The organism is Arthrobacter alkaliphilus (assembly GCF_021483235.1).
Classification (GTDB): Bacteria; Actinomycetota; Actinomycetes; order Actinomycetales; family Micrococcaceae; genus Arthrobacter; species Arthrobacter alkaliphilus.
Map to the genome: position 1 here is coordinate 1 of NZ_JAKEEC010000021.1, position 57,671 is coordinate 57,671.

General features: G+C 65.7%; 44 protein-coding genes (1 of these 44 running past the window's edge). 26 read left to right on the forward strand and 18 right to left on the reverse strand.

Features of this window, described 5'->3' with window-relative positions:
- Window positions 1-38: 38 nt before the first annotated feature.
- Window positions 39-707: a lipoyl(octanoyl) transferase LipB gene (gene lipB / locus L0B83_RS14270; protein ID WP_234759119.1), complete on the reverse strand. Its 669-nt coding sequence runs from the start codon at window positions 705-707 to the stop codon at window positions 39-41.
- A 141-nt stretch (window positions 708-848) separates the two neighbouring features.
- Here lipB and L0B83_RS14275 point away from each other — a divergent pair, with 141 nt between their 5' ends.
- Entirely contained in the window at window positions 849-2,411 is a 1,563-nt protein-coding gene (locus L0B83_RS14275) for a serine/threonine-protein kinase (protein ID WP_234759120.1), read from the forward strand.
- A gap of 4 nt (window positions 2,412-2,415) precedes the next feature.
- On the opposite strand, the gene L0B83_RS14280 is transcribed toward L0B83_RS14275, so the two are convergent.
- Window positions 2,416-3,315 (reverse strand): TIGR01777 family oxidoreductase, encoded by a 900-nt coding sequence (locus L0B83_RS14280; protein WP_234759121.1) that lies wholly within the window; start codon window positions 3,313-3,315, stop codon window positions 2,416-2,418.
- Window positions 3,316-3,399: 84 nt separating this feature from the next.
- Between L0B83_RS14280 and L0B83_RS14285 the strand changes: the two genes are divergently transcribed.
- Window positions 3,400-6,930: a S41 family peptidase gene (locus tag L0B83_RS14285; protein ID WP_234759122.1), complete on the forward strand. Its 3,531-nt coding sequence runs from the start codon at window positions 3,400-3,402 to the stop codon at window positions 6,928-6,930.
- Between the two features lie 91 nt (window positions 6,931-7,021).
- Here L0B83_RS14285 and L0B83_RS14290 read toward each other — a convergent pair whose 3' ends face one another.
- The 5 genes from L0B83_RS14290 to L0B83_RS14310 form a co-directional block, all read right to left on the reverse strand.
- Window positions 7,022-7,450 carry an OsmC family protein gene (locus tag L0B83_RS14290; RefSeq protein ID WP_234759123.1) on the reverse strand — a complete coding sequence of 143 codons (429 nt, stop codon included), beginning with the start codon at window positions 7,448-7,450 and terminating at the stop codon, window positions 7,022-7,024.
- Between the two features lie 135 nt (window positions 7,451-7,585).
- On the reverse strand, window positions 7,586-7,939 hold the full coding sequence (locus L0B83_RS14295; RefSeq protein ID WP_234759124.1) for a hypothetical protein: 354 nt from the start codon (window positions 7,937-7,939) through the stop codon (window positions 7,586-7,588).
- A gap of 217 nt (window positions 7,940-8,156) precedes the next feature.
- On the reverse strand, window positions 8,157-9,932 hold the full coding sequence (gene sucB, locus L0B83_RS14300; protein ID WP_234759125.1) for a 2-oxoglutarate dehydrogenase, E2 component, dihydrolipoamide succinyltransferase: 1,776 nt from the start codon (window positions 9,930-9,932) through the stop codon (window positions 8,157-8,159).
- Between the two features lie 104 nt (window positions 9,933-10,036).
- Entirely contained in the window at window positions 10,037-11,419 is a 1,383-nt protein-coding gene (gene lpdA / locus L0B83_RS14305; protein ID WP_234759126.1) for a dihydrolipoyl dehydrogenase, read from the reverse strand.
- A 235-nt stretch (window positions 11,420-11,654) separates the two neighbouring features.
- Window positions 11,655-13,175, reverse strand: coding sequence for a leucyl aminopeptidase (locus L0B83_RS14310; RefSeq protein WP_234759127.1), 1,521 nt, complete (start codon window positions 13,173-13,175; stop codon window positions 11,655-11,657).
- Between the two features lie 318 nt (window positions 13,176-13,493).
- On the opposite strand from L0B83_RS14310, the gene L0B83_RS14315 reads away from it, so the two are divergent.
- The 4 genes from L0B83_RS14315 to L0B83_RS14330 all read left to right on the forward strand — a co-directional run bounded on the left by L0B83_RS14315 (window position 13,494) and on the right by L0B83_RS14330 (window position 18,725).
- A complete protein-coding gene (locus tag L0B83_RS14315; protein WP_234759128.1) occupies window positions 13,494-14,432 on the forward strand; it encodes a proteasome assembly chaperone family protein in 939 nt (312 codons plus the stop codon).
- 35 nt (window positions 14,433-14,467) lie between these two features.
- Window positions 14,468-15,826 (forward strand): MFS transporter, encoded by a 1,359-nt coding sequence (locus L0B83_RS14320; protein WP_234759129.1) that lies wholly within the window; start codon window positions 14,468-14,470, stop codon window positions 15,824-15,826.
- 103 nt (window positions 15,827-15,929) lie between these two features.
- The gene (locus L0B83_RS14325; protein ID WP_234759130.1) at window positions 15,930-17,147 is read left to right on the forward strand and encodes a DUF4192 domain-containing protein; all 1,218 of its coding nucleotides are present in this window, start codon (window positions 15,930-15,932) and stop codon (window positions 17,145-17,147) included.
- Window positions 17,148-17,426: 279 nt separating this feature from the next.
- Complete coding sequence (locus L0B83_RS14330; protein WP_234759131.1) at window positions 17,427-18,725, forward strand: RNA polymerase sigma factor; 1,299 nt, start codon at window positions 17,427-17,429, stop codon at window positions 18,723-18,725.
- Between the two features lie 79 nt (window positions 18,726-18,804).
- Here L0B83_RS14330 and L0B83_RS14335 read toward each other — a convergent pair whose 3' ends face one another.
- Window positions 18,805-20,217 (reverse strand): aminotransferase-like domain-containing protein, encoded by a 1,413-nt coding sequence (locus L0B83_RS14335; protein WP_234759132.1) that lies wholly within the window; start codon window positions 20,215-20,217, stop codon window positions 18,805-18,807.
- On the opposite strand from L0B83_RS14335, the gene L0B83_RS14340 reads away from it, so the two are divergent.
- Together L0B83_RS14340 and L0B83_RS14345 are read left to right on the forward strand one after the other, a co-directional pair.
- Complete coding sequence (locus L0B83_RS14340) at window positions 20,216-21,226, forward strand: DMT family transporter (RefSeq protein WP_234759133.1); 1,011 nt, start codon at window positions 20,216-20,218, stop codon at window positions 21,224-21,226. The two genes, L0B83_RS14335 and L0B83_RS14340, sit on opposite strands and share 2 nt — an antisense overlap.
- 16 nt (window positions 21,227-21,242) lie before the next feature.
- Complete coding sequence (locus tag L0B83_RS14345) at window positions 21,243-21,875, forward strand: FMN-binding negative transcriptional regulator (protein WP_234759134.1); 633 nt, start codon at window positions 21,243-21,245, stop codon at window positions 21,873-21,875.
- 87 nt (window positions 21,876-21,962) lie between these two features.
- Here L0B83_RS14345 and L0B83_RS14350 read toward each other — a convergent pair whose 3' ends face one another.
- Window positions 21,963-22,184 carry a DUF7455 domain-containing protein gene (locus L0B83_RS14350; RefSeq protein WP_059389114.1) on the reverse strand — a complete coding sequence of 74 codons (222 nt, stop codon included), beginning with the start codon at window positions 22,182-22,184 and terminating at the stop codon, window positions 21,963-21,965.
- Between the two features lie 220 nt (window positions 22,185-22,404).
- On the opposite strand from L0B83_RS14350, the gene L0B83_RS14355 reads away from it, so the two are divergent.
- Window positions 22,405-24,513 (forward strand): DNA gyrase/topoisomerase IV subunit B, encoded by a 2,109-nt coding sequence (locus L0B83_RS14355; RefSeq protein WP_234759135.1) that lies wholly within the window; start codon window positions 22,405-22,407, stop codon window positions 24,511-24,513.
- A 98-nt stretch (window positions 24,514-24,611) separates the two neighbouring features.
- Here L0B83_RS14355 and L0B83_RS14360 read toward each other — a convergent pair whose 3' ends face one another.
- On the reverse strand, window positions 24,612-25,622 hold the full coding sequence (locus L0B83_RS14360; protein WP_234759136.1) for a M56 family metallopeptidase: 1,011 nt from the start codon (window positions 25,620-25,622) through the stop codon (window positions 24,612-24,614).
- 7 nt (window positions 25,623-25,629) lie between these two features.
- Entirely contained in the window at window positions 25,630-26,016 is a 387-nt protein-coding gene (locus tag L0B83_RS14365; protein WP_234759137.1) for a BlaI/MecI/CopY family transcriptional regulator, read from the reverse strand.
- A gap of 276 nt (window positions 26,017-26,292) precedes the next feature.
- On the opposite strand from L0B83_RS14365, the gene L0B83_RS14370 reads away from it, so the two are divergent.
- The 3 genes from L0B83_RS14370 to cydD are packed head-to-tail and all read left to right on the forward strand — an operon-like array spanning window position 26,293 to window position 32,489.
- The gene (locus tag L0B83_RS14370; protein ID WP_234759138.1) at window positions 26,293-27,903 is read left to right on the forward strand and encodes a cytochrome ubiquinol oxidase subunit I; all 1,611 of its coding nucleotides are present in this window, start codon (window positions 26,293-26,295) and stop codon (window positions 27,901-27,903) included.
- Between the two features lie 20 nt (window positions 27,904-27,923).
- Window positions 27,924-29,021 carry a cytochrome d ubiquinol oxidase subunit II gene (gene cydB / locus L0B83_RS14375; protein ID WP_234759139.1) on the forward strand — a complete coding sequence of 366 codons (1,098 nt, stop codon included), beginning with the start codon at window positions 27,924-27,926 and terminating at the stop codon, window positions 29,019-29,021.
- Between the two features lie 3 nt (window positions 29,022-29,024).
- Window positions 29,025-32,489 (forward strand): thiol reductant ABC exporter subunit CydD, encoded by a 3,465-nt coding sequence (gene cydD, locus L0B83_RS14380; RefSeq protein ID WP_234759140.1) that lies wholly within the window; start codon window positions 29,025-29,027, stop codon window positions 32,487-32,489.
- On the opposite strand, the gene L0B83_RS14385 is transcribed toward cydD, so the two are convergent.
- Both L0B83_RS14385 and L0B83_RS14390 read right to left on the reverse strand, forming a co-directional pair.
- Window positions 32,486-33,568, reverse strand: coding sequence for an NAD(P)H-dependent flavin oxidoreductase (locus tag L0B83_RS14385; protein WP_234759141.1), 1,083 nt, complete (start codon window positions 33,566-33,568; stop codon window positions 32,486-32,488). The two genes, cydD and L0B83_RS14385, sit on opposite strands and share 4 nt — an antisense overlap.
- Before the next feature lie 8 nt (window positions 33,569-33,576).
- Window positions 33,577-34,095: a DinB family protein gene (locus L0B83_RS14390; protein WP_234759142.1), complete on the reverse strand. Its 519-nt coding sequence runs from the start codon at window positions 34,093-34,095 to the stop codon at window positions 33,577-33,579.
- A gap of 126 nt (window positions 34,096-34,221) precedes the next feature.
- Between L0B83_RS14390 and L0B83_RS14395 the strand changes: the two genes are divergently transcribed.
- The gene (locus L0B83_RS14395) at window positions 34,222-34,602 is read left to right on the forward strand and encodes a VOC family protein (protein ID WP_234759143.1); all 381 of its coding nucleotides are present in this window, start codon (window positions 34,222-34,224) and stop codon (window positions 34,600-34,602) included.
- Between the two features lie 34 nt (window positions 34,603-34,636).
- On the opposite strand, the gene L0B83_RS14400 is transcribed toward L0B83_RS14395, so the two are convergent.
- Window positions 34,637-37,174: a DNA gyrase/topoisomerase IV subunit A gene (locus L0B83_RS14400; RefSeq protein WP_234759144.1), complete on the reverse strand. Its 2,538-nt coding sequence runs from the start codon at window positions 37,172-37,174 to the stop codon at window positions 34,637-34,639.
- A gap of 54 nt (window positions 37,175-37,228) precedes the next feature.
- Between L0B83_RS14400 and L0B83_RS14405 the strand changes: the two genes are divergently transcribed.
- The 4 genes from L0B83_RS14405 to L0B83_RS14420 all read left to right on the forward strand — a co-directional run bounded on the left by L0B83_RS14405 (window position 37,229) and on the right by L0B83_RS14420 (window position 42,670).
- Window positions 37,229-39,922, forward strand: coding sequence for a bifunctional acetate--CoA ligase family protein/GNAT family N-acetyltransferase (locus L0B83_RS14405; RefSeq protein ID WP_234759145.1), 2,694 nt, complete (start codon window positions 37,229-37,231; stop codon window positions 39,920-39,922).
- A 66-nt stretch (window positions 39,923-39,988) separates the two neighbouring features.
- On the forward strand, window positions 39,989-40,717 hold the full coding sequence (locus tag L0B83_RS14410) for a DUF5998 family protein (protein ID WP_234759146.1): 729 nt from the start codon (window positions 39,989-39,991) through the stop codon (window positions 40,715-40,717).
- Entirely contained in the window at window positions 40,717-41,946 is a 1,230-nt protein-coding gene (locus L0B83_RS14415) for an alkaline phosphatase family protein (RefSeq protein ID WP_234759147.1), read from the forward strand. Before L0B83_RS14410 ends, L0B83_RS14415 begins: the two co-directional genes overlap by 1 nt.
- Window positions 41,939-42,670 (forward strand): thymidine kinase, encoded by a 732-nt coding sequence (locus L0B83_RS14420; protein WP_234759148.1) that lies wholly within the window; start codon window positions 41,939-41,941, stop codon window positions 42,668-42,670. The genes L0B83_RS14415 and L0B83_RS14420 overlap by 8 nt, the downstream gene beginning before the upstream one ends.
- A 23-nt stretch (window positions 42,671-42,693) precedes the next feature.
- Here the strand turns inward: L0B83_RS14420 and sepH are convergent, their stop codons facing one another.
- Window positions 42,694-44,085 (reverse strand): septation protein SepH, encoded by a 1,392-nt coding sequence (sepH, locus tag L0B83_RS14425; RefSeq protein WP_234759149.1) that lies wholly within the window; start codon window positions 44,083-44,085, stop codon window positions 42,694-42,696.
- A gap of 282 nt (window positions 44,086-44,367) precedes the next feature.
- On the opposite strand from sepH, the gene L0B83_RS14430 reads away from it, so the two are divergent.
- Window positions 44,368-44,667: a DUF4193 domain-containing protein gene (locus L0B83_RS14430; RefSeq protein WP_234759150.1), complete on the forward strand. Its 300-nt coding sequence runs from the start codon at window positions 44,368-44,370 to the stop codon at window positions 44,665-44,667.
- Here the strand turns inward: L0B83_RS14430 and L0B83_RS14435 are convergent.
- The gene (locus tag L0B83_RS14435; RefSeq protein ID WP_234759151.1) at window positions 44,664-45,164 is read right to left on the reverse strand and encodes a DUF3093 domain-containing protein; all 501 of its coding nucleotides are present in this window, start codon (window positions 45,162-45,164) and stop codon (window positions 44,664-44,666) included. The genes L0B83_RS14430 and L0B83_RS14435 overlap by 4 nt on opposite strands.
- Window positions 45,165-45,282: 118 nt before the next feature.
- On the opposite strand from L0B83_RS14435, the gene dut reads away from it, so the two are divergent.
- The 4 genes from dut (at window position 45,283) to L0B83_RS14455 (ending at window position 47,793) form a co-directional block, all read left to right on the forward strand.
- Window positions 45,283-45,795 (forward strand): dUTP diphosphatase, encoded by a 513-nt coding sequence (gene dut, locus L0B83_RS14440; protein WP_234759152.1) that lies wholly within the window; start codon window positions 45,283-45,285, stop codon window positions 45,793-45,795.
- Window positions 45,796-45,906: 111 nt separating this feature from the next.
- On the forward strand, window positions 45,907-46,656 hold the full coding sequence (locus L0B83_RS14445) for a DUF3710 domain-containing protein (protein ID WP_234759153.1): 750 nt from the start codon (window positions 45,907-45,909) through the stop codon (window positions 46,654-46,656).
- Window positions 46,649-47,002: a hypothetical protein gene (locus L0B83_RS14450; protein WP_234759154.1), complete on the forward strand. Its 354-nt coding sequence runs from the start codon at window positions 46,649-46,651 to the stop codon at window positions 47,000-47,002. Before L0B83_RS14445 ends, L0B83_RS14450 begins: the two co-directional genes overlap by 8 nt.
- On the forward strand, window positions 46,999-47,793 hold the full coding sequence (locus L0B83_RS14455) for a DUF3159 domain-containing protein (RefSeq protein ID WP_234759155.1): 795 nt from the start codon (window positions 46,999-47,001) through the stop codon (window positions 47,791-47,793). The genes L0B83_RS14450 and L0B83_RS14455 overlap by 4 nt, the downstream gene beginning before the upstream one ends.
- On the opposite strand, the gene L0B83_RS14460 is transcribed toward L0B83_RS14455, so the two are convergent.
- A complete protein-coding gene (locus L0B83_RS14460) occupies window positions 47,763-48,494 on the reverse strand; it encodes a potassium channel family protein (protein WP_234759156.1) in 732 nt (243 codons plus the stop codon). The genes L0B83_RS14455 and L0B83_RS14460 overlap by 31 nt on opposite strands.
- On the reverse strand, window positions 48,491-49,165 hold the full coding sequence (locus L0B83_RS14465; protein WP_234759157.1) for a potassium channel family protein: 675 nt from the start codon (window positions 49,163-49,165) through the stop codon (window positions 48,491-48,493). The genes L0B83_RS14460 and L0B83_RS14465 overlap by 4 nt, the downstream gene beginning before the upstream one ends.
- A gap of 120 nt (window positions 49,166-49,285) precedes the next feature.
- Here L0B83_RS14465 and L0B83_RS14470 point away from each other — a divergent pair, with 120 nt between their 5' ends.
- The 4 genes from L0B83_RS14470 to dxs form a co-directional block, all read left to right on the forward strand.
- On the forward strand, window positions 49,286-51,259 hold the full coding sequence (locus L0B83_RS14470) for an APC family permease (RefSeq protein WP_234759158.1): 1,974 nt from the start codon (window positions 49,286-49,288) through the stop codon (window positions 51,257-51,259).
- Window positions 51,259-52,656, forward strand: a complete 1,398-nt coding sequence (locus tag L0B83_RS14475; protein WP_234759159.1) for a class I SAM-dependent RNA methyltransferase — start codon at window positions 51,259-51,261, stop codon at window positions 52,654-52,656. Before L0B83_RS14470 ends, L0B83_RS14475 begins: the two co-directional genes overlap by 1 nt.
- A gap of 138 nt (window positions 52,657-52,794) precedes the next feature.
- The gene (locus tag L0B83_RS14480) at window positions 52,795-55,638 is read left to right on the forward strand and encodes an aconitate hydratase (RefSeq protein ID WP_234759160.1); all 2,844 of its coding nucleotides are present in this window, start codon (window positions 52,795-52,797) and stop codon (window positions 55,636-55,638) included.
- A gap of 152 nt (window positions 55,639-55,790) precedes the next feature.
- On the forward strand, window positions 55,791-57,671 hold the 5' portion of the coding sequence (gene dxs, locus L0B83_RS14485) for a 1-deoxy-D-xylulose-5-phosphate synthase (protein ID WP_234759161.1). It continues 93 nt past the right edge of the window; 1,881 of the gene's 1,974 nt are visible here — the first part of the coding sequence; its start codon is at window positions 55,791-55,793; its stop codon lies beyond the right edge, outside the window.

Here is a 57,671-nt window from a genome sequence, read left to right on the forward strand (position 1 = left end):
TTCAACGCGCAGCAGCTTACGGCCTTCAGGTGCCAGGGTCACTTGAGTGCTCCTTCGGGGCTGGATACGAGTGCTTCTTCGTGCTTGCGGAACTCTTCGATGAAGCGCTCGGCAATGTCGGCGGGGTTAATGGTCCTGCCGGTCTCGATGGACATGGTGGTAACGCTCGCGTCCGTGATGCCGCACGCGATGATCTGCGCATAGGGAGCGAGGTCGTTGCTGCAGTTGATGGCCACGCCGTGCATGGTCACGCCGTCGAGTACCCGGATGCCGATCGCGGCGATCTTGCGGTCCGGACCCTTGTCGTCCGCGAGGATCCAGACTCCTGCCCGGCCTTTGACCCGTGTGGCCTTGATCCCGCAGTCCTCCATGATCGCGATCATGACGGCTTCGAGGCGCTCGACGTAGTCCCGGATTCCGGCGCGGTTCTTCAGCTTGAGGATGGGGTAGGCAATAAGTTGGCCCGGTCCGTGCCAGGTCAATTTGCCGCCACGGTCCACGGGAACAACAGGGGTACCGTCGAACGGGCGCTCGTGGTCTTCCGTGAGCTTGCCTGCCGTGTATACAGGGGCATGTTCAAGGAGCAAGACGGTGCTGGGTTTCTCGCCGGCAACAACCTTGTTGTGGAGTTCGCGCTGGATATCCCAGCCCTGCATGTAGTCAACGAAATCCGGGGCAAGACCCAACTGTGAAAACTCAAGAGTCATGGGGACAAGCTTAGACCCCGCAGGGCGCTGGCCATGATTTTGTGGCCAAGCTCTCAGTCGTACTCGGCTTGCTGGTGGCCTCCGGTAACGGCCTGTGGATAACTTCTGCGGCAATCCGCGATTTCCGGTATTTGTTGAGGCATGGAGACTTTCTCGACCGGCGGGACTGCCAAGGACCCTAGGGAGGACATACCCTCGCGGGCGATCGAACCTCCCGGACCTGTGATTCCGGGATATGTTCCGGTCCGAGAGTTGGGCCGCGGCGCAAGCGCCACAGTGTGGCTCGCAACGGAACAGCGGTCGGGGTGCAGTTTCGCCGTGAAGTGCCTTGGCCCGGAAGCGGCGGCGGCCGGTTCAGGCGAGCCCCGGTCGTCCGTCCTCCGTGAAGTGCGGCTTCTGTCCCGGCTGGACCACGAGCACCTTGTCAAGGTCCACGGTGTGGTCGAACTGGCGGAGTCCTTCGACGGCGGCTTTGGCGTGGTCATGGACTACGCACCCGGCGGCTCGCTTGGGCAGCTGGTGTCCAGCAGGGGGCGCCTCGGCGTGGGGGAAACAGTGACCATCCTGACGCCTCTGGCACGGGCTTTGGCCTATCTGCATCGCCAAGGCATGACGCACTCCGATGTTTCGCCCGGAAATGTCCTCTTTACCGCCCAAGGGAAGCCGCTCCTCTCTGACATGGGCATGTCGCGCATCGTGGGGGACTCCTCAGCGGTGCCGGACTCAGGCACGCCGGGGTTCGTGGATCCCGCCCCGGTCGACGGGGATTCCGCGGAACTCGAGCCGCAGCGCGATGTCTACGGCCTCGCCGCCCTTGGCTGGTATTGCCTCACCGGTTCCGCCCCGGATACCGCCGTACGCCGGCCGCCTTTGACACTGCTCGTGCCGGCGGTACCTATCGCGTTGGCTGTCGCGATCGAAGCCGGACTCCATCCCGACGGGAAGCAGCGGCCCTCCGCGGCCGACTTCGGCGCCGCGGTCTACCGAAGCGCAGCGCCTGAAGCGGTAGACCTTTCCGTCTCGGTACACGCAACAGTTGTTCCGGAACTGATGACCCGGCGTCGGGCTTCCGGTCCCCGCTCAAGGCGGGCCCGTATCGCGGCTTCCGCACGACGGCGGCCCGCATCCGTCGTGCTCGCGCTCGGTCTCGTTGCGGGCGCCGGAACAGCGGCCGCCGCGTGGCTGGGCGGCGCGGCGTGGTGGCCGGGCGGCGGGGGACAGGGACAGACGGCTTCCGCGTCGGCGGCGGGGACGGCCCCTGACGAAGTCCCGGCGGAGGCTGAAGTTCCTGCCGGGGCGCGGGGCCAGATCCGGTCCCCGAACCCGGAGGAAGCCATCCGGGGACTGTCCGCGATCCGGGACAAGGCGCTGAGTTCAGGGAGGTTCGAGCTCCTGGAACATGTGAATGTGCAGGGCTCGGCGGCTGCGGCCTCCGACGGGAAGCTCAAGGACGCATTGCTCGGCGCCGGCTTGGTGCTCGCGGGCTTTTCCACCACCTTGACGAGCGTGGGTGTGGAAGGGTCTTCCGGCCCGGACAAGGCAACATTGGCTGTCACGGTGGAAACGTCCGCCTACGAGGAACGGGACGCCTACGGGAAGGTAGTCGGAGTACGTCCGCGGGGCGAACCACAGGCACTGCGGGTGGTTATCCTGCGCGGCGCGGACACCTGGAGGATTACGGAGATACTTCCCAAACGGTCTTGAGCGGTCACTTGGCGCCGCTTGCCACCCAGCGGGCCGCATCCGCCAACGCGGGGTGCTCCCAGCTAAAGCCTGAGTCCAACAGCCTGGCCGGTTCCATACGCTGGTTGGCGAGGACAAGTTCCTCGGCCAGATGGCTGCCGAGGGCCAAACGCAGCGCGGGGGCAGGCACACGGAGGAACGCAGGGCGGTGCAGGGCCGCCGCCAGTTGCGCAACGATGGCATTGACGTCGGCGCTTTCCGGGGCACACACATTGACCGGACCTTCGAGCGAGGATCCAAGCAGGTGTTCAAAGGCTGCAACTTCATCCACGAGGGAAATCCAAGGCCAATATTGCCTGCCGTTTCCGAACGGTCCCCCCAAGCCCAACTTGAGCAACGGAAGGAGCGGACCCAGCGCTCCGCCATCAGGGCTGAGGACTACGCCGGTGCGCGGCGTCACGACCCTTACGCCGGCGGGTGCGGTGTGTGCGGCGGCCTCCCAATCGACGCACAAGGTGGCCAGCATTCCCTTGCCCGGCCCCGCATCTTCACGGAGCAGGCCGGAGCGGGATGCGCCGTAGTAACCGGAGGCCGACTGGCTGACAAACGTGTGGGGCGGGGTTCCCAGCCGTCCCATGGCCGCCGTGAGTGTTTTGGTCGTGAGCAAGCGGGAGTCGATGATCTCCCGCACGCGTGCTTTGGTCCACCGGCGGTCTCCAATCCCTGCGCCGGAGACGTTCAGCACAGCGTCCGCGCCGTCAAGCACCGCCTCATCCAGTTCGCCCGCGGCCGGGTTCCAATACGCTTCGCCGGCTCCCGCGGGCCGGCGGCGGACCAGCCGCACGACGTCGTGACCGCTGCCCGTGAGACGCGTGGAGAGCGCAGTTCCGATCAATCCTGAAGCACCCGATATCACGATTCGCATGCCCCCATCTCATCATGGCAAACATCACCTCCGCATTACGACAGGCCTCAAAGGCCGCGCTACTCGTTTGACTATGATCAAACAATGACCTCCTCCAACTACTTCCGTTTCCCGCATGTGCACGGTGATTTGATCACCTTCGTGGCCGAAGACGACGTTTGGATTGCGCCCGTGGCCGGAGGCCGCGCGTGGCGGATTTCGGCCCAGCAGCTCCCTGCCCGCAATCCCCGTTTCACCCCGGACGGCAAGCGGCTTGTTTGGACGACGATCGTCGGCGCCGCTCCCGAAGTGGTGACTGCGAACGTCGACGGCGGCGGGTACCGGCAGTTGAGCTACTTCGGCCACAGCACCACGCGTGTCAAGGGATTCACCTCCTCCGGCGACGTCGTGGTCACCACGGCCTTCGAACAGGCCGAGGGGAGGCACACGCACGCCTACGCGTTGCCGCTCGACGGCGGCCCCGCCGTCGAGCTTCCCTTCGGCCCCGTCGACTCGGTGGCGTTCGGCCCTGAAGTGGGCGACGAACGTCCCGTTGTCGTGGCGAGCGTGCTTTCCCGTGAGCCTGCCTGGTGGAAGCGCTACCGCGGCGGTACCGCCGGCAAACTGTGGATCGACGCCGACGGAAACGGCGAGTTCGCGCGCTTGCTTCCCGAACTGGACGGGAACCTCGCGGACCCGCTGTGGGTAGGCGGACGGATCGCCTTCCTCTCGGACCACGAGGGCTACGGAAATCTCTACTCGGTCCAGCCGGACGGTTCGGACCTGCGCCGGCACACCGATCACGAGGATTTCTACGTCCGGCACGCTGCAAGCGACGGGACACGGGTCGTCTTCGAATCGGCGGGCGAGTTGTGGATCCTGCCGGGTCTTGACCCGGACGCCGAGCCGGCACGGCTGGACATCACCCTGGGGTCGGCCTCCCTGTCGCGCCGGCCCGCGCCCCTCAAGGTCGCCGCCCACTTGGGCGACGTCGTCCCCAACGCAACCGGTTCTGCAAGCGCCGTCGAATCCCACGGAACCATCCACTGGCTGCGCCACAAGGACGGGCCCTCCCGCGTCGTTGAAGCTACTCCCGGCGTCCGGGCAAGGCTTCCCCGGCCGCTCAATGATGGTCGAATCGCCTATGTGGCGGACCACGACGGCGTCGACTCCCTGTACATCAAGAGGATTGCCCCGCGCTTTTCGCAGCCGGTAGTCGAGGCGCCGGTACAGGAACCGGCACCGGCCCCGCACGAGGCCGAAGAGGACGGAGCCGCACAACTGCCCCGCCCCGTCTCAGCATCGGTCATGACAGGACAGTCCGCCACGTCCGAGGTTCGGCTGCCCGAACCGCTCGCGGAGCCGGCCGCGGCGTCCGCGGAAAGTGTGACCACGCCGGTGCGCGCCCCGGGTGGCGAAGCCGAAGAACCACGGCCCGGCTACCTGAGGATCGAATTTCCCCGGGCCGCCCGTCCAAGCGCCCTCGAAGCCAGCCCCGATGGCAAGTGGCTTGCCGTAGGTACCGCGTTCGGGGACGTCTTCCTGGCCGACAGTGCCAGCGGCACCTTGTCGCTGGTTGTCAGCGTGGGGGACGGCAGCATTGACGGCCTCGCGTGGTCGCCGGACTCGCAATGGCTCGCATGGTCCGAGCCTGTGACATCCTTCGGCTCACGGAGCAGGTTGCGCCTCGTCAACGCCGCCAACCCGGAAGAGATCGTGGAGGTCACCGACGGCCGCTTCCGCGACGAGTCGCCGGCCTTCACCCCCGACGGCAAATTCCTGGCGTTCCTCTCGAACCGCAGCTTCGACCCCGTGTACGACGGCCATGCGTTCGACCTGTCATTCCCCAGCCCCATCAAGCCGTACCTCGTGGCACTCGCAGCAGCCACCCCTTCGCCTTTCGGCCCGGGAGTGGACTTGCTGGACGAAGATGCAGCGCAAGGGGTTCCTGCGGGAGCAACCGCCGCGGCGGACCGGGCGAAGGACGGTAATGGTGCCGGGAGCGCCGTCACGGTCCACGTTGACCGTGACGGCCTGCCGTTGCGCGTCATCGCCGTGCCTGTGCCGCAGGGCAACTATTCGGCGCTTTCGGCTTCCACGGACGCGCTGTTGTGGCTCGACACCCCACTCTCGGGAGTCACCGGCGACGGGCGCGGCACGGTGGAGGACAAGGCGCCCGCTCCCGCATTGGTGCGCTACGAGCTGTCGAAGCAGAAGAAAGTCACTCTCGCCTCCGCGGTTGAGCGCTACCGGCTGTCCGGAGACGGCAAGAAACTGGTCTTCGTCAACGACAAGCAGGTTATCGCCGTACCGTCAGACTCCAAGGTTGACGAAGAATCGGGCGAGCTTGTCAAGGTTGAGCTGAACAGGATCCGGGTGGTCATGGATCCATTGGCCGTGTGGGGGCAGGCATTCGACGAAGCATGGCGGCTGCAGCGGGACTTCTTCTGGACCGAAGATATGGCCGGCCAGGACTGGGATTCGGTGCACCGACGGTACCGTCCCGTCGTCGAACGCCTCGGCTCGCACGACGACCTCGTGGACCTGCTGTGGGAGCTCCACGGTGAGCTGGGCACTTCCCACGCTTACGTACGTCCCGCGGCGGTGACCGAACCGGGCAGCAATGGGCAAGGCAGGCTCGGTGCCGACCTTGAGCTCACGGAGGCCGGTTGGGAGATCACCCGCATCCTCGCCGGAGACACTTCCGACCCCCTCGCCAATTCGCCGCTGACGCGGCCGGGTGCCGACGCGAAGGTGGGCGACGTGATCCTGGAGATCGACGGCGTCGGCCTGTCCGCAGACCGCACTCCCGCCAAACAACTGGTGGGCGCAGCAGGGCGCACCGTGGAATTGACCATCTTGAATGGTGCCGGTCACGCCGGGGCGGAAGGCCGGCAGCGGCGGATCGCCGTGGTTCCGGTGAAGGACGAAGAACGCTTGCGGTACCAGGAATGGGTGCACGCCAACCGGCGCACCGTGCGCGAGGCTTCGGACGGAAAGTTCGGCTACCTGCACGTCCCCGACATGATGGCCAACGGTTGGGCGCAGCTTCACCGGGATCTCGATACCGAGACGGCGCTGGACGGCTTGATCGTCGATGTGCGGAGGAACCGCGGTGGCCACACCTCACAGCTGGTGGCTGAACTGATCGGCCGCAAGGTCACCGGCTGGAGCATGCCACGCGGCGAAAAGCCGCGCACGTATCCGCACCACGCACCACGCGGCCCGGTCATCATCCTCGCCGACGAATTCGCCGGCTCCGACGGCGACATCATCACGCAGGTGTCAAAACTCCGCGGCATCGGTCCGGTCATCGGCACCCGGACCTGGGGCGGCGTCGTGGGCATCGACAACCGATTCGCCCTGGCTGACGGCACCGGCGTGACCCAGCCGCGCTATGCCACTTGGTTCTCCGGCGGCATCGGCTGGAGCGTGGAGAACTTCGGCGTTGAGCCCGACATCGAAGTGGTGTTCCCGCCGCATGCCTACGCCGCCGGCACTGATCCCCAGCTCGAGTTCGGGATCGGTGCACTTAAGGAGATGGTGCAGGAACTGCCTACGGACCGGCCGCCGCTGCGTGAAGGCTACCGCACCGTCCGCCCGGCCGCCTTGCCCGCCAAACCGCAAAACGGCTAGCCGGAGGCTTGAAAATACCGGAAGCTTGTAAACAGAAGTCCCGCCCTTCCGAAAGGAAGGGCGGGACTTCTGTGTTTGGACGTTTTTGCCGCTAGGAAGCGAGCGTGGCGTCCAGCGTGATCGGTGTTGCCCGGAGTGCTTGGGAAACCGGGCAGTTGAGCTTGGCGTCTTCGGCGAGGCGCTGGAACTCGTCTTCGGCCACGCCGGGGATGCGTGCGCTCACGGTCAGGTGGATTCCCGTGATGCCTTCGCCGGGCTGGAAGGTGACGTCAGCCTTGGTGTTGACCTCCTCCGGCGTGTAGCCGGCGCCTGCGACGCCGTTGCTGAACGCCATCGAGAAGCATGCCGAGTGTGCGGCGGCAATCAGTTCCTCGGGGCTGGTCTTGCCTTCTGCGGACTCCGCGCGGGCCTTCCACGTGACGTTGAAGGTTCCGAGTCCGGAGCTGTCCAGGGTGGTGTTGCCGGCGCCTTCCATCAGGTTGCCGTTCCATACGGTGTGTGCGGTGCGTGTTGTAGCCATGTCCACTCCTCAGCGTCGTTGCGAATCGGCATCCGGATACCGGACGCCGCCGGGTTCAATCCTAGGGATTTGACGGCGGCGGCGCACCGCTTGTCCGCTCTCAGAGGATTGTGACCCTGCCGCTTGGCGTTGGGATTAGTGCCAGATGGTGGCGATGGCGATGTTCAGCAAACCCAGTCCGCCGACGCCGTGCGCCAAGCCGGTGGTGACCGGTTCGCCCTTCTTGACCTTGCGCGCGCCGATGACGGCGAGCACGGCCACGGCGAGGCCAACCGCGAACTTGATGCCGAGCTTGAAGTAGTTGGGGTGGGCGTCGGGCATCATGGGGAGGATTCCCATCATGGCAATGCCGGTGATGAGCTGCACGAAGGCGCCATCCCGCTGGCGCGGGTGGACGGTGGGTTGCTTCATGGTGGCGATCCAGTAGCCCACAATCATGGCTGCGCCGACGATGTGCAGGAACAGCAGGACATTGAAGAGGATAGTCATGGCTCCAGCTTAGCCAGAATGTTCTACGAGCCGTAGCAAAGCCACGCACGATATCCGGTGGCCTGGTTCAGGGCACGAAAAAGCGGGGCGGGGCTCGGAGGTTACCCACCGAGGCGCNGCACGATATCCGGTGGCCTGGTTCAGGGCACGAAAAAGCGGGGCGCGCCTCGGAGGTTACCCACCGAGGCGCGCCCCGCCGTCGTGATCATTGCGGGACTTAGAGGCCCAAGTCCGCTTCGAACGCGCCTTCCTCCAGGCGGGCCCGGAGGGTCTGCAGGAAGCGGCCGGCGTCGGCACCGTCAACCAGGCGGTGATCGTACGTGAGGGACAGATACATCATGGAGCGGATGGCGATCGAGTCGTCACCGTTCTCGTCGGCAACGACGACCGGACGCTTGACGATCGCGCCGGTGCCCAGGATGCCCACCTGGGGCTGGTTGATGATCGGGGTGTCGAACAGTGCGCCCACAGAACCGATGTTGGTGATGCTGAAGGTACCGCCGGACAGCTCGTCCGGACCGATCTTCCCCTGACGGGTGCGGCCGGCGACGTCGGCGATCTTGCTGGCCAGACCGGCCAGGTTCAGGTTGCCGGCGTCGGAAATGACAGGAACCAGCAGGCCCTTGTCAGTGTCCACCGCAATCGCGAGGTGTTCCGCGTTGTGGTAGGTGATTTCCTGCTTGTCTTCGTCGTACGCAGCGTTGAGCTTGGGGTGCCGCTTCAATGCCTCGGCCACAGCCTTGGCGATGAAGGGCAGGAAGGTCAGCTTGACGCCGTTCTGGGCCTCGAAGGATCCCTTGGCCTTGGTGCGGAGCTTGGCGATCTTGGTCATGTCGACCTCGTGCACCTGCGTCAGCTGGGTGGAGATCTCGAGCGACTCGCGCATGCGGCGGGCGATGACCTGGCGGATGCGCGGAGCCTTCTCGACCGTACCGCGCAACGAGGAAGCGGCGGCCGGCGCGGCAGCCGGCTTGCCGGGTGCCGCGGGAGCTGCGGACGCCGGCGCGGCTGCTGCTGCCTTCTTCGCGTCGGCCGCGGCGAGCACGTCCTGCTTCCGGATACGCCCGCCGACGCCGGTGCCCGTCACCGTGGTGATGTCGATGCCGTTCTGGTTGGCAAGCTTGCGTACGAGCGGGGTGACGTACCCGGATTCGCCCGTAGACGCTGCCGGCGCGGCGGCCGGTGCTGCTGCAGGTGCAGGAGCGGGAGCGGCGGCCGGTGCTGCTGCAGGTGCAGGAACGGCGGGTGCCGGCGCGGGAGCCGGGGCTGCAGGTGCCGGAGCAGGTGCGGGTGCGGGTGCCGGTGCAGCGGCGGGTGCCGGGGCTGCCGGGGCAGCGGCCGGTGCAGGCGCTGCGGCGGGGGCTCCGGAGCCGATGACGGCAAGAACGGAGCCGACCTCGGCAGTGTCGTCCTCGTTGACGCGGATCTCGAGCAGAGTGCCGGCCACGGGGGAGGGGATCTCGGTGTCGACCTTGTCGGTGGAGACCTCGAGGAGCGGTTCGTCCACCTCGACGGTGTCGCCGACGGCCTTGAGCCAGCGGGTGACGGTGCCTTCGGTGACGCTTTCGCCCAAGGCGGGGAGGGTCACGTTGTGGCCCGATGCCTCACCGGAAGGTGCCGGGGCTTGTTCGGCTGCCGGAGCTTCTTCGGCTGCCGGAGCAGGCGCAGCTGCTGCTTCTTCCGCAGGTGCGGCGGCGGCAGGCGCTGCAGGAGCTTCTTCCGCAGGAGCGGCTTCGGGCGCTGCAGCGCCGTTGCTGCCGCTGCCGATCCGGACCAAGGGAGCGCCGACTTCGGCGGTCTCGTCTTCAGCTACGAGGATTTCTTCGATGATGCCGGCAACAGGAGACGGGATTTCAGTGTCTACTTTGTCGGTGGAGACTTCGAGCAGGGGCTCGTCGACTTCCACTCGGTCACCAACCTGCTTGAGCCAGCGGGTGACGGTGCCTTCGGTGACGCTTTCACCGAGGGCGGGCAAGTTAACGGATTCAGACATGTCGTCCCCGTTCTCCTTATTGGTCTTTAGTGCGGATGAGTGTTGCCTGCTGGGTCCTGCGCCCGCAGTTCGTACGGGCGCAGGACCGGGTGTCTTGCGGGGACTTAGCCGTGGAGCGGCTTTCCTGCCATCGCGAGGTGGACTTCGCCCAGGGTCTCGTTCTGGGTCGGGTGTGCGTGGATGAACTGTGCAACGTCCTCCGGGTGTGCTTCCCAGTTGACGATCAGCTGTGCTTCGCCGATCTGCTCGCCCATGCGGGAACCGATCATGTGGATACCGACGACGGGGCCGTCCTTCTGGCGGACGACCTTCACGATGCCGCCGGTACCCAGGATGGAGCTCTTGCCATTGCCGGCCAGGTTGTATTCCTGGGTCTGGACCTGGTCCTCGCCAAACTTCTCCTTGGCGCCCTTTTCGGTGTAGCCAACAGTGGCGATCTCGGGTTCGCAGAAGGTGACCTTGGGGATGTTCACGTCTTCGACGACTACCGGGTTCAGGCCGGCGATCTCTTCGGCGACGAAGATGCCCTGCTGGTAACCGCGGTGGGCGAGCTGGACGCCCGGGACGATGTCGCCGACGGCGTAAATGTTGCCGACGCCGGTGTGCAGGCGTTCGTTGGTGATGACGAAGCCGCGGTCGATCGTGACGCCCGCCTCTTCATAACCGAGGTTCGCGGTGACGGGGCCACGGCCCACGGCAACCAGGAGAAGATCGGCTTCGAAGGTCTGGCCGTCAACAAGGGTGACCTTCACGCCGTTGTCGTCCTGCTCGACGCCCTGGAAGAAGACGCCGGTGCTGAACTTGATGCCGCGCTTCTTGAATGCGCGCTCAAGGTTCTTGACGATGGCGGTGTCTTCGTTGGGAACGAGGGAGGGGAGGCCTTCAACGATGGTGACGTCGACGCCGAAGGACTTCCACACGGACGCGAATTCGACGCCGATGACGCCGCCGCCGAGGACGATGACGCTCTTGGGGATGTAGTCCATGGTGAGTGCTTCATCGGAGGTGATGACGCGGCCGCCGATTTCGAGACCGGGCAGCGAACGGGAGTAGGAACCCGTGGCCAGGACGATGTTCTTGCCCTTGTAGGCTGTGCCGTTCACGACGACGGTGTCGGTGCCCTGCAGCTTGCCTTCGCCTTCGATGACCGTGATGCCCTTGGCCTTGATGAGTCCCTGCAGGCCCTTGTACTTACCGGCAACGATCCCGTCCTTGTAGGCGTTGACGGCTGCGATGTCGATGTTGTCCAGGGTCACGTTGACGCCGTACTTGGCGGAATCGCGTGCGTGGTCGGCCAGTTCGGCCGAGTGCAGCAGGGCCTTGGTCGGGATACAGCCGTTGTGCAGGCAGGTGCCGCCGAGCTTTCCCTTCTCGACGAGACCAACGGTGAAACCAAGCTGAACGGCACGCAGAGCCGTGGCGTAGCCGCCGCTGCCGCCACCGAGTACCAGGATGTCGAATTCTTGCGCAGTTGCCTGATCGGCCACTAGGACGCTCCCTCGCGTGAGCGATGACACGCGACTACGCGTCATCTGGTCTTGGAACTTGTACTGCCGCGATTATGCCAGCACCGAAGTTCTCTTGCATTTGTGACTACCGTGGTTCACCTTAGCGAACCACTTATCCATGCTCCACCCTGCCGAGGCTTTTGTGTGGCGCTTGTGGCCAGACTCACGTCGGGCCGTGGGGCCGGTCATGAACCGGCCCCACTGGGGGACTTGCTTAGCCCGCCGCCAGTACGTCTTCGACGTAGGCGAGGAGCGTACGGACAGTGCAGCCCGTGCCTTGCTTGGGCGTGTAGCCGTAGGGGCTGCCGTTGTTGAACGACGGGCCGGCGATGTCGATGTGCGCCCAGGGGATCTGCTTGCCCGCGGCGTCCTTTCCGACGAATTCGCGGAGGAACACCGCCGCCGTCATCATGCCGCCATGGCGTTCGCCGATGTTGGCGATGTCCGCCACCTGCGAATCGAGGCTGGCCCGCAGTTCTTCCGGCAGCGGCATCGGCCAGACGAGTTCGCCCGCGCGGTCCGCCGCGGACTTGAGCGCGCCCGTGACCGAGTCGGAACCCATGACGCCGGCAGTGCGGTTACCGAGGGCGATCAGCTGGGCGCCCGTCAGTGTCGCGACGTCGATGATGGCGTCCGGCTGCTCGAGGCTGGCCGCGACGATTCCGTCCGCCATGACCAGGCGTCCCTCGGCGTCGGTGTTCAGGACCTCGACCGTCTTGCCGCCGTAGACGGTGAGGACGTCTGCCGGACGCTGTGCAGCGCCCGAGGGCATGTTCTCAGCGATACAGAGCCATGCGGTCACCTTGACGGGCAACCCGAGCCCCGCGACGGCCAGGACGGTATTAAGTACGACGGCGGCGCCCGCCATGTCGCTCTTCATGTCGCCCATGCCGAGGGCCGGCTTGATGGAAATGCCGCCGGTGTCAAAGGTGATGCCCTTGCCGACCAGGGCGATCTTCTTGGTGGCCTTGGCCGGGGCGTACTCCACCTTGACGAGGCGGGGCTGGCGGGTCGAACCTTTTCCGACGCCCAGGATTCCGCCGAAACCGTCCTTTTCGAGGCGCTTTTCGTCCCAGACGGTTACCTTGACGGGCAGTCCTTTGGAGAGTTCCTTGGCAGCTTCGGCAAAAGACTCAGGGTAGAGGTGGCTCGGAGGTTCGTTGACGAGGGTGCGGGTGGCGTTGACCGCGCGTCCCACGAGCAAGGCACGATCGAGCGCGGGCTGGACGTCCTTGCCATCGAACGCCGTCTGGATCAGGACCTTGCCGACCGGGTCCTTGAGGCCGTTCTTGCTTGAGCGGTGCTCCGTGTAGGAGTAGGAACCCAGCACGGCACCCTCGGCCACGGCTGCGACGTCGGCGAGTGACGCCGTCGGGAGGGCCAGTGTCACGGAGGACAAACCGGCCAGTTGGCGGACGGCGGATCCTGCGGTCCGGCGCAGGGTTTCCTCCGTGAGGAGGGCGTCGTCGGCGACCTTGCCGACACCTGCCAGGACGAGGACGTCCGAACCGGTCTCCGGAAGACCCGGCAGACGCTGTACCTGGTCGGCTGCTCCTGTGATGCCGAGGAGGCCCAATGAAGCCGCAATGGTTTCCGCGGCCTTCGCTGCGAGGGGGTTCGCGAGCAATACCGGCCCGTCTTCCCCCTGGCCAACGGCGATCACGAGTGCGTCGCTGGGCGCCTTTTTCAGGTCCTTGGCGATAGTGCCAAGGGTGATGTCTGTAGTCTTCACCACGAGGATTTGTCCTCATCTCTCTCTGCATGGCTTGGCCGGGCTGCATGTTAGGCGCGCCGGCCCCGGTACCCTCGGTTGTCCGCTTGTGACAACGTCGGTGGCTGGTTCGGTCCGCACATGGCGGCACGTCTCGATCGTAGTCTCTCTGCCGCGCCGGAAAGCAATTAAATGAGATTTGCGGCACATCGGTCGACAGGAATGCGCGGCCTGTCCGGGACGTTGTACCAACATATGGAGCGTCGCCGGCCGGCGAGGCATCTGCTGCCGTTTGCCGCCGCCCGCTCCTCACAGAACCTGAAACTGCGAAAGGAACATGCCGTGTTTGAACGGATTTCCGGCTCACTCCTTGACCCTGAATCGCTCTACGCGAGCAACATCGAGCTCTTCCACAGCCCGGAAACCAGGGGCCTCGACATGGTGATGGGCTTCACGGGCTTCGCTGACGCCGGACATGTGGTCCAGCAGATCAACAGGGAAATGCTGGATACGCTCGACGTCGAAACGCTGGCTGTGTTCGACGCCGACCAGCTCATCGACTACCGCACGCGCCGTCCCCACATCTGCTTTGTCGAAGACCATCTGGAAGACTACAAAGCGCCCCAGTTGGCGCTGTACAAGCTCAAGGACGGCCTCGGCGAACCGTTCCTGCTGCTTGCCGGCTTCGAACCGGACCTCCAGTGGGAGCGTTTCTCGCGCGCCGTCGTCGGGATCGTGGAGAAACTGGACGTCAACCTGGTGACCTGGATCCACTCCATCCCCATGCCGGTTCCCCATACCCGGCCGGTTGGAGTCACCGTGCATGGAAACCGCCCGGAACTGATCGAGGGCATTTCCACGTGGAAGCCGACGGTCGAGGTTCCTTCGGCGGTCGGACACATCCTGGAATTGCGGCTGATTGAAGCCGGGCGGAAGGTGGCCGGGTATGTCATCCACGTTCCGCACTACCTCGCGGATGCCGAGTACCCGCCCGCAGCGGTCGCCGGACTTGAATATCTCGGGGCCGCCACGTCCCTGATGCTGCCGACGGACCGCCTTCGCGAGGCCGGCAGGGAGGTGGGCAGGCAGATCGCCGAACAAGTGGAAGCCTCCGAGGACGTCCAGCAGGTGGTATCAAAACTGGAGTCCCGCTATGACGACAAGGCCGAGGGAACTGTGCGCCGTTCCCTCCTCGCGGACGAGAACGACGAACTGCCCAACGCGGAGGATCTGGGAGCGGCGGTTGAGGCGTATCTCGCACGTAAAGATGCGCGCCCATAAAGCAGCTTTATTCTGCCCCCGGGCATAATGGAAGGGTGAACGCACCCCGCGCCTGGCTCATTTGGACGATCGGGGTGCTTGCCTACCTTGTGGCAGTCGCCCAGCGCACATCCTTCGGCGTATCCGGCCTCGAAGCAACCGAACGGTTCCACGCCACCGCAGCGGCTATTTCCTTCTTCACGGTGCTTCAGCTGCTCGTCTACGCGGGGCTGCAAATACCGGTAGGGCTCCTCGTTGACCGCTTCGGCTCGAGGGCGATGATCGCCTGCGGCGCCGTTCTCATGGGCCTCGGGCAACTCCAGCTGGCATTCGCCGACGCCGTGCCGGCCGGGGTCCTCGGCCGGGTCCTGGTGGGCGCGGGCGACGCGATGACCTTCGTGTCCGTGATCCGCCTCGTGCCGATCTGGTTCGCTCCGGCAAAGGCGCCGCTCGTCACCCAGCTCACGGGAATGTCTGGCCAGCTCGGCCAGCTCATCAGTGTGGTGCCGTTCGCGCTGGTCCTTCATTCGGCGGGCTGGAACACAGCGTTCCTGGCGCTGAGCTCGTTGTCCGCGCTCGCCGTCGTCCTTGTCCTTGCCTTGCTCAGGGATGCTCCGCCGGGCCACCCGCCCCGGGAGAGCGCCCAGGGGCTGCGCGCCACGGGCGTGACCTTGGCCCGTGCCTGGAAGCAGCCCGGGACGCGGCTGGGACTCTGGTGCCACTTCACCGTCCAGTTCAGCGGCAACGTCTTCGCCATGTCCTGGGGCTATCCGTTCCTGGTATCGGCGCAGGGCCTGAACCCGGCCACGGTGTCCGCCCTGATGGGCCTCTTCGTCGTCACCAGCATTCTGGTGGGACCATTGTTCGGCACTTTCGTGGCCCGGCACCCCATGCGCCGTTCGGCCATGGTGCTCCTGATCACGGCGGCTACCGCGCTTGCCTGGGCCGCTGTCCTGCTGTTGCCCACCAGGGCGCCCCTGTGGTTGCTCGCCCTGCTCGTGGTCGCACTGGCCGTCGGCGGACCGGGGTCCATGATCGGTTTTGATTTTGCCCGGACCTTCAATCCTTCACACCGGATCGGCACCGCCACGGGCATCGTCAATGTGGGCGGCTTCGTTGCCGCCCTGCTGACGATTTACCTGGTGGGGCTTGTCCTCGACATTCTCCACACGAGCGGATTCTCGGGCGGCGAGCTGTACGGCTTGGCGTCATTCCGCATCGCGCTGAGCGTGCAGTTCCTGTTCCTGCTCGTGGGTACGGTCCTGATCCTCATGACCCGCCGCAAAGTGCGCCGTCAGATGGCTGCCCAAGGCGTCCATGTCCCGCCGCTGCTCGTGTCGCTCGCGAACCAGCGCCGGCGCCGCGTGGAATTGCGCCGCGAGCGTCTCGCGAAGCAGCGAAGCTCCGCGCCGTAGCCTGTTTCGGTGGTGTTCCTCCACAGGCGTTGACGGACACCTTTTGTCCACATAGGGCAAGTGAGCCCTGCCGTGGCCCGGCCTTGATGCCGATGCTGGTTTCATGACAGCAGACAACGGTGTGACCATCTCCCGGCCCGAGGACATCCTCGGCTTCATTCCCCACGCCTTGGGGCTCTGGCCAAAGGAGAGCCTTGTTGCCATGACGCTGCGCGGGCAGACCCTCGGCGCCACACTCCGCGTTGACCTTCCGGGCGAGCGATCGGACCAGGCACTCGCCGCGTACGCACGCAGGATCGGCGGATACCTGGAAGCGGACCACGGCGCTGACGGCGTGCTCTTGGCGTTCTTCAGCGACGACGGATGGGATGCCGGCGTCGCCGTGCCGCACGGCCTGGCGATCTTGGAAGCCCTGGAACCGGTCCTCGCCCAGGGTGGCTTGGCGTTGCGGGACGCATGGTTCATTGGTTCCGAATACTGGCGAAGCGCATTCTGCACCGATGCGGACTGCTGTCCACACCCCGGGCGTCCTGTGGACCAGATCCGGGATAGCCGGCTCAACGCGGAAATGGTGTTCCGCGGGAGCAACGTCATGGAATCGCCGCGGTTATTGGGACCGGACGACCAGGCCGTGGTCGACCCCGAATTCATCCGCAGGGAGGACGGCATCCTCGCGGAGCTGCTCCGGCGGTGGCGGAGCAGGAAGGCATTCGAAGACCTGCTCGATGTGTGGACGGGCGTTCTCGATTCCGACCGGCCAAGGGATTTCGATTGCGAGGCTGCGGCGTTCCTGCGGGCAAGCCTCAGGGTTCCTTCGTGGCGCGACGCCGTGGTGGTGCTGGCGGTTGCAGGGAGAACCGTCGCTTGTGGGGGTGCCGAGGCGTTCGGTTTGTTTGAGCAAGAGGAGGATGAACAGGGTGCCTTGGCCGTTCCGCCCTCGCTCGCTTCCCCTGCCCCGGCAGCGCGCAAGCGGACGCCGGCCACGGACGTCAGCGCCTCGAGCTACGGAGAAGTGTTTTTGGGTCTGTATCCGCAGAATCCCGACTGGAAACGGTTGACGAGGCTGGACCAGGTGCTGGCGATGCTGTCCCGGCACGGCGGTGGAGAGGCGCGCGCTGCATCGCTCACTATCCGCGGGTGGGTTCAGTGGTGCCGGGGGAGCGGTTCGTTCGCCCACGCGCTCCTTTCGCAGGCCGAGTCTGAACAGAGTGGCTACCGGCTCGCGGAGCTGCTCGCCGAGGTGGTGAGGCGCGGATCGATCTGCGGTTGGGCCAAAAGCGAGTCATCTGCGTGGCGCAAGTTCGGCGGGGCGGTGGCATGAGCCCGTAATTGGTGGCATGGGCTTGTAATTGCTGTGCAGTAGCGGATATCGACCCCTGGAACTCAAAACCGTGAGACAATAGATGCCGAGACCCGGTTGGGTCCGTGTTTCAAGTGCCGGAATCGTCCCCTGAACAAGGGAACATGATGGCGCCGTCGGGAGTTTTAGCTTAAGACTCTGCAGTCGGCGATGGCACTTGATGTTCATCACGGACTTGACAGGGTCATAGTGGTGTTGCCCCCATGGTGATTCCACAGACCGCCGCTAGAAAGGTTTTCTGTGACCCCGTCTTCCGCCGAGAAGGAACCCGCCGCCCTGGCCGAACTGTCCGCCGAAGAAAAGAAGGCGGCTACAGCTGCGAAGCGTGCGGCAACGCGTGCTGCCAATGCTTCGACGGCAGGCGCAGACAAGCCGGCACCCAAGAAGCGCGGGCCCAAGCCCGGTGCCAAGGCCGCCGCTGAAGAAGCCAACAAGTCGGCCGGCGCCGACGAGGAATCCGAAGAAGAAGCGGAGGACTTTGACGCCGTCGTTCCCGACGAAGCAGAGCTCACGGAGGAAATCGAAGACGGCGAAGAGGGCAAGAAGCCTGCCGCCACCGGCTCGGGCTTTGTTTACTCGGACGCCGACGACGACGACGCGCCTGTCCAGCAGGTTATGTCGGCCGGCGCCACGGCCGACCCCGTCAAGGACTATCTGAAGCAGATCGGCAAGGTAGCCCTGCTCAACGCGGAGCAGGAAGTCGACCTTGCGCTCCGCATTGAAGCCGGCCTCTTCGCCGAAGAGAAGATCAACGCCGACGACGGCTCCATGGACCCGAAACTCAGGCGTGAGCTTGAGTTCATCATCCACGATGGCAAGCGCGCCAAGAACCACCTCCTCGAAGCCAACCTGCGCCTCGTGGTCTCGCTGGCAAAGCGCTACACAGGCCGCGGCATGCTGTTCCTGGACCTCATCCAGGAAGGCAACCTGGGCCTAATCCGTGCAGTCGAGAAGTTCGACTACACCAAGGGCTTCAAGTTCTCCACCTACGCCACCTGGTGGATCCGCCAGGCTATTACCCGCGCCATGGCGGACCAGGCCCGGACCATCCGCATCCCGGTGCACATGGTGGAAGTCATCAACAAGCTGGCACGCGTCCAGCGACAGATGCTGCAGGACCTTGGACGCGAACCTACGCCTGAGGAACTGGCCCTCGAACTGGACATGACTCCCGAGAAGGTTGTTGAAGTCCAGAAGTACGGCCGCGAGCCGATCTCGTTGCACACGCCGCTCGGCGAAGACGGCGACTCCGAATTCGGCGACCTCATCGAGGACTCCGAAGCAGTGGTGCCGGCAGACGCCGTGAGCTTCACCCTCCTCCAGGAGCAGTTGCACTCTGTGCTCGACACCCTGTCCGAGCGGGAAGCAGGCGTCGTCGCGATGCGCTTCGGCCTTACTGACGGCCAGCCGAAGACTTTAGACGAAATCGGCAAGGTCTATGGAGTCACCCGCGAACGCATCCGTCAGATCGAATCGAAGACGATGTCAAAGCTGCGCCACCCCTCGCGGTCGCAGGTTCTGCGCGACTACCTTGACTAAAGCAACGGACGCCCGGCCCTAGCCGGTACCGGCCGTCGAGAAGTGGACCCACGGATTTCCCGGGGTCCACTTCTTGTATTTAGGGGCTGTTCCGTTCGAGGGCTTGTCCCAGGATGCGGGCACCTTCCGGGAAAGCGGCCGGGTTGGGTCCTGCGAAGTTGAGCCGGATGAATGGTCCCGCCGGTTCGGCCGGAAACCACTCGGAACCCACCGCGATCATGACCCCGGCACTCTCGCAGTCACGGTTCAGGCCCTCGAGATCCGTACCGTCGGGCAGGCGTGCCCAGAGGTTCAGCCCGCCCTTGGGAATGAGGCTTAGGTCGGCGCGGGGGGCGTGCTCGCGCAGGCTCGAGACAAGAAGGTCGCGCCGTGACTGGAGCTGATGGCGGAGGCTGCGAAGATGGGTCAGCCAAGCCGGTTGTGTGACGACATCGAGTGCGGCAGCTTGCAGCAATCCGCTCACATACATCGACTCGGCCGCACGGTCCGCAAGGATCCGTTCGCGGGCGGGCCCCCGCGCAATGACGGCGGCGACGCGGATGGCTGGTGAAACGCTTTTCGTTAGGGAGCGTAGATAGACCACATGGCCCGAGTCGTCATGTGCGGCGACGGGTACCGGCGTCGACGTGATGCCGAAGTCATGGGCCCAATCGTCCTCAACGAGGAACGCGCCGAACCGCCGGACGACATCCAGGACTTCTTCCCTCCGACGGGCGGACCACTGGGCTCCAGTGGGGTTGGCATAGTTCGGTTGGGCGTAGAACAGCCGCGCACCCGTCTCCTCAAAGGCCCTGCCCAATTCTTCTGGGTCCGGCCCATCGGATCCGCTGGGCACCGGCACAATGCGGACTCCGGCTTGCGTCGCGGCCAGGATCGCGCCCCAGTAGCTCGGAGACTCCATGAGCAGCGGCTGTCCGTGCCCTACCAATGCAGTGAAGATGGAGCTGAGGCCGCCCTGGCTTCCCGGCAGCACGATCACATCGCTCGGTGTTGGCGGAGTAAGCCCTGCCGGAGTTGCGGAGCCAAGTTCGTGGGCAAACCAGGACTGCAACTCGGGAAGCCCCGGCACAGGTGGTCGGGACAATGCAGCGTCGCCGCGGGCCGCGCGAGCCAGGGCGGCTCGCACAAGCCGCTCCGGCAGGAGTTCCCTGTCCGGATACCCGGCATGGAAAGAAATGGTGGCGTTCGACGTGTCACGCATTGTGGTGGAGGCCGGGCGCGGAGGCGTCTGTGGTGCACGCAGCGCCGCAGTTTGCCAGCCGTAATCCGAGGGGCGTGCTGTCCGGACCGCCCGCACGAACGTGCCGACGCCGGGCCGGCTCTCGATCAAGCCCTGTGAGGTGAGCGCTTGCAAGGCTTTCTGAACCGTCACAGGGCTGGCCTGGTACTCGGCGACGAGTGACCGGGTGGACGGCAGTCGGGACCCCGGTGCTGCGGCCGCGATCCAGTCGCGAAGCCGCGCCGCGATCCTCGAACTGCTATCGTGGTTCATGAGAGACAATAGTAGCGCTACTACGATTATTCGCCCAGTGATACCGTGCCGCTCTGCACCTGGCCTTTGGTGGGGCCTTCTGGGAGTAGCGGCATTTTCATTCACTGTTCCCTTCACGCGGGTGGCCGTTGGTGGCCTGTCGCCCCTGTTCATCGGCTCTGGCCGTGCCGTCGTCGCGGCGATACTCGCGGCATCCGCCCTCGCGCTCACGAGGCAGCGGCTTCCACGAGGAAGGCAATGGGCGCGCCTGGCCCTGGTTGCGGCCGGGATTGTTGTCGGGTTCCCACTGCTCACCTCGTTCGCACTCACGACGGTGCCGGCCAGCCACGGTGCCGTCGTCATCGCGCTGTTGCCGGCGGCAACAGCAACCGCCGCAGTGCTCCGCGGGCGTGACCGTCCGCCTATCGCTTTCTGGCTGGTCACGGGCGTAGGGGCGGTCGCGGCGATTGCATTCGCCGTCGCCCAGTCCGGCAATGCGGCCCAATCCGGCGGGTTCGGGCAAGCCGGCTGGGCGGACGTGCTGCTCCTCGGTGCCGTCATCGCTGCGGCCATCGGTTACGCGGAAGGTGGCCTGCTCGCCCGCGAACTCGGCGCATGGCAGACCGTATCCTGGGCGCTCGTCATGGCATCGCCCTTGATGGCAGGCCTGGCAGCGCTCTCCATGTCGCAGCAGCCGCCCGCCGCTTCGCCTCTCCAGTGGGTTGCTTTTGCATACCTCGGAGTCGTCAGTATGTTCTTCGGTTTCTTTGCCTGGTACCGCGGGCTCGCCATTGGGCCCATGGCGAAGGTCAGCCAAATACAGCTCATACAGCCGGTCATGAGCATTTGCTGGGCAGCGTTGCTGCTCGGCGAATCCCTGGATTTGACCACAGTCATCGGTGGGCTGGCCGTCATCGTCTGCGCCGGGGCGGCAGTGAGGGTCCGGCTCCAGCCGGAGCCCGCGCAACAGAATCGCCGAGGATCACCGGAACGCCGGGATCACCAGCCACCACAACCAGCCACACGATAGGAAGAGAGGAAACCTAATGTACATCCCAGCGCATTTCGAGGCGGCTCCCGACGTGATCCAGAACCTCTTGGCACGGCCAGGTGCAGCCAACCTGGTCACCACGACAGCCCAGGGCATGCTCGCGACTTTGCTGCCGCTCGTCTACGATCCCTCGATCGGCGAACACGGCGCGCTCCACGGACACCTCGCCCGAACCAATTCGCAGTGGTCCGAGCCCGCGATCGGAGAATCACTCGCGATCATCCAAGGCGCGGACGCCTACATCTCGCCCTCCTGGTACGCGTCGAAGGAAGAGCACGGACGTGTCGTCCCGACGTGGAACTACACAACCGCCCACGTGTACGGCAAGCTCACCGTCCATGACGACGCGGAGTGGCTCGGAAAGCACGTCAGGCGGCTGACCGGCCTCCACGAAGCCCTGACCGAACAACCGTGGTCCGTGGATGACGCGCCGGAGCGCTACATCTCCGGACAGTTGCGTGCGATCGTCGGCGTTGAGCTGGTGATCACCCGAATCGAAGCGAAGGCCAAACTCAGCCAGAACCGGCCAGACAAGGACATCGACGGGGTGGTGGCCGGGCTTGACGCCCAGGGGCACCGGGAAATCGCGGCCGACGTGGCCCGGGCCAGGCAGGAAAGATCGCGCTAGCGCAGCAAGGCCCCCTCCGCTTGGAGGGGGCCTTGCCGTCTCTATGAAATTTTTCCAGCCGGGCGGCCGCTGGGGCCCGCCATTGAGCTAGTCGGCGAGGACGGGTTCCTTCTCCTGAAGGCGAGCGGTCTCGTCATGCCAGTCCGAGGTCATCGGCCGCAGCGTGGCCTCAACTGCACGTGCGTGGTGGCCGCAGAAAAGCAGCTCACCGCCGGAGGACTCGAGTACAACGCGGACATATGCCTGGGCCCCGCAACGGTCGCACCGGTCGAGTGCGTTCAGTGTGCGGTCTGCAACTGCTGTTGTCATGTTCGGCCTCCTTAGTAGTTCTGTGTATCCATATAACCAGCATTCGAAGCGAAACCATGGCAAGGATGGGTCACGTTCGCTGTCCGCGTATCACATGTAAGTAACACCGGAAAGTGGCGTCCAGCACGATTGGGAGTGGCAGCTCTCGTCCGGGCTCCCGGGCAGATAGCCTAGGAGGAGTGTTTTTTGCCTCAGTTACACCCGAAGGAGCGCCCCGCCCGTGGCACCGAGTTCTGAATACAACGCCCGGCACCTTTCCGTTTTGGAAGGCCTGGAGGCGGTCCGCAAACGCCCGGGCATGTACATCGGCTCCACCGATTCCCGCGGCCTCATGCATTGCCTCTGGGAGATCATCGACAACTCCGTGGACGAAGCGCTGGCCGGCTTCGGACACGACATCCAGGTCATCCTCCACGGGGACAATTCGGTGGAAATCCACGACGACGGCCGCGGCATCCCGGTGGACCTGGAGCCCAAGACCGGACTCAGCGGCGTCGAAGTTGTCTTTACCAAGCTGCACGCGGGCGGCAAGTTCGGCGGCGGCTCCTACACGGCGTCCGGCGGCCTTCACGGCGTTGGCGCGTCCGTAGTGAACGCGCTCTCCGCCCGCTTGGACGTGCAGGTGGACCGCGGCGGCAAGACTTACCAGATGTCTTTCCGCCGGGGCGAGCCCGGACGCTTCAAGGACACCGGTTCGAAGCCCAGCCCGACGTCCCCCTTCGAACCGTTCGTCGAGAACTCGGTGCTCGACGTCGTCGGCAAGGCCAAGCGCGGCGTCACCGGTACCCGGATCCGGTACTGGGCAGACCGGCAGATCTTCACCCCGGACGCGAAGTTCGCCTACGAGGACCTGGTAGCACGCGCCCGCCAAACATCCTTCCTTGTTCCAGGGCTGAAAATCACTGTCCGTGACGAGCGCAGGCTGCCCGGCACCCCCGGCGAGAGCGGCCCGCACCAAGAGGTCTTCCACCACGACGGCGGTATTTCCGAATTCGTCGACTTCCTCGCCGCGGACTCGGGCGTCACGGATATTTGGAGGCTCCACGGTGCGGGCAAGTTCAAGGAAACCGTTCCGGTGCTTGACGAGAACGGGCACAGCAAGATCGCCGAAGTGGAGCGCGACTGCGAAGTGGACATCGCGCTGCGCTGGGGGATCGGCTACGAAACCACCATGCGCAGCTTCGTCAACATCATCGCCACGCCCAAGGGCGGAACGCACCAGGCCGGATTCGAGCAGGCACTCCTGAAGACGTTCCGCAAGGCCGTCGAAACGAACGCGCGCAAACTCAAAGCGGGCAACGACAAGATTGAAAAGGACGACGTCCTGGCCGGCCTCACGGCAGTGCTGACTGTCCGGCTGGCAGAGCCGCAATTCGAGGGCCAGACCAAGGAAATCCTGGGTACATCAGCTGTCAGGGCCATTGTTGCCAAGGTGGTCGAGGAAGAGATCACAGCGCGCCTGAACTCGGCGAACCGCAACGACAAGGCCCAGTCGGCCCTGCTGCTTGAGAAAATCGTCAGCGAAATGAAGTCGCGCATCTCTGCGCGGGTCCACAAGGAAACGCAGCGCCGGAAGAATGCGCTGGAGACGTCCTCGATGCCCACCAAGCTCGCAGACTGCCGCTCGGACGACGTTGAACGCTCCGAGCTGTTCATCGTGGAAGGTGACTCCGCGCTTGGCACGGCAAAGCTGGCGCGGTCCTCGGATTTCCAAGCGCTGTTGCCCATCCGTGGCAAGATCCTGAACGTTCAGAAAGCCTCGGTGGGGGACATGCTCTCCAACGCTGAGTGCGCTGCCCTCATCCAGGTAGTGGGCGCCGGCTCGGGCCGGAGCTTCGACATCGACGCCGCCCGCTACGGCAAGGTCATCCTGATGACCGATGCAGACGTCGACGGCGCGCATATCCGCACGCTGCTGCTCACCCTGTTCTTCCGGTACATGCGTCCGATGATCGACGCGGGCCGCGTGTACGCTGCAGTGCCGCCCCTCCACCGGGTGGAAGTCATCAACCCGGGCCAAAAGGCCAACGAGATGATCTACACGTACTCGGAGGCCGAACTGCACGTCCTGCTGGCCAGGCTCGCCAAGGAAGGCAAGCGCTACAAAGAACCCATCCAGCGCTACAAGGGCCTGGGTGAAATGGACGCCGAGCAGCTCGCGGAGACCACGATGGATCCGCGCCACCGTACCCTCCGGAAGGTGGGGATCGAGAACGCCAAGATGGCGGAGGACACCTTTGACCTCCTGATGGGATCGGACGTTGCCCCGCGCAAGGACTTCATCATTGCCGGCGCGGCTGACCTGGACCGGGAACGCATCGACGCCTGATTCCAGGTGGACATGCCCCCTCCCGGCAGTTTGGAGTGGACATAGTCCGAATATGTCCACTGCCTGTTCCGGGGGCAGGGCATGTCCGGTGGACTGGATCAGCCGAGCAGTCCCGGCACGATCAGCAGGCCGGTCGGGACCGCGAGCAACATGGCCGACGCGGCGAGGACCATGGCGCGCAGGGCTCCGGGAAGCGGCGGCTTGGGTGAGAGCAGCCGGCTGACGCGCGTCGCCGTCGTGCGCGGTGAATCGGCGCCGCCAGTGCCGCCGGTGCCACCGGTGCCGCCCCAAGTGTCGCCCGCGGGGGACATGGCGTTGCTGCCCGTTGCGGGCGGGATGAATTGCTCCACGGGGCTCGCGGAGCCGCTCGCCACTATCGCGATCGCCTTGATGAGCGTTCCCTTGCTCTCGGTGCGCAGGGCGACGTCATCGGCGAGCATTTCGATCAGGGAGTTGACCGCGACTTGGGCGAGCCGCGTGGTGGGGAACCAGGGGAGTGCCTGGCGCCATGCCGCGAAGGCCCACAAAAGAAGGTCGTGGCGTTGCGAGAGATGGGCATTCTCGTGGATGAGGACGGCCCGGAGCTCGGCAGGCTCGAGGGCGGCCATCAGGCCGTCGGACAGAACGGTCACCGACCTTGCTCCGCCGGGCAGGCAGTAGGCAACGGGGGAGTCGTGGTTGATGACCACGGTGCCGGGGCCGTCGTCGGACGGTGAGGCCAGGAGGGCCAAGAGTTCGCGGTGCCTGCGCCGTTGCCGTTCGATTTTGACGTAGGTGAGCAGCAGGGTGAAGACGAGATGGGCGCTCAGAAGCGCTGCGGCCGACAATGCGAACAAATGCCAGAAGCCCAGTGCCGTGGTGGGCTCGTTGTGAAGCACCATGCCGGCCAGGGAACGCAGGCCCGCGATCAGGTTGTCGCCGATGGGCTCAAGGCCGTAGGCGAGCATAGCGCCGATCATGGAGAGGCCACCGGCGAGTGCGATGGCTTGCCAGAGGACCATGGCCATGAACGGGGCGCGTGAAGGCCACTCGGCGCGCGACAAGAGGACAGGAACCGGCCAGGCCAGCACCAAAGCAAGGACCGCCAGAAAATATGAGGTCCAGAACATGGGTTGCTTAGTCTTTGCCGAGCAGCTTGCGCAGCGTGGCGGCTTCACTCTCGCTCACGGAACCGATGAACCGGGCCAGTACTGCTTCACGGTCCGGGGCAGAACCGAGGGCCTCGTGCATGAGGTCCGCCGTGTGGTCCGCGCGGCTCGAAACAGCCTGGTAGCGGTGCGGACGGGTGCCGCGCTCGCGCTCCACGAGGCCCTTCTTCTCAAGGCGCGACAAGACGGTCAGGACGGTCGTCACTGCGAGGTCCTTGCCTTGGTGTCCTGCAATGCCGTCTGTTGCGGCAGAATCCTGAGCCAGCAGATCACGGAGTTTGTTGGCTGTCGCGGCCTCCTGGCCCGCCCAAAGGAGGTCCATGACCGCCCGTTCCAGTTCCCCAAGACTTGCCATCAATCCATCCCCTACTTTCCGCACCACCCCGGCCCGTTTCCTCGGCCCCCGGGGAAGTGCGATGATCCAACATTCCACCCTCAATCTACCGCTTTTCAGGCCGCGATTCTACGTGAGGTAGAACATGGCGCCCGGCGTGTCCTTGCGGCACCATGACGCCGCTGGAAGAGTGGTGCACACATCGCGGGGGGTTTGTTCTACACTGTGTAGAAGAAGTAGTTCTACGCAACGTAGAAAATAGGCGCCGAAAAGAGGGCGCCGGATCAAAGGACAGCCATGGACGCCTTGGAAATCGCACGCTGGCAATTTGGAATCACAACCGTCTACCACTTCATGATGGTGCCGCTGACCATCGGCCTGGGTCTCGTCGTGGCCGTCATACAGACCTTCTGGTACCGCACCGGCAAGGTGGAATACCTGCGGATGACCAAGTTCTGGGGCAAGCTCTTCCTCATCAACTTCATCATGGGCGTGGCCACGGGAATCGTGCAGGAATTCCAATTCGGCATGGCATGGAGCGAGTACAGCCGGTTCGTCGGCGACGTGTTCGGTGCGCCCCTGGCCCTGGAGGCGCTTCTCGCCTTCTTCGTGGAATCGACATTCTTGGGACTCTGGATTTTCGGCTGGAAGCAACTCAAGCGCGGTGTCCACCTCGCGTGCCTCTGGATCGCCGTGATTGGCTCGTTCTTCTCTGCCTACTTCATCATCGTCGCCAACTCCTGGATGCAGCACCCTGTCGGCGTCAAGATGGTCAACGGGCGCCCGCACATGACTGACGCCTGGGCGGTCTTTACCAACAACACTGCCTTGGTGGCCGTACCCCACACCCTCTTCGGTGCGCTGGCCGTGGCCGGAGCGTTCCTCCTCGGAATCGCCTGGTACCACCTTTGGCGCCGCCGCCACGATGGCATTGACACCGTGGGAGCCGACGGCCGGGCCGTCGCGGGCGAAGCGGACATTCCCGGGCGGGACAAGACCGACTACAAAGTCTGGATGACCTCCCTGCGGATCGGCGCCGTCGTCGCCATGATCTCTTTCGCCGGCACCGCCATCACGGGCGATATGCAGGGCAAACTGATGTTCGAACAACAGCCCATGAAGATGGCCGCAGCCGAGGCCGCCTGCCACGACGGCACCGGATTCTCTATCCTGAGCGTCGGCAACGTCGGGTCGAAGAACTGCAACGACATTGTTGCCGTGATCGAGGTCCCCGGCATCCTGTCCTTCCTGGCCAAGGGCGATTTCACCACCGAAGTGAAGGGCGTCAACAGCCTCCTGGACGAATACAAGGCCAAGTACGGCACCCACCTGCCGGACAACCCCCTCTATGGCGACCGGGCAGGGCAGGACATCCAGTACGTACCCGTCATGGAAGTGACGTACTGGGGCTTCCGCATGATGATCGGATTCGGCGGGATCGCTGCCTTTGCCGCGTTGCTCGCATTGTGGGTGACCCGTAAGGGGTTGGTCCCGCAATCACGGTGGATCATGCGCCTGGCGGTCTTCGGAATCCTGGCTCCCTTCGGTGCCAACGCCGCCGGGTGGATCTTCACCGAAATGGGCCGGCAGCCGTTCGTCGTCGCGCCTAATCCGGACGCAAGCGGCGTCGACCAAGTGTTCATGTTCACCGCCGCGGCCGTCTCACCCGGCGTCTCCGCCGCTGAGCTCATCACCTCGCTGGTGGTGTTGGGGTCCATCTACGCCGTGCTGCTGGTGGTCGAGGTCCGCCTGCTGGTCAAGTACGCCCGGGGCGGAGTGGTGTCCGCGATGCCTGAGCTCGCCAAGGCGCTCAGCGAAAAGAAGGACAAGACGGACGACGACGGCGGGACCCCGGGTGCACAGGACCGGCCGGGCGCGAGCGACGACGTCCTGGCATTCGCCTACTAGGAAGCAGAGGGATCATTCGAATGGAACTGTTGCCCACCGTCTGGTTCGTGGCCATCGCCGTGCTGTGGACGGGATACCTCTTCCTCGAGGGATTCGACCTCGGCGTCGGAATGCTCATGAAGCTCTTCGCCCGGAACGACACCGACCGCCGGGTGTTGCTGAACACCGTCGGCCCGGTATGGGACGGGAATGAAGTGTGGCTGCTGACCGCGGCCGGTGCCACCTTCGCGGCTTTTCCGCTGTGGTACGCCTCGTTGTTTTCGGCGCTTTACCTGCCGCTCCTGATCGTCCTCGTGGCCCTGATCTTCAGGGCTGTGGCCTTCGAGTACCGGGGCAAAGTGGACACGCAGCGCTGGCGGACCGCCTGGGACTGGGCCATCGCGCTGGGCTCGTTCACCGCCGCGTTCGGCATCGGTGCCGCCCTGGCGTTGACCACTACCGGGCTTCCGATCGACTCGAACGGCGACCGCCACGGCGGCCCTTTTGCCTGGTTCAGCGGCTACGCCGTGCTGGGCGGATTGGCCGTGGTCGCGTTCGCCCTGGTGCATGCGCTGGCCTTCCTGGCCCTGAAGACCGACGGCCAAGTGCGCCACCGCGCGCGCCGCTGGTTTGTGCGGCTCGCCCCGATCGCCTTGCTGCCGCTGCTGGCGTGGGCGGTTGCCGTGCAGCTGCTCAGCGGCAAGCCGGCAACGTGGATACTGGTGATCCTCGGAGTCTTCGCAGCGGCGGCCGCCTGGGTCCTCGCCCGCCGCGGGGCTGAGGGGAAGGCCTTCGGAGCGCTGGGCGCCTTCCTCGTGTGCGCCACCGCTTCCATCTTCGGTGCGGCGTTCCCAGTGGTCATCCCGTCCACTTTGAACCCCGCCTTCAACCTCACCATTTCCAACGCCTCGTCGTCCGCCTACACCCTCGGGCTGATGAGCATCGCGGCCGCCGTCGGCCTGCCGCTCGTCATCGCCTACCAGGCCTGGACCTACTGGGTGTTCCGTCGCCGCGTGAGCGCGGCACACATTCCCCCGGCGCACGGGTTCCTCCCGGCCATCGCGGCCAAGGTGCTCGTCGGCCATGAGGCGCCGGCAGGTCGAGCTGCCAAACACGCACCCCGCGACGCCGGCGAGTAGCGGATGAAGCCCGAGCTGCCGGCCGGACCCGCCACACGGTCCGCCTTGTATTTCCTTGGCCTGCTGTCCTCGCTCAAGGCCTTGTCCCTGGTCCTGATCGCGCAGGCCATCGCGGCGATGCTGTCCGGACTCGCGGCAGGCGGCAGCGGGTGGCGGGAATCGCTCCTTTGGGGTGCGGCGGGCGCCGTCCTGCGGTCGCTGGCAGTCTGGGGGCAGGGAGTCGCGGCGCGCCGCGCGGCCCTCGGGGTCAAGGAAGAGCTGCGGTCCCGGCTGCTTTGGCGCGCTCTCGGCTCCGGGGCTGCGGGACGGGTCGGCGATGTGAACGACGGCGGGCTCGCGGTGCTTGCGACGCGAGGCCTTGATGCCCTGGACAATTACTACACCCAGTTCCTTCCCGCGTTGGTCAATTGTGCCGCAGTGCCCCTGCTCCTCGGCGCCCGGATCCTCTTCGCGGACTGGGTCAGTGCCGTGGTGGTGGTGCTGACCCTCCCGCTGGTCCCGCTCTTCATGGTCCTGATCGGCCGCCATACCGAGGACCGGGTCCGCGAAGCCCAATCCACGCTGCGGAAGCTTTCGGGGCACATCCTGGAGTTGGCGAAGGGACTTCCGGTGTTGGTCGGGCTGGGCCGCGCGCGCGAACAGCGCGCAGCCCTCGAGGACCTCTCGGAGGAATACCGCTCGCGCACCATGGGAACACTGCGTACCGCCTTCCTGTCAGCCCTCGCCCTGGAGCTGATAGCTACCCTCTCGGTCGCCGTCGTGGCAGTCTTCATCGGCGTGCGTCTCGTGGCCGGCGACATGGGCCTGGAAGCAGGCCTGCTGGCCCTCATCCTCGCTCCCGATTGCTATCTTCCCCTGCGCGAACTGGGCGCGGCGCACCATGCCAGCGACGACGGGCGCGAGGCTTTGGCCGCCGCCAACGCCGTGCTCGCCTCGCCGGCGGGCCGACCGCTGATTGGCGCGCCCGGCGCCGTCGCGCCAGCCGCCGGGCCGGCCGGCAAGACCGGACCCTCCGACGTCACTGTCACCGGCCTGACGGTGACGTACGCGGGCCGGGCGGCGGCCGCCGTCGGACCCCTCGACTTCAAAGCGCCGGCCGGGAAGATCACCGCCCTTGACGGGCGCAGCGGTTCCGGCAAGAGCACCGTCCTGGGCGTCCTGGCCGGCACGATCGGCGACGGCCCGGCGGCAACCATCGAAGGTTCTGTCGCCGGTCTGGATGCCGGCTCGGTCGCATGGGTTCCACAGCATCCTGTCATGGCCGCAGACACGGTGCTGGACGAGATAGTCCTTTATCTGCAGGGCGGCAACCAGGAGTGCCCGTCCCCGGGACTTGCGTCGCCGGATCCCGAAACCACCGCCGATGCGGACCTGGCGAGGGCCATGCGTTGCCTGGAGCAGGCCGCCGCGGACCACCTCGCGTACAAACACCCGGCCGAGTTGAGTCCAGGCGAAATGCGGCGGGTGGCCGTGGCCCGGGGCCTGGCGCGCCTTGCCTCCGGTGCCAAGGTCCTGCTGCTCGACGAACCCACCGCCCACCTGGACGATGCGTCGGCGGACGCCGTCCGTTCGGCGATTGCCGGGCTGCGGGGGGCCGCGACTGTCATCCTGGTGGCCCACGACGCCGCGACCCGGAACCTGGCGGACAACGTAGTGAGGGTCGACGGCGGGAAGGCTGACCCCGGGATGTCCGACGCCGGGACGGTACAACAGCAAGCCGGGACAGCGCGCCCGGGCTCCGCCGTATCCGCGGCAGCCCCACTCCGGCCGGATGCGGATACCGGAACCACACCGGTGGGGGGAATTGAACCCCCGACCTCTTTCTCCACGCTCAAGGCCCTCGCGCGGGTCCTTGCCCCGGTCCGCTACAAGTTCGCCGGGGCCGTGCTGCTGGCGGCGCTCGCCGCCTTGTTTGCCGTGGCCCTGTCGGGGCTGTCCGGCTGGCTGATCATCCGGGCCAGCGAACAACCGCCCATCCTGTATTTGCTCGGAGCGATCGTCGGCGTCCGGTTTTTCGGCATAGGCAGGGCGGTGCTGCGGTACGCCGAACGGCTCGTCGTCCACGACACGGTCTTCGCCTCCATGACGAGGCTCCGGGGTGCGCTTTGGGCGGCTCTCAGTGCGCGGGCGCTGTCCCTGCGGCGGCTTCTGCAGGGTGGCAATGTGCTCGGCGCGGTGGTGGACGACGTCGACACTCTGCGTGAGGTGCTGCCGCGGGTCGTCCTGCCTCCGCTGTCCGCGCTCGCCGTTGCTGTTTCGGCGCTGGTTGCCTCTGCGCTGCTGGTTCCCGCTTCCGTACCGGCGGTTGCAATGACCGCCGTGGTAGGCCTGGTCCTCGCTCCACTTCTTGCGCTGGCGGCGGACCGCAACGCGGCGCGCGCCGAGCAGCAACTGCGCTCCCTCGTTCTGCGTGACGTTGCCGCGGCCCTCGACGCGCGCGCGGAACTCAGCGCCAACGGCGTCGCCGGCACGGTGTTGTCGTCCCTGACCCGGAAGGACAACGCAGCGACTGCAGCCGCACAGCGTTCGGCCTGGGCCGACGGGATCGGCCAGGGGTTGACGGTGCTTGCCTGCACCCTGGGAGCCTTCGGGGCGGGGATTTTGGCCGCACCTTCCGTGCAAGCCGGAACGGTCGCGCCGGCTGTGCTGGCCGTCGTCGTCCTGGTCCAGTTGGCCCTCGCGGAGCCCTACGGAGCGGTGGTATCAGCAGTCCGGCAGGGTCCGGCTTTGGCCTCGGTGCTGCGGCGGATCGCACAGTCCGGAGCCTTCGACGCCCCGGATGCCGACGGCGGCGTGCGGCCGCTGCCGGAGCGGCCCGACGGTTCCGCGGGACTGCTGCTGGACCGTCTCGAAGCCGCGTGGCCCGGCGGGGCGCCCGTGTTCAGCGGGCTCAGCGCCGAAGCGGCCCCCGGACGTTGGCTCGCGGTCACCGGCCCCTCCGGCTCGGGGAAGTCCACCCTGCTCTCGGTCGTGCTTGGCTTCCTGCCGGAATCTTCCGGGAGGGCGTACGTCACTGGGAAGGCAGCGTGGTGTCCCCAGGAAGCGCATCTTTTCGACTCCACGATCCGGGGCAACTTGCTGCTCGCCCGCCCGGCGGCGCGCAAGCCTTCGGAAGCGGACATGTACAAGGCCTTGGGCGCCGTCGGCCTTGCCGGCTTGGTGTCCGAACTTCCCCGTGGGCTCGATAGCCGCATCGGCCCCTCGGGTTCGTTCCTGAGCGGCGGCGAACGCCAACGGCTCGCCATGGCCCGCACGCTCCTCACCGGCGCTGCGGTCCTGCTCCTGGACGAGCCGACCGCCCATCTGGACGCCGAGGCCGGGCAGCTCATGATGGCGGAGCTGCGTGCCGGGCTGAAGGACGTCACAGTGGTCCTCGTGACTCACAACCCGGCCGACATCGACGGGACGGATTCCCGGCTGGATCTGGGCTCGCCGTCGGCTCTCCCGGAGCCGGTGCGGGGGAGCTAGCCGAGAAACCGCCGGGCGATCGAGTCCACCGTCTCGACGATATGGTCCACGAGTTTCACTGCGTCGTCCTCCCGGATGAGCGGCGTCGACTGGCCGGCCCACAGCGACATCAGGCCAGGGATACCCTGTGCCGCCGCGGCGGGCCGGAACTTCCCGGTCAGCCAGTTCTGGATCGGGAACGGGGCGTGCGCGGAAGGGTCGGCGAGTTCCCTGATGATCCGGTTGGGGATCCCGCGGGCCAGGCGGCCGCTGAGGGCACGGGTCAGGACCGTGTGGGCGGCGTCGGGGCCGCGCATCGCGGCGAGGTGCGCGGGGCTGATGGCTGACTGCCGCGTGGCGAGGAAGGCCGAACCGATCTGGACCGCATCCGCGCCCAGAGCCAAGGCGGCAGCGACCCCACGGCCGTCCGAAATACCGCCTGCCGCGATGACCGGAACCGAAACCGCATCCACCACCTGTGGCACCAGGGCCATGGTCCCCACGAGCGAGTCCTCCGGTGCGCGGAGGAAGGAAACCCGGTGTCCGCCGGCCTCCATCCCCGTGGCGACGATCGCGTCAACACCGCCGCCGTCCAAGGCCACCGCTTCGTCGACCGTGGTGGCAGTACCCACCACCACGATGCCGTTCCGCCGGGCCTGTTCAATGACGGCAGGGGACGGCACGCCGAACACGAAGCTCAGCACGGCCGGCCGGGCATCGATTGCCGCCTGGATCTGTTCCTGCAGATCGGGGAGGTACGCGTCCGGTTGGGCGGGTGGTTCCACGCCCACCAGATCGAAGTATGGCCGGAGGATGTCCAGGTAGGCGGCGAACTGGCCTGCGTCCGCGGTGGGCGGCTCCTCGCCCTCGATGGGGAGCCAAAGGTTCAGCGCGAACGGTTTCCCGGTGGCTTCCTTGAGCTCTTTGGCCGTGGCGGTAATCCGTTCCGCGTCGTAGCCGTAGAGGCCATAGGAACCCAGTCCGCCGGCTTCGCTGACGGTGGCCGCCAGCTCCACCGACGACAGGCCCCCGAACGGTCCGAGGACAATGGGCAGATCAATGTTGAAGAGGCGTGTTGCCCTCGTGTCTTTCCATGACATCGCGGCGCCTAGCCGTCCACGTCGTGCAAGTGGTGGACGACGTCGTGCAGGAAGTACTGGGAGAACGTCAGCACGGTGAAGGTCGAGCCGTTGCTGCGGACCCCCGTGCGGGGCCACTCGTCCTCGCGGACCGCGGCGAAGGAGTTGGCAATCTGGGTGCCCTCCGCGACCAGTTGCGCAGCGACTTCGGCCGGGTCCGCATGGGCGTAGTCGCCGTCGATCGCGGCCTTGTCCTGGTCCCAATTGTCGAAATGGGCGTCGTCATCGCTCAGCATGAGATTCAGGCGCTGGTCGAAGAGGCTGAAGACGTCCCGAACGTGGCAGGCGTATTCCAAGGGCGACCACGTGTGGTCGTCCGGGCGGGTGGAGGCATCTTCCCGGCGCAGGACGGCCCGCCAACGCGGCAACATGCTCAAGACCGCGCCCGGGACGGTGGACGGCGTCACGGTAGCGGAGTCGAAGCCGCACTCGGGACAGGGCGTGGACAGGACCCAGGTCCAGTCCTTGTCATCGGGAATGATCGGCATGGCAGTAGTCTATGGCCCGGATTCCTGATCCGGTCACACCTTGCGGAGAGGGGCTGCTTCCAGCCGTGGCCAGCGCGATCAGGAGTAAAGTTAGGTGCTGGGGGAAGCCTGGAAAGTGAAACTGCCATGCTAAAGGATCTAAGCGTCGCCGGCGTGCTTCCTGCCAGCGATATCGCCCGCGCACGCGACTTCTACCGCGACAAACTCGGCCTCGAACCGGAGAACCCGGAGGCCTCGGACAACCTGATGTACAAGTGCGCCAACGGCACAGGCTTCCTGCTCTACGAGACGTCCTTTGCCGGGACTGCGAAGAACACCCAGTTGGGATTCCAGAGCACGGACCTGGACCGCGACATGGCCGACCTCAGGGAACGCGGAGTCGTCTTCGAAGAGTACGACATGCCCGGCCTGAAGACCGAAAACGGCGTAGCTACGCTGCCCGACGGCGAAAGGGGAGCCTGGTTCCGCGATTCGGAGGGAAACATTCTCAGCATCGCCACGATGTAGCCCGGCATCCGGGCAGGGCACCGGCTACCTCGCGTTAACTTTCGCCGGCGTTCCCTTCTCCCCACGCCATGCTGGCGCCGACGGCGTCCACGGGCTGGGAAAGGGGAACGCCGGAGCCGTCACGACGGCCATGTTCTTGCGGGAGGGCGCGGGCAACACCGGCGCTGGATGACGCCTTGGCAGGACCATGGCCCGCCCACCCGAGCAGGAGCATGTCTTCACCCTTGAGGAAACGGTGCGCCCGCACGCCTCCGGTGGCCCGGCCCTTGGCCGGGTACTCGTCGAACGGGGTGACCTTGGCCGTGCCGGGAGCGGTTCCCGGCAGCGCACCGTTGCTGCCCGCAATCGTCACGACGACGGCGGCAGGGTCATTCGCCCGCACCGCGCCGAAGTGGATGACGGCGTCGCCGGCCGCCAGCTTGATTCCCGCCATGCCGCCCGCGGTACGGCCCTGTGGCCGGACGGCGGAGGCGCTGAAGCGCAGGAGCTGCGCAAGCCGGGTCACGAAGACGAGGTCGACGTCGTCGTCCCGGGCGGGATCCACGCCCACCACAGCGTCCTTGTCCTTGAGGGCAATGATTTCCCAGTCTTCCCGGTTCAAGGGGTACTCGGGCTGGACCCGCTTCACCACGCCCTGCGCCGTTCCGATCGCCAACACCGTATCCAGCGGCACGAGCGCTACGAGCGATTCACCCTTGAGCAGGGTGATGAAGTCCTTCGCCGCGACGCCCCCTGCAAGGTTGGGCAGGCCGGACACGGCCGGGAGCGCCGGCATGTCCATGACCTGGACCCGCAGCATGCGGCCCTGCGACGTGACTGCGCCAATCTCGCCGCGCGCCGTTGTCTTGACCACGGAGCGGTAGACATCGTGCTTGCTCCGCGGGCCGGATTCGACCAACGGCTCCTGGTTGGACGTCCGCGCGATCTGGCCGGACGCGCTGAGGATTGCCCAGCACGGGTCGTCGGGAATTTCGAGGGGGAGTGCGGCGGCCTTGCCCTTGCCCGCCGGGACGGCTGCGGCAAGTGCGGCGGCCACAGTGGGGGACACCGCTTCCGATTCGAGGAGGACGGTGCGCCGCGGGGTGCCGTACTTCTCGGCCACTTCGGCCAGTTCCCCGGACACCACTTCACGCAGGAGTACATCCGACGCCAGGATCGCCTCGAGCTCGGCAATCTCGCGGCGCAGTTCGTCCTGCTCCTTCTCAAGCTCGATGCGCGAGTACTTGGTCAGCTGGCGCAGGCGGAGTTCCAGGATGTAGTTGGCCTGGACCTCGGACAGGTCGTAGATCGACATCAACCGTTCGCGGGCCGCCGATGCCTCGTCCGAAGAGCGGATGATCTGGATGACCTCGTCGATGTCGACGATCGCGATCAACAGGCCCTCCACCAGGTGGAGGCGGTCTTTTTTCTTTCCCAGGCGGAAGGCGGTGCGGCGGCGCACCACGGACAAGCGATGGTCGACGTACACTTGGAGGAGTTGCAGCAGGCCGAGGGTCTGCGGCTGGCCGTCCACCAGGGTGACGTTGTTGATGCCGAAGGAGTCTTCCATCGGCGTGAACCGGTAGAGCTGCTGCAGCACGGCGTTGGGATTGAAGCCGTTCTTGATCTCGATCACGAGCCGCAGTCCGTGCTTGCGGTCAGTGAGGTCCAGGACATCGCTGATGCCGCTCAGCTTTTTGGCGTTGACGGCATCCTTGATCTTTTCGATGACCTTCTCCGGACCCACCATGTAGGGGAGCTCGGTCACCACCAGGCCGGTGCGGCGCGCGGTCAGCTGCTCGACCTCCACCTTCGCGCGGGTCTTGAACGAACCGCGTCCCGTGGCATAGGCATCGCGGATGCCATCCAAGCCCACGATCCGGCCGCCGGTAGGCAAGTCCGGACCCGGCACGAACCGCATGATGTCTTCCAGCGTGGCATCCGGGTTTGCGATGAGGTGCCGGGCGGCCGCGATGACCTCGACGAGGTTGTGCGGGGCCATGTTGGTCGCCATGCCGACGGCGATCCCCGTGGTGCCGTTGACCAGCAGGTTGGGGAAAGCGGCCGGCAGGACATCGGGCTGGGTGAGCTGGTTGTCGTAGTTGGGAACGAAGTCCACCACGTCTTCATCGAGGTGGTCGGTCATCGTCAGCGCCGCGGCGGCCAGCCTGGCCTCCGTGTAACGCGGGGCAGCCGGCCCGTCGTCGAGCGAACCGAAGTTGCCGTGGCCGTCAATCAGCGGAAGCCGCAACGAGAAGTCCTGTGCCATGCGCACCATGGCGTCATAGATCGCCGCGTCACCGTGGGGGTGCAGCTTTCCCATGACTTCGCCCACCACGCGGGCGCTCTTCACATGGCCGCGGTCCGGGCGCAGGCCCATGTCGCTCATCATGTACAAGATGCGCCGCTGGACGGGTTTGAGGCCGTCGCGCGCATCCGGGAGCGCGCGGGAATAGATCACCGAATATGCGTACTCCAGGAAGGAGCCTTCCATTTCGGAAGTGACGTCGATATCGATGATGTTCTCGGTGAAGTCCCCGTCGACGGCGGCAGAGGCCGCGTTTGCGCGGGAGGGACTTTGGCTTCGTGCCATGGAGTCGGTGGATCCTTAAACGTGTACTGCGGAAGACTTAGCTAGGCTAAGCCTATGGTGGATCAGCGCGGCGCCGGCGTATATCCGGAATATTGGGAGGCCGATGTCGTGCTTCGGGACGGCGGAACGGCCCACTTGAGACCAATCTCACCCGAAGACGCCGACGCCCTCCAGGCCTTCCACACGGCGCAGTCCGAGACGTCCATCTACATGCGGTTCTTCTCGTTCAAATCGAGGCTTTCGAGCAAGGAACTCCGCCGTTTCACCGAGGTGGACCACAAGGACCGGGTGGCGTTCGTCATCACCATCGGCGGCGAGATCGTCGGTGTCGGCCGCTACGACAGGCTCAACGACCGCACCGAAGCCGAAGTGGCCTTCAATATTTCCGACGCCCAGCAGGGGCGGGGCATCGGCTCGATACTCCTCGAACACTTGGCTGCGGCCGCCCGGGAGAACGGCATCCGCCGCTTCACGGCCGAGGTCCTGCCGGAGAACCGCAAGATGCTCCGGGTCTTCGCCGATGCAGGCTATGAGCTGGCGCGCAAATTCGACGACGGCGTGGTCAGCGTCGAATTCAATATCAACCCCACCGAAAAATCCCTCGCCGTCATGGAATCGCGGGAACACCGTGCCGAGGCCCGGAGCGTACGCGACTTGCTGGCGCCGTCGTCGATCGCCGTGGTGGGCGCGAGCCGCAGGTGGGGCACCGTGGGGCACCAATTGCTGGAGCACGTCCTGGCAGGTGGCTTCACCGGCGCCGTCTACGCGGTCAACCCTGAAGCATTCGAGCTGGCCGGCATGAAGTCCTTCGCGCGGATCGCTGACGTCCCCGGGCCGGTGCAACTCGCCGTCGTGGCCGTTCCTTACGAGGAAGTGCCGAAGGTCGTGGACGAGTGCGGGGCGGCCGGAGTCAAAGGCCTCGTGGTGGCCACGGCCGGGTACGCGGACGACGGCGAGCGGGGGTTGCGGAGGCAGCGGGAGCTCGTGCGCCAGGCGAGGTCCTACGGGATGCGGGTGATCGGCCCCGAGTCCTTGGGGATCGTGAACACGAACCCGGAGGTTTCCCTCAACGCGTCGATGGCCCCCAAGCTGCCGCAGCGCGGGGGATTGGGGCTGTTTTCGCAATCTGCGGCCATCGGGGTTTCCGTTTACGCGTCAGCGAGCCGCCGGGGCCTGGGCCTTTCTTCCGTCTTGTCCGCCGGCAACCGGGCCGATGTCTCCGGCAACGACGTCATGCAGTTCTGGGAGGACGATCCCGATACCGCCGCCGTCGGACTCTACCTGGAGTCGATCGGCAATCCCCGCAAGTTCTCCCGCCTGGCCCGCCGCTTGTCGCGCAGCAAGCCGGTCATCGTCGCCAAATCGGATGTGACGGGGCTGCGCCTACCGCCGGGCCACGTGGTCAGGACCACCTTGGCGCCCGCGGCGGCCCTCGACGCGATGATGCGCCAAGCCGGCGTCATCGCCGTCGAAACCATCGAGCAACTCATGGATGTGGCGCAGATCGTTTCGAGCCAGCCCCTGCCCAAGGGCCCCGCGCTCGCCGTCTACAGCAATGCCGCGGCCTTCGGCAAGGTCGTGGCGGACAACGCCGCACCCCACGGGCTCGTAGTCGACCGGATAGTCACCGACGTGGACCTGAACGCGGGGATGTCCGTGGCGAAGGAAGGGCTGCGCCGCAGCCTCCGGAAGAATCTCGCGGACGAAGCCGTGCATGCGGTGGTGGCGGCCATGGTGCCGTCCCGCAGCCTCACGATGGAAGCAATCGCCGGAGTGCTGGCCGAATGCGCGGCGGAGGCAGGTAAGCCCGTCGTGGCGGCGTTCACCGGGATCCTCGACGCTTCCGTCCACTTGGATGGATTGCTCGCCGCGAATGGTGACTCCGGGCCGGCTCTACCTTGCTACTCCAGCGCCGGCAGCGCGGTGGCGGCGCTCGCGGCCGTGGTCCGTTACGCGCAATGGCTGGACCGGGACCAGGGGGTGTTCGTTGAGCCTGCCGGTTGCGACCGTGAGGGCACCAGCGAACACATCGAACGCCTCCTCTCTTCCGTCCCGGGGGAGCAATTGGTCCGGCTCGACGACGGCGAAGCGGCGGCGCTGCTGTCCCGTTACGGGATCCCCGTGGTGCCCTCGGCGGTGTTCGGGAGCGACGACGAAGCGGTTGCCGCCGCCGACCGGCTCGGTTGGCCCGTGGTGATCAAGACCACTGATCCCGCCCTCCGGCACCGCCTGGACCTGGGCGGCGTGCGCCTCGACATCGAGGATGCGGACTCGCTGCGGCGCAACATCGCGCAGATGCGCCGGGCCCTCGAGCCCTATGGTTCACCGGCCATAGAGGTGCAGTCCATGGTCTCCGTGGGGCAGGCCTGCACCTTCCGGGCTATCGAGGATCCGCTCCTGGGGCCCGTGGTGTCCTTCGGTTTGGCGGGCGACGCCGTGAATCTCCTCGACGATTGGGCACACCGGGTGCCTCCCCTGTCCTCTACCGATCTTCACGACTTCATCAGGGCCCCCCGGGCTTCCCTGAAACTATTCGGCTACCAAGGGTTGCCGGCAGTGGACGTGGCGGCCCTCGAAGACCTGGGAGCGCGGCTGGCCCGGCTCAAGGACGAGCACCCCGAGATTGCGCTTGTGGAGTTCAACCCCGTCCTGGCCGGGACGCGTGGCGCGAAAATCCTTTCCGCCGAGGTGTGGATCGGGAACGCCGCGCAGCGGACGGACAGTGCCCGCCGGGCGATGCTCGGCTGATTTGACGGCAGTCGGTCGGATGGACTTGCGTTATGAAGTCCCCAGCCGATCTGTGAAAATGGGGGAATGAGCTCGAAGTCCCCGACGCCTCCGTCCGGTCCGGCTACCACCGGGCACCATGCAGCACACAACCACAGCTCGCAGGGGCAGAGCCTGGACCAGGCGCTTCAACGGGCAGGTTTCTATCCTGTCCTGGTTGCCGATGTTGTGGCCGATGCCTTGGACGGGCGCGACTGCCTTGCGCACCTGGTGCATTTGGAAACACATTTCGATCGCGCCGAGGTCCGGCGGCACATCACTGTCCTGGTCCTGACCGAGGACATGCTGGTGATCACCCACGTTGACGACCAGCAGCTTGACGAAGCCGGCGAGCAGATCGTCGCCCAGATTTCCACGGAGTCCGTGCCCGTGGCGCAGATCCGTTCGGTGGTCCTCAGCTATATGTACGCGCAGCCGCAGAACTACACTCCAAGCGACCCCGTCAGGGAGCTGACCCTCTCCATTGCCTGGTCCGGAGGCCAGCGCCTGGATGTGGGACCCGCCAGTTGCGGCGATCCGCAATGCGAAGCCGACCACGGGTACACGGGCACCATCTCCCAGGAGGACATCGTGCTGCGGATCAGCTCCGAGGCCGATGGGCCCCGTGCTGTCCAGGATGCGAAGGTCTTCGCCCGTGCGCTCCGCGCCGTGAATACAGGCGCCGCCGGGCCCGCAGTCCACCCGGGCACCATCTCCGCTCCGCGAGTGCGCTCCGGCGTTTTCGGCAACAGGCTGAGCCGCGGGCACCAGCGCTGATGGCGACGTCGGAACCCGTCGCCCAGGACACTGTCCCCGTTTCCAGCGCCATCCCCGAGCTTCCGGGTGCGCCGCTGTACGGCAACAAATCGATCGCGGAGGTCTTCACCAGCGCCGCGGCGTCCATGGGCTTGCCCGGCTTCGAAAACAAGCTGCACTTGCCCCCATCGCAACGCGTCTGTGTCGTTCTCGCCGACGGCCTGGGGCGCAACCTCCTGAAACAGAAGGCCGCGCACACTCCGTTTCTGCGGTCAGTGGCGAATGCCGGGCAGGGAGCCGTCCCGGTATGGCTCGATTCAGCTTTTCCTTCCACCACGGCTTCCTCGTTGGCGAGCCTTGGAACCGGCCGTACGCCCGGTGAACACGGCATGGTGGGCTACGACGTCCTGGACCCGGCCCAGGACAAGGTAGTCAACTTGCTCGGCAATTGGGACACCGGAGTCGACCCCCTGAGGTGGCAGCCTTTCCCGACGCTTTTCGAACGAATGGCTCCCGAGGCCGACGTCGTCACCGTGAGCCTGCCCCAATTCGGCGGGTCACCGATGACCCGTGCGGCGCTGCGCGGAAGCCGGTTCGTGGGCGGCAGTTCGCTCCATGCCAGGACGGCCCTGGCGGGGGAGGAAATGGCCGCGGGAACCCCCACGCTCATGTACTTCTACGTCAACGAGTTGGACAAAGCCGGGCACCGCTTCGGCTGCCAGTCGGACCGCTGGGAACACCAGCTCGAGGAAATCGATTCAACGGTGAAGAGGCTCTCTGCGTCACTGCCGGCGGGGACCACCATCCTGCTTACCGGCGACCACGGAATGGTCGACGTCCCGGAGTCGCAGCGCATCGACTATTCCGCCGATCCGGCCCTGGTTGCCGGGGTCCGGCACACCGCTGGCGAGCCACGCATGGTCCACCTGTACCTAGAGCCCGACGCCGGAGACCGCCACAGTGAGGCCCTCCTGCAAGCCTGGCGGTCCCGCTTCGGCGAGCGGATCTGGGCCTTCACGCGCGGGCAAGCGCTGGAAGCCGGACTCTTCGGTGCCCTGCGGGCAGAGGTTTCCCCCAGGATCGGGGATGTCATGATTGCCGCGCGCGATGCCTTGGCGCTCTACGACGTCCGGCGTGTCCGTCCGACTGCCTTGGAGGTGGTGGGGCAACACGGTTCCCTGACCAAGGCGGAGCGCGAAGTTCCGCTGCTGTGCTTCCAGGCCGCCGGTCCCAAAGGCCGTCGTGGCTGAACTCATCTTCTTCTCCGGGACCATGGACTGCGGCAAGTCCACGCTTGCTTTGCAGATGGACTACAACCACCGTGCGCGCGGCAGGGGCGGGGTCCGCTTCAGCCGCAACGACCGCGCCGGAGTTTCCGTCATTTCCAGCCGGCTCGGGCTCCAGACGGACGCGGTGGAAGTGAACGACACCACCGATTTCTGGGATGAGGTGGTCCGCCGCCGGACCACGGGCCTCAAGGTGGATTACCTGATCTGTGACGAGGCCCAGTTCTACTCACCGGCGCAAGTGGAGCAACTGGCCCGCGTGGTCGACGAGATGGATGTGGACGTTTTCGCATTCGGAATCACGTCCGACTTCCGCACCCGGTTGTTTCCCGGATCCCAGCGTTTCGTGGAACTCGCGGACAAGATCCAGGTCCTGCAGGTCGAAGCTCTTTGCTGGTGCGGCCGCCGGGCAACACACAATGCGCGGACTGTGGACGGCATCATGGTGGTCGAAGGCGAGCAGGTCGTGGTGGGAGACGTTGCCCGGGAGGCAGGCCAAGCGGAGCCAGGCCAAGCCGAGGCCACCCCGGAGCAGAGCGACTCGCCGCAACCGGTCGTCGGGTACGAGACCCTGTGCCGCAGGCACTACATGCGCCGGGTCACCGCGCATGGAGCCAACCTCATGGCGAGCCGGGATCAGTTGCTGCCGTTCGACGTCGACGCTTGCCTTTGGCACGGTGCCGGCTGAAGCCGCAACGACGTGAACGCTGCTTAGTCTCCGCGGGTCCCGAAGACGATTTCATCCCAGCTGGGAATGCTGGAGCGCTTGGGGCGTGACGGCTGGCGCTCGGCCGGCTCGGCGTCCGAAGATTCGTCATCCTTCTGCCCGGGGCGGGCGTGCTTCGGCTCGTCGCGATCCTGCCGGGGAGCGCCGCCGAGCAATTCGTCCAGGCCCGCCCGCGGTGACGGTGTGGCTGTGGTCCGTGCCTCGTCCTGGCCGGACTGGCCGGACTGGCCGGACTGGCCGCCGTTGTCGCTTCTGCCGCGCAGCATGGTCACGGGGCGGAGGGGGCCGGGGATCACCGTGATTTCACGGGTATCAGTGCTGACGCCATCGTGGAGATGGAGGGAATCATTTTCCTTGTCGTCGTGATTGGGGGCCAGGCTCAGCCGCGAAAGCATGGAAGCCCGCGCGTCACGGCGGCTGGGGGCGGGCGCGGCTTCGGTCGGCTGCCGCTCCTCGTCCGTGTCTGCCGGCTGATCGTCCGCTGTTCCGGCGTCCGTTGTTCCCTCTTCGACGTCGGCCGGCCGCGGGTGGGCAGCCGGGATGCCGCTGCTCAGCAGCAGTGCCAAGGCGTCGTCACCGTCTTCGTCAAGCCCCAGCCTTTGTCCGCGGCGCGAGCGCAACATATCCAGGAGCCCATCGGCTTCCTTCGTGGCAGCGGCGGCAGCCGCGCGCGCGGTGCTCCCGGCGTCGGCCTCGAAGTCGAAGGGCCGGTCGGAGACTGCAGTGAGCCGCCGCGCCGGTACGGGTCCATCGAGGGGTTCCAGTTCGCTGAGCTGCTGGGCCCAGCGGTTGGCGTTCTGGATGGACTTGCGGGCGGGATTGAACGTCCACATTGCCGGTGGTTCTTCGCCGATGCTTTCCAGGTTGCCCGGCGTGGTTTCGAAGCGTGCGACGACGGTCCAGGTGCCATCCGTCCGGCGCCAGGAATCCCACTCCACGGCCGAGGAATCGATTCCGTGGGCCCTCAGCCGATGTGCGACCATGTCGCCCAAGCTCGCGGGTTCGTCGCCGAACGCTGCACGATAAGCGTCGTGGCCGGGGGCGGGGGTAGCGACTTCGACTTTGCGGGCCTGCTGGGCAATGTACTCGCGCTCCGCGAGCACAGGCCCCTCATACCGCTGGACGTTGGCGAGCGGCAGCCCGGACAGCTCTGCGACCTCCGCTGCCGTTGCGCCGCTGCGGATGCGGGACTGGATGTCACGGGGGGACATGGCGACGGGCGTGATCGCGGCACGTGCCGCTACTTGGGCAGGCGTCCGGCTCGCTGCAGCCCGCAACGCCTCATCAATCGGAAGCTGGAACATCTCGCCGCCGGTACCGCTCAACAGGAGATGTCCGCCGTCGTCGTGGACGCCAACCAGCCGTAGATCCCGCATAAAATCCTCCACCATGGCCTATCTGACATTCGAAACTCTGCCACCCGGTAGGGCCTTTTCCTACTAGGACAAAGGGCGCGCCGCGATATTCCGCGATTTTCGGCATCCCGTGGGTACGCGACCGGAACGGGGTTATGGACATCCGGGTCGTGCCGGAGGACAATCTGCCCGGTATAGGGCACAAAAAGGCTGTCCGCTGCGTTACATCCTTAGACCGGAGCAGGTCCGGCCAACAGGACCCCAAGCCTGCGTGAGGTACCGGCGAGAAACGAAGAAGGGACCATGGCAACGGACTACGACGCCCCTCGGAAGACCGAAGAAGACTCCGAGGACTCGATCGAGGAACTCAAGTCGCATCGCACCGAAAAGCAGTCGTCATCGGCTGTGGACATCGATGAGACTGACCTCGCGGACGCCTACGAGCTGCCCGGGGCGGACTTGTCCGGCGAAGAGTTGCTGGTCCGCGTGCTCCCGCCGCAGGCGGACGAATTTACTTGCTTCAATTGCTTCCTCGTCAAGCACCGCTCCCAGATTGCGCGGGAGAAGGACGGGCATCTTTACTGCAAGGAATGCGAGAGCTAGTCCCGCGAAGCGTGAGTGGACAGTGCGGCCAGAAGTTCTTCGGGGCGGCGCGTGGACGTCAACCAGTAGGGTGTGCGGTCCGCCGGGTCGGTGATTTCGATGCGCACCACGGGATCTATCCAGCCGCGGAGGCACAGGTAGGCCAGTCCATGGAGGCGGGTTCCGCGCTCCGCGGTGGCTTCGTCCTTGCGGTAGGCGGTGACGGCGCCGACAAACTCGCGCTGGATAGTGGCGCGTCCCACTTGGACCGTGTCCCCGTCCACCACGATCGCAGGAGTGGACAACACCAGCATGGTGGTCATGATCGCAAAGAGGACCAGTGCGGCGATGATCCCCGCGGTGATGCTGATCGGCGCCAACACCAGGATGCCCGCGGCGGACAAGCCGACCACCACAATCCAGATCCACGGGGAGGGCCAGAGCTTTTCCGTAAACAGGACGCCCGTTCCACTTGAGGAATGGTGCGGCGAGGGTGCGGAAGCAGTCGATTCAGGCATGCCTCCAGCTTATCGGCACTGCGGGCGGGGGATTGCCGCCCCGTGCCGCCCCCCTGCCGCGCGCCAGGCGTTCGGCCGCAACCGGCGGAGCACTCCCCGGGCGATAGAATGTGTGACTGTGAGCCACGAGACAGCAATAGCCAGCCCAGCAGACGCCGCCACCGAATACGGTGCGCCGACCCTTCAGGTCCAACTGAAAATGCTCGACGCCGGCCTGGAAGCGCCGTCGTACGCCCACCCCGGCGACGCCGGCGCGGACCTGCGGGCCCGCTCGGACGTTTCGCTAGCGCCGGGAGAGCGGAAGCTCGTTCCCACGGGCGTCTCCATTGCCCTGCCCAACGGCTTTGTCGCGCTGATTCATCCCCGGTCGGGGCTGGCAACCAAGCATGGACTGACTGTGGTCAACGCTCCCGGGACCGTTGACGCCGGCTACCGAGGTGAAATTTCCGTGACGCTTTTGAATACGGACCAAAACCAGGCAATCGAACTCAAGCGCGGCGATAGAATTGCTCAAATGGTGATCCAGCGCGTCGAGTATGCGCAGTTCGTATCCGTGGAGGAATTGTCCGACACCTCGCGCGGCACCGGCGGCTTTGGATCCACCGGAGGCTTCGCGCCGGCCGTGGGCTAGCAACGACGCTCGACAATCGGCGCCGCGTGGAGCTGATTGCCATGCTGCCCGCGAGTTGACGGGCAGTCTGCGGTTTACTGGGGGATGGACCACTACTAAGGAGACAACCCGATGCTTTTTGGGCGCGGAAAGAAGTCCAAGGCTGAACAGCCGAAAGACAGCGGTACTGAGAAGGCCAATGACGCGACGCCGCAGCAGGACTCCGGCGCGGTAGCCGGTGGGGCTGCGAAGGGCGACTTCCGGCTGTCCAAGGGGCCATTCGATGCCAGTGAAATTGAGAGCCAGGATGGATACGTGGATCTTGGCGCCTTGCTGATCGAGCCTTCCGAGGGCCTTCAACTGCGCCTCGAAGTAGAAGAAGCAACCCAGCGGGTTGTGGCGGTCACCATGGACCTCGATGGCTCGAGCCTCCAGCTCCAGGCTTTTGCGGCTCCGCGTTCCGAAGGGCTGTGGGATGAGATCCGCGAACAGATCGGCCAGTCCGTAGCCAGTCAGGGAGGCGAAGTGGAAGAGGTCCCCGGCACCTTCGGCACCGAACTCATCGCCAAGCTTCCTACCGAATCGGCCGACGGCGGACGCGGCTTCCGGGCCGCCCGGTTCATGGGCGTCGACGGGCCCCGTTGGTTCCTTCGCGGCGTCATCGGCGGCAACGCGGCCCTGGACAGGCAAGCGGCCGAAGGGCTGGAAAACCTCTTCCGCAAGGTTGTGGTCATTCGCGGCGACAACCCCATGCCGCCCCGTGAACTGCTTCAGTTGAAGCTTCCCAAGGACGCCGTGGCATCCGGCCAGCAGGGCGCTCCCCAGGAGGCACCGGAGCTCCAGCGCCCGGAACGCGGCCCGGAGATCACGCAGATTGGCTGACAAAACGGCGAGTGCCGCTGCCGACCACGGCGGCCCGGCGTCCCTTACCCTCACCCGGCTTCCGCTCCGGGGAAGGGTCGACTGGACCGGTTTCATCGAGTCGGTGACCTACCAGCCCGCCAGCGAACAAGCGCACTTCTCGGCGATCGTCGTTGACCGGATTGCGCACAGGGGCGACACGGTTCCGTTGACCCGGTTGCGCGTCATCTGGCTCGGGCGCAGCAAAGTGCCCGGTATAGAACCCGGGACTGTCCTGCGGCTCGAGGGCATGGTCATGCTGCGGGACGGGATGCCCACCATGTTCAATCCGCGCTATGAAATCCTCTCCCGGCAGGAGCACCAATGACCGTCGCCAACGGACCCGGTCCCCACGAGAACCCCGCGCAGGACCAGCCCGGACAAGCCGGCGGTTCCGCGCAGGGCGCCCAAGGGCCAAGCATTGCGGACATCGCCGCAGGCTACGCGGAGAAGGCCGGGCTCCAACGCAACAGCCACGGGCACGTTGACATCCTCAAATCGGCCGGAGGTGTCCAGGGCATAGCCGAGAGCATCGTGCCCGGCCTCGTGTTCCTGATCGCCTTCATGGTCACCCGCGACCTTCCGGCGTCGCTCATTGCCTCCCTCGCGGCGGCAGCCGTCTTCACCGTGGTCCGGCTTGTGCAACGGCGCCCCCTGACCCAGGCGCTTGCCGGTATTGCCGGCGTCGCGATCTCGGCCTGGCTCGCGAACACCACGGGCAAGGCCGAGGACTTCTACGTCCTGGGCTTCTACACGAACATCGCCTACATCGCGGGAATGGTGCTGTCGATCGTGCTGAAGTGGCCGATCGCGGGCCTGCTGTTCGGCTTCGTCCGCAACGAGGGCCTCGACTGGCGGAAGAATCCCGAGCGCTTGCGGGCATATGCCATCGGCACGTGGGTGGTCATTGCCGTGCTGGCGCTACGGCTTGTGGTCCAGGTGCCCTTGTATTTCATGGGTGAACCCGGCCTTGCCGCGCTCGCTACCATGAGGCTGATCATGGGCGCGCCGCTTTACATCCTGGGTCTCTGGATTGCCTGGCTCCTGACCCGGCCGGTGGTGCCGGGCCAGAAGCCTGGTGATGATCGTCAGCCGTCGAAGCCGTCGTCGTCGGACTGATCCGCGAACCCTTCTTCGACGTCAACTGAGCCGTGGTCCGCGGCGGACGGGGAAAGCAGCGCCCTGAGGCCGTCCTCTGCGGCGATGGTCGTGACGAAGAACAGTTCGTCGCCGCCATCGATCACGTCGTCGCGGCTCGGAGTGATGGGCGCGTGGTCCCGGAGGATGGCCACGAGGGTGGCGTCTTCGGGCCATTCGATGCCGCCCACGGTGCTGCCAATGATGTGCGAGTCGTGCGGAACGGTGAACTCCACGAGCGAGGAAACGCCCGTCTGCAAAGTCAGCAAGCGGACCAGGTCACCGATTTCCACGGCTTCCTCCACGAGCGCAGTCATGAGCTGGGGAGTGTTGACGGCGACGTCGACGCCCCAGGAATCGTTGAACATCCAGTCGTTCTTGGGGTTGTTGACCCGGCCCACCGTGCGGCCCACCCCGAATTCGGTCTTGGCCAGCAACGAGACCACGAGGTTCACTTTGTCGTCGCCGGTCGCGGACACCACGACGTCGGCCCCTTCCAGCTTCGCGTCCTGCAGCGTGCTCAATTCGCAGGCATCGCCCACGAGCCAACGGGCGCCGCGGAGGCCGCTGCGCCCGATGACCTCCGGTTTGAGGTCGATCAGCATGATCTCGTGTTTATGGGCGAGCAATTCCCGCGCGATCGATGAACCGACGCTGCCGGCGCCGACAATAACGACTTTCACTCAGACTCCTTGGCAGGTGCGCTGGAAAGGATGCGCGCCACCTCGGCGCTGCGGTCCAGGTTCAACATGGCATGCACGGTATCGCCCTCCTGGTACGCCGTTCCGGCCTGGGGGAGGACACCCTCTCCGAAGCGGGTAAGGAACGCGACACGGATTCCGGCTGCTGCTTCGATGGCAGTCAACGGGTGCCCGATCCAGCCCTGGTCAAGGTCGACTTCGGAGAGAACCAACCGGCCCGAGGGTTCGCGGTAATCGCCCGCCAAGTGCTGTTCGGGCAGGATCCGCCGCAGGACCTGGTCGGCGCTCCAGCGCACGGCGGCTACCGTGGGGATGCCCAGGCGTTGGTAGATTTCAGCGCGGCCGGGATCGTAGATGCGGGCAACAACATGCGAAACATGAAAAGTCTCACGGGCCACCCGCGTGGCGAGGATATTGGAGTTGTCACCGCTGGAGACGGCTGCGAAGGCGTACGCTTCCTCGCAACCTGCCTGCTTGAGGGTGTCCCGGTCAAAGCCGACGCCGGTGACTTTCCTGCCGGTGAATCCGCTGCGCAAGCGGCGGAAGGCACGGTCGTCCTGGTCGATGATTGCCACCGAATGGCCGGCGTCCTCCAAGGTGTGCGCCAACGTTGCGCCGACTCGTCCGCAACCCATGATCACAAAGTGAGCCACGGTTTCTCCTTCACTCTTATGCATGCCGCTCGGTAAGACTCTACCGGGGCGAGTCGCGGAAGCCAGTCCGCGTCATGACGCCGTCATGACATCGCGTTCGATTCAGAGTAGCTTTGCGGAGTGCTGACAATTCTCAACGCTGCGAAGCGGGTGGTGGTGGGGCGGCCGTTCCGGAACGACCGCCTGGCCCACACCCTGCTTCCCAAGCGCATCGCGCTGCCGATTTTCGCGTCGGACGCCCTGTCCTCCGTGGCGTACGCCCCTGACGAGATCCTGTTGACGCTGGCCCTCGCGGGCGTAAGTGCGGTGGCTATTTCGCCGCTCGTCGGCCTCGCGGTCATGGTGGTCTTGCTCACGGTTGTTGCCTCGTACCGGCAGAACGTCCACGCCTACCCTTCCGGCGGGGGCGACTACGAAATCGCCAACGCCAACCTGGGGAAGTTCGCGGGCCTGACCGTGGCTGCCGCACTGTTGGTGGACTACGTCCTCACCGTTGCGGTGTCGATGTCCTCGGCTGCGGCGTACCTGACCACGGCGATCCCGTCGCTGCATGGGCAGCAGGCGCTCATTGCCACAATCGGCGTCGTTGTCCTGGCGCTCGTGAACCTGCGTGGAATCAAGGAAGCGGGCAGTGTCTTCGCGGTTCCCACCTACATCTTCATGGTCTCCATCCTGGGCATGACCGCAGTCGGTATCTTCCAGGCTGCCACCGGACAACTCGGGCAGGCTCCCTCGGCAGCCTTCACCATCGTCCCGCAAGAGGGATTCGACCAGGGACTCGTGGGCCTTGCAGGCGCGTTCCTGCTCCTGCGGGCCTTCTCCTCGGGAGCGGCCGCCCTGACCGGTGTAGAGGCCATCAGCAACGGTGTGCCGAACTTCAAGAAGCCAAAGAGCAAGAACGCCGCAACAACGCTTTTGATGCTCGGAGTCATCGCCTCGGCCATGCTCGCGGGCATCATCTACCTTGCCAACGCCACCAAGGTCCACATCGTGATGGATCCGGCGAAGGAATTCCTCCTGAACGGCCAGCCGCTCCCGGAGGACTACATCCAGAACCCGGCCATCAGCCAGATCGCACAGACGATCTTCGGCGCCGGATCCTTGCCGTTCTACATTGTTGTCGCCGCGACAGGCGTCATCCTCGTCTTCGCCTCCAACACCGCGTTCAACGGATTCCCTGTCCTGGGATCCATCCTCGCCCAGGACGGCTACCTTCCCCGCCAGCTGCGGACCCGCGGAGACCGCCTGGCCTTCAGCAACGGCGTCCTCGCCCTCGCTGCCGGGGCCTTGGTCCTCATCATTTCCTTCAATGCCGATGTCACCAAGCTCATCCAGTTGTACATCGTGGGCGTCTTCATTTCCTTCACGATGAGCCAGCTCGGCATGGTGCGCCACTGGGGCCGGGAACTCAAGCTTGTCCAGGACAATGCCGTCCGCCTCAGGATCGTGAAGTCCCGCACCATCAACATGCTCGGGTTCGCCATGACGGCGCTGGTCCTGACCATCGTGCTGATCACCAAGTTCGAGCAGGGCGCCTGGATCGCACTCCTGGCGATGTTCGTCCTGTTCCTCATTATGTGGAGCATCCGCGCCCACTACGACAACGTGGCCAAGGAACTGGCTGTTGACGAGGATTCCTCACCCCGTGCATTGCCCACCCGGGTCCATGCCGTGCTCCTGGTATCCCACGTCCGCAAACCGGTGCTCCGCGCCCTCGCCTACGCGAGGGCGTCGAGGCCATCGCGGTTGGACGCCATCATCGTCGACATCGACCATGAGGAAACCGCGCACACCGTCGAAGCCTGGGAAAAGCTGGACATCCCCGTCCCGTTGACCGTTTTGGCGAGTCCCTATCGCGAAACCGTCACGCCCATCCTGGACTACATCAAGAACATGCGCCGCGATTCCCCGCGGGACCTGATCGTCGTCTACATCCCGGAATACGTCGTGGGTAAGTGGTGGGAACAGCTCGTCCACAACCAGACGGCCTTGCGCATCAAGGCCCGGCTCCACTTTGAGCCAGGCGTCATGGTGGCCAGTGTTCCATGGCAATTGAAGTCCTCCGAAGAAGCAAAGGCACTGCAGGATACCTGATGACCCGCCCCAGCAACACCGAATCCAGCACGCCCACGGCACAGGACGGAGCTGCCACGGAGCTGGTGGTGGACGTCGGCCCCATCGCCCATGGCGGCCACTTCGTCGCACGCCACGAAGGCCGCGTCATCTTTGTCCGGCACGGCATCCCGGGAGAGAAAGTCCGGGTCCGGCTGACCGACGCAGGAGAATCTTCCCGTTTCTGGCGTGCCGATGTCGTCGAGGTCCTCGAGGCCTCAGACGACCGGACCCGCCATTTCTGGCCGCTCGCCGACTCACCGGCAGCCTGGCGGAAAGGCGGTCCGCCCGTGGGCGGCGCGGAACTCGGGCACATCACGCTCGAACGGCAACGGCTGCTCAAATCCGAGGTCCTCGCGGAGCAGCTGAAGCGGCTCGCCGGCGTCGAACTCACTGTCGAAGTGGAACCGGCAGCGGCCGGCCACCACGGTTCGCCCGACGGCACCGGGTCCCACCAGGAGTCGGGACTCGGCTGGCGGACCCGTGCCAGCTTCGCCGTCACCCCCGGCGGCCGGCTGGGGATGCATGCCCACCGCTCCGACGTCGTGATCCCGGTCCACGAGATGCCCCTGGCGCTGCCGGCCATCAACGAGTTGCGGCTGTGGGACGTCGATCTGCGGGGAGTCTCCCGTGTGGAAGTCGCTGCGCCCGCCAACGGATCGCGTCCGCTCGTCCTTCTTGCCCCCGACGAAGGCACCGACGCCGGGCGCCTCAACCGGATCCTGGGCCAGCTCCCGCAGGAAGTCTCAGTGGCAAGCTTCGACCCCGTGGGCGGAGACGTCCTGCAGCTGCGCGGCAGGACGTGGGTCCAGGAATCGGCCGCCGGCCACGACTACCGGGTGACGGGTGAAGGGTTCTGGCAGATCCACAAGGATGCACCCGGGACCCTGGTCGGTGCGGTGACGGAGTTCCTGCACGACGGCGGCTACCTCCTTCCGGGATCGGCCGTCGCCGATCTTTACGCGGGCGCCGGATTGTTTACGGCGCCGTTGGCGGACGCGGTGGGCATCACCGGCTCGGTGCTGTCCGTCGAAGGGGCGCCCGGGACCAGCCGCGATGCCCGCAAGAACCTGCATGGGGAGAGCCAGGTGGAAATCATCCAGGGCAGGGTGGAACGTGTCCTCCGGCAGCGTCCCAGAAGCTTCGACGCCTTGGTGATCGACCCCCCTCGGGCGGGCGCCGGCAAGGCCGTGGTCAAGCAGCTCATGGAGTCTGGGCCGCGCGCCATCGCCTATGTGTCATGTGATCCGGCCTCCTTCGCCCGTGACCTGGGGTACTTCAGGAACGGCGGATGGCGCCTTGAAGGCCTCCGGGCTTTCGACTTGTATCCGCACACGCACCACCTCGAGACCGTCGCGTTGCTGGTGCCCGCGGCATAGCCGCTACTACGATGGGGGAGAAGTCCCGCGTCGCGCTTCATTCTCCACCGGCCGGCAGTCGCTCAGATTAGGTTTACCTAACTAGCTAGCGGTCAACCGCGCGACAAAGATGAAAGCTGTTGCGAGAGGAGTCCTGCCATGAGCACTGTGGACAGCTTCGGTTCCAAAGGCGTACTGAATGTAGCCGGCACCGATTACGAAATTTTCCGGTTGAACTCCGTTGAGGGCGCTGACAGCCTTCCGTTCAGCCTTAAGGTATTGCTTGAAAACCTCCTGCGGACGGAAGATGGCGCCAATATCACGGCCGACCACGTCCGCGCCCTGGCCGGCTGGGACCCGGACGCCCAGCCGGACACCGAGATCCAGTTCACCCCTGCCCGCGTCATCATGCAGGACTTCACCGGGGTTCCGTGCGTCGTTGACCTTGCCACGATGCGCGAAGCCATCAAGGACCTCGGTGGCGACCCGAAGCGCGTCAACCCGCTGGCTCCTGCTGAGATGGTCATCGACCACTCCGTTCAGATCGACGCCTTCGGCAACTCCGGCGCCCTCGAGCGCAACATGGAGATCGAGTACCAGCGCAACGGCGAGCGTTACCAGTTCCTGCGCTGGGGCCAGACTGCTTTCGACGACTTCAAGGTTGTTCCCCCGGGAACCGGCATTGTCCACCAGGTCAACATCGAATACCTGGCACGCACAGTCATGACCCGTGAAGTTGACGGCGTCCTCCGCGCCTACCCCGACACCTGCGTCGGCACGGACTCCCACACCACCATGGTCAACGGCCTGGGCGTACTCGGCTGGGGCGTTGGCGGCATCGAAGCCGAGGCTGCGATGCTGGGCCAGCCCGTCTCCATGCTGATCCCGCGCGTCGTCGGCTTCAAGCTCACCGGCTCCATCCCGGCCGGCGCTACCGCCACGGACGTGGTCCTGACCATCACCGAGCAGCTGCGCAACCACGGCGTGGTCGGTAAGTTCGTGGAGTTCTACGGCGAAGGTGTTGCGGCTGTGCCGCTGGCCAACCGCGCCACTATCGGCAACATGAGCCCGGAGTTCGGCTCCACGGCAGCGATGTTCCCGATCGACGACGTCACCCTCGACTACCTGCGCCTCACCGGCCGCTCCGAGCAGAACGTCGCCCTAGTCGAGGCCTACGCGAAGGAACAGGGCCTCTGGCACGATCCCTCGCACGAGATCAAGTTCTCCGAATACCTCGAGCTCGACCTGTCCACGGTTGTGCCGTCGATCTCCGGCCCGAAGCGTCCCCAGGACCGGATCATCCTCACAGAGGCCAAGGACGAGTTCCGCCACGACCTCCTCAACTATGTTTCGCACAACGCCGACGCCGGCACCTTGGACGAATCCCTTGAGGAGAGCTTCCCGGCTTCGGACCCGCCCTCGTTCACGCAGGCGGACACCCACGTGACGGACACGGACCGCATCCCGCCGATCTACTCCGCAGCGCACGGTGCCGCCGGCCGCGTTTCCAACGCGGTCAAGGTGACCACCGCTGACGGGCGCGAATTCGAACTTGACCACGGTGCCGTCTCGATCGCTTCGATCACCTCCTGCACCAACACGTCCAACCCGTCCGTGATGCTTGCAGCGGCACTCCTTGCCCGCAACGCCGTCGACAAGGGCCTCACCTCCAAGCCGTGGGTCAAGACCTCGGTGGCTCCCGGCTCCAAGGTCGTCACCGACTACTACGAGAAGTCCGGACTGACGCCCTACCTGGAGAAGCTCGGCTTCTACATCGTGGGCTACGGCTGTGCCACCTGCATCGGCAACTCCGGACCGCTCGACGCCGAGATCTCCGAGGCCATCCAGGCCAACGACCTTTCGGTCACGGCTGTCCTCTCCGGCAACCGCAACTTCGAGGGCCGCATCAACCCGGACGTCAAGATGAACTACCTGGCCTCCCCGCCGCTGGTCATCGCGTACGCCCTGGCCGGAACCATGGACTTCGACTTCGACGCCGATGCCCTGGGCCAGGACCAGGACGGTAACGACGTGTTCCTGAAAGACATCTGGCCGAACCCGGTCGAGGTCCAGAAGGTCATCGATTCCTCGATCGACAAGGAAATGTTCGCTCGCGGCTACGAAGGCGTCTTCGACGGCGACGAGCGCTGGAAGGCGCTCGACACCCCGGCGGGCGACACCTTCGCCTGGGACGAAAAGTCCACGTACGTGCGGAAGCCCCCGTACTTCGAAGGCATGAAGGCGCAGCCGGACCCGGTGACGGACATCTCCGGCGTCCGTGTCCTGCTGAAGCTCGGCGACTCGGTCACCACCGACCACATCTCCCCGGCCGGCTCCTTCAAGTCGGACACCCCGGCGGGCCAGTACCTTCTGGCCAACGGTGTGGAGCGTAAGGACTTCAACTCCTACGGTTCGCGCCGTGGCAACCACGAAGTCATGATCCGCGGAACCTTCGCGAACATCCGCATCAAGAACCAGCTGCTCGCTGACTTCAACGGGGGTGCCGGCGTCGAGGGTGGCTTCACCCGCGACTTCACGCAGGAGGGTGGCCCCCAGGCCTACGTCTACGACGCTGCCCAGAACTACCAGGCAGCCGGCACGCCGCTGGTGGTCCTGGCCGGCAAGGAGTACGGTTCCGGATCTTCCCGTGACTGGGCTGCCAAGGGCACCGCGCTGCTGGGCGTCAAGGCCGTCATCGCCGAAAGCTACGAGCGCATCCACCGCTCCAACCTCATCGGCATGGGCGTCCTGCCGCTGCAGTACCCGGCCGGTGAATCTGCCGCGTCGCTGGGCCTGGTGGGCACGGAAACGTTCTCGGTCGAGGGCGTCACCGAGCTGAACAACGGCACCACCCCGCGGACGCTCAAGGTCACGGCAACGGCCGAGGACGGCAGCACCAAGTCCTTCGACGCCGTGTTGCGCATCGACACCCCGGGTGAAGCGGACTACTACCGCAACGGCGGCATCCTGCAGTACGTGCTGCGCCAAATCTCGGCACACTAGCCGACGGAAGCGCAGGCTCCGAGGGAGCCGGACAGCAACAGCTACAGCCCCGGCTGGTCATCGACCGGCCGGGGCTGTAGCCTTTCCTGCGGCTTGGTTCCGGCCGAGGCGTTAGAGTTGTATAGCACGTCAATCACCCTAAGGAGGGGCCGTTGGGACTTTTGGAGACAATCCGGAACCCGCAGGACCTGGGCAAGCTCACTAACCAGCAACTGGAGCAGCTTGCAGGCGAGATCAGGACTTTCCTCATCACCAACGTCGCCCAAACCGGTGGTCACCTCGGACCGAACCTCGGTGTGGTGGAACTCACCATGGCCATCCATAAAGTCTTCGACTCTCCGCGGGACAGCATCGTGTTCGACACCGGACACCAGTCCTACGTCCACAAATTGCTGACCGGCAGGCAGGATTTCAGCACCCTGCGCCAGCAAGGGGGCATGTCCGGCTACCCCGACCGGGCCGAGTCCGAGCACGACATCGTGGAAAGCTCGCACGCATCCTCTTCCTTGTCCTGGGCCGACGGTATCTCCCGGGCGCGGCAATTGACCGGCCAGGGCGATCGCTGCGTTGTGGCCGTCGTCGGAGACGGTGCCCTGACCGGCGGCATGGCGTGGGAGGCGATCAACAACATCGCCGCAGACAAGAAGCGCCGCGTGGTAATCGTCGTCAACGACAACGGCCGCTCCTATGCCCCCACTGTCGGCGGCCTTGCCGACTACCTCGCGTCGCTGCGTCCCACGATCGATTCATTCCGGGCAGCACCCACCTATGAAGTGGTGCTGGATTGGTGGAAGAAGAAACTGCAGAGCGGCGGACCCGTCGGTCAGTTCACCTACAGGAGCCTGCATGCCATGAAGAAGGGCATCAAGGACTGGTGGGCTCCGCAAGGTATGTTCGAAGACCTCGGCATGAAGTACATCGGTCCTGTCGACGGCCACAACATGCGGGCCCTTGAACAAGCGCTCACCGCGGCACGCAACTATGGCGGTCCGGTGATCGTGCACGCCATGACCGAAAAGGGCCACGGCTACGCTCCGGCCCTCGCCCACGAGGCGGACCAATTCCACGCGGTCGGCATCATCGACCCCGAGACGGGGGAGCCGACGCAAGCCGGCGGAGCCCGCTCGTGGACCTCGGTGTTCGCCGAGGAAATCGCGGACATCGCCGATGAGCGTGAAGACATCGTAGGAATCACCGGGGCCATGCTGATCCCCGTCGGGTTGCACACGTTCGCGGCACGGCACCCCGAACGCGTGATCGACGTCGGCATCGCTGAACAGCACGCCCTCACATCCGCCGCAGGCATGGCCTTTGGCGGACTGCACCCCGTCGTCGCCGTTTACGCCACGTTCCTCAACCGCGCCTTCGACCAGCTCCTCATGGATGTGGCCCTGCACAAGGCCGGGGTGACAGTCGTGTTGGACCGCGCCGGCGTGACCGGTCCGGACGGCGCCAGCCACCACGGCATGTGGGACATGGCGATGGTCCAGGTCGTGCCGGGGCTGCATCTCGCGGCTCCGCGCGACGCCAGCCGCTTGCGGGAAGAGCTCCGCGAAGCGGTCGCCATCTCAGACGCGCCCACCGTGGTGCGTTTCTCGAAGGGCAGCGTGGGAGACGAGATCGAAGCGATCGAACGGCTTTCCGACGGCGTCGACGTGCTGGCGCGCCGCCCTGAAGGCTCCACCGAGAACGATGTCCTGATTGTCAGCGTCGGCGCGATGTCCGAGCTCGCCCTCGACGTCGCGTCCCGGCTCGGTTCCCAAGGCATCAGCTCCACCGTGGTGGATCCGCGCTGGGTCCTGCCTGTGCGCAAGTCCATCATTGCCCTGGCTGCCCGGCACCGCTTGGTGATCTGCATCGAAGACGGCGTCCGGGCGGGCGGTGTCGGCTCGCGGATCCGCCAGGAGATGCGCGCGGCCGGCGTGGACACGGCCCTGAACGAGGTGGGGCTTCCGGTCGAATTCCTCGACCATGGAACCAGGAACCAGGTCCTTGAGCGGGTGGGCCTTACCGCCCAGCAAATAACGCACGAC

Bases quoted from the DNA above. Each gene is read 5' to 3' on its own strand.
- lipB (WP_234759119.1), bottom strand. From the start codon at position 707: ATGACTCTTGAGTTTTCACAGTTGGGTCTTGCCCCGGATTTCGTTGAC.
- L0B83_RS14350 (WP_059389114.1), bottom strand. From the start codon at position 22,184: ATGACAACAGCAGTTGCAGACCGCACACTGAACGCACTCGACCGGTGC.
- L0B83_RS14480 (WP_234759160.1), top strand. From the start codon at position 52,795: ATGAGCACTGTGGACAGCTTCGGTTCCAAAGGCGTACTGAATGTAGCC.
- L0B83_RS14335 (WP_234759132.1), bottom strand. From the start codon at position 20,217: ATGAACCACGATAGCAGTTCGAGGATCGCGGCGCGGCTTCGCGACTGG.
- L0B83_RS14370 (WP_234759138.1), top strand. From the start codon at position 26,293: ATGGACGCCTTGGAAATCGCACGCTGGCAATTTGGAATCACAACCGTC.
- L0B83_RS14340 (WP_234759133.1), top strand. From the start codon at position 20,216: ATGAGAGACAATAGTAGCGCTACTACGATTATTCGCCCAGTGATACCG.
- L0B83_RS14280 (WP_234759121.1), bottom strand. From the start codon at position 3,315: ATGCGAATCGTGATATCGGGTGCTTCAGGATTGATCGGAACTGCGCTC.
- L0B83_RS14295 (WP_234759124.1), bottom strand. From the start codon at position 7,939: ATGACTATCCTCTTCAATGTCCTGCTGTTCCTGCACATCGTCGGCGCA.
- L0B83_RS14430 (WP_234759150.1), top strand. From the start codon at position 44,368: ATGGCAACGGACTACGACGCCCCTCGGAAGACCGAAGAAGACTCCGAG.
- L0B83_RS14405 (WP_234759145.1), top strand. From the start codon at position 37,229: ATGGTGGATCAGCGCGGCGCCGGCGTATATCCGGAATATTGGGAGGCC.
- L0B83_RS14285 (WP_234759122.1), top strand. From the start codon at position 3,400: ATGACCTCCTCCAACTACTTCCGTTTCCCGCATGTGCACGGTGATTTG.
- L0B83_RS14410 (WP_234759146.1), top strand. From the start codon at position 39,989: ATGAGCTCGAAGTCCCCGACGCCTCCGTCCGGTCCGGCTACCACCGGG.
- cydB (WP_234759139.1), top strand. From the start codon at position 27,924: ATGGAACTGTTGCCCACCGTCTGGTTCGTGGCCATCGCCGTGCTGTGG.
- L0B83_RS14275 (WP_234759120.1), top strand. From the start codon at position 849: ATGGAGACTTTCTCGACCGGCGGGACTGCCAAGGACCCTAGGGAGGAC.
- L0B83_RS14385 (WP_234759141.1), bottom strand. From the start codon at position 33,568: ATGTCATGGAAAGACACGAGGGCAACACGCCTCTTCAACATTGATCTG.
- L0B83_RS14290 (WP_234759123.1), bottom strand. From the start codon at position 7,450: ATGGCTACAACACGCACCGCACACACCGTATGGAACGGCAACCTGATG.
- L0B83_RS14345 (WP_234759134.1), top strand. From the start codon at position 21,243: ATGTACATCCCAGCGCATTTCGAGGCGGCTCCCGACGTGATCCAGAAC.
- cydD (WP_234759140.1), top strand. From the start codon at position 29,025: ATGAAGCCCGAGCTGCCGGCCGGACCCGCCACACGGTCCGCCTTGTAT.
- L0B83_RS14325 (WP_234759130.1), top strand. From the start codon at position 15,930: ATGACAGCAGACAACGGTGTGACCATCTCCCGGCCCGAGGACATCCTC.
- L0B83_RS14435 (WP_234759151.1), bottom strand. From the start codon at position 45,164: ATGCCTGAATCGACTGCTTCCGCACCCTCGCCGCACCATTCCTCAAGT.
- L0B83_RS14455 (WP_234759155.1), top strand. From the start codon at position 46,999: ATGACCGTCGCCAACGGACCCGGTCCCCACGAGAACCCCGCGCAGGAC.
- L0B83_RS14445 (WP_234759153.1), top strand. From the start codon at position 45,907: ATGCTTTTTGGGCGCGGAAAGAAGTCCAAGGCTGAACAGCCGAAAGAC.
- L0B83_RS14415 (WP_234759147.1), top strand. From the start codon at position 40,717: ATGGCGACGTCGGAACCCGTCGCCCAGGACACTGTCCCCGTTTCCAGC.
- L0B83_RS14475 (WP_234759159.1), top strand. From the start codon at position 51,259: ATGACCCGCCCCAGCAACACCGAATCCAGCACGCCCACGGCACAGGAC.
- L0B83_RS14390 (WP_234759142.1), bottom strand. From the start codon at position 34,095: ATGCCGATCATTCCCGATGACAAGGACTGGACCTGGGTCCTGTCCACG.
- sepH (WP_234759149.1), bottom strand. From the start codon at position 44,085: ATGCGGGATCTACGGCTGGTTGGCGTCCACGACGACGGCGGACATCTC.
- L0B83_RS14360 (WP_234759136.1), bottom strand. From the start codon at position 25,622: ATGTTCTGGACCTCATATTTTCTGGCGGTCCTTGCTTTGGTGCTGGCC.
- L0B83_RS14365 (WP_234759137.1), bottom strand. From the start codon at position 26,016: ATGGCAAGTCTTGGGGAACTGGAACGGGCGGTCATGGACCTCCTTTGG.
- sucB (WP_234759125.1), bottom strand. From the start codon at position 9,932: ATGTCTGAATCCGTTAACTTGCCCGCCCTCGGTGAAAGCGTCACCGAA.
- L0B83_RS14395 (WP_234759143.1), top strand. From the start codon at position 34,222: ATGCTAAAGGATCTAAGCGTCGCCGGCGTGCTTCCTGCCAGCGATATC.
- L0B83_RS14400 (WP_234759144.1), bottom strand. From the start codon at position 37,174: ATGGCACGAAGCCAAAGTCCCTCCCGCGCAAACGCGGCCTCTGCCGCC.